General features: G+C 56.6%; 44 protein-coding genes (1 of these 44 running past the window's edge). 18 read left to right on the forward strand and 26 right to left on the reverse strand.

From position 1 onward, the window contains the following. Both QGH09_02415 and QGH09_02420 read right to left on the reverse strand, forming a co-directional pair. The coding region (locus QGH09_02415) for a UPF0182 family protein (protein HJO17039.1) at positions 1 to 2,363 on the reverse strand (2,363 nt) is incomplete at its 3' end. A gap of 694 nt (positions 2,364 to 3,057) precedes the next feature. Further along, positions 3,058 to 4,359: a DUF4147 domain-containing protein gene (locus tag QGH09_02420; protein HJO17040.1), complete on the reverse strand. Its 1,302-nt coding sequence runs from the start codon at positions 4,357 to 4,359 to the stop codon at positions 3,058 to 3,060. 120 nt (positions 4,360 to 4,479) lie between these two features. On the opposite strand from QGH09_02420, the gene QGH09_02425 reads away from it, so the two are divergent. Both QGH09_02425 and QGH09_02430 read left to right on the forward strand, forming a co-directional pair. Continuing rightward, on the forward strand, positions 4,480 to 6,774 hold the full coding sequence (locus QGH09_02425; GenBank protein ID HJO17041.1) for a heavy metal translocating P-type ATPase: 2,295 nt from the start codon (positions 4,480 to 4,482) through the stop codon (positions 6,772 to 6,774). Positions 6,775 to 6,806: 32 nt separating this feature from the next. Then, entirely contained in the window at positions 6,807 to 7,196 is a 390-nt protein-coding gene (locus QGH09_02430) for a hypothetical protein (protein HJO17042.1), read from the forward strand. A 132-nt stretch (positions 7,197 to 7,328) separates the two neighbouring features. Here QGH09_02430 and QGH09_02435 read toward each other — a convergent pair whose 3' ends face one another. From QGH09_02435 to QGH09_02465, 7 genes are all read right to left on the reverse strand, one after another. Continuing rightward, a complete protein-coding gene (locus QGH09_02435) occupies positions 7,329 to 8,096 on the reverse strand; it encodes a cytochrome c oxidase subunit II (GenBank protein HJO17043.1) in 768 nt (255 codons plus the stop codon). Then, positions 8,097 to 8,399 (reverse strand): hypothetical protein, encoded by a 303-nt coding sequence (locus QGH09_02440; GenBank protein ID HJO17044.1) that lies wholly within the window; start codon positions 8,397 to 8,399, stop codon positions 8,097 to 8,099. It lies immediately after the preceding gene. Positions 8,400 to 8,407: 8 nt separating this feature from the next. Further along, positions 8,408 to 8,617 carry a hypothetical protein gene (locus QGH09_02445; protein HJO17045.1) on the reverse strand — a complete coding sequence of 70 codons (210 nt, stop codon included), beginning with the start codon at positions 8,615 to 8,617 and terminating at the stop codon, positions 8,408 to 8,410. A gap of 9 nt (positions 8,618 to 8,626) precedes the next feature. After that, positions 8,627 to 8,929 (reverse strand): cytochrome C oxidase subunit IV family protein, encoded by a 303-nt coding sequence (locus QGH09_02450; protein ID HJO17046.1) that lies wholly within the window; start codon positions 8,927 to 8,929, stop codon positions 8,627 to 8,629. A gap of 51 nt (positions 8,930 to 8,980) precedes the next feature. Continuing rightward, positions 8,981 to 9,577, reverse strand: coding sequence for a cytochrome c oxidase subunit 3 (locus QGH09_02455; GenBank protein HJO17047.1), 597 nt, complete (start codon positions 9,575 to 9,577; stop codon positions 8,981 to 8,983). 8 nt (positions 9,578 to 9,585) lie between these two features. Next, positions 9,586 to 11,340, reverse strand: a complete 1,755-nt coding sequence (locus QGH09_02460; protein ID HJO17048.1) for a cbb3-type cytochrome c oxidase subunit I — start codon at positions 11,338 to 11,340, stop codon at positions 9,586 to 9,588. Between the two features lie 185 nt (positions 11,341 to 11,525). Beyond that, on the reverse strand, positions 11,526 to 12,218 hold the full coding sequence (locus QGH09_02465) for a TVP38/TMEM64 family protein (protein ID HJO17049.1): 693 nt from the start codon (positions 12,216 to 12,218) through the stop codon (positions 11,526 to 11,528). 266 nt (positions 12,219 to 12,484) lie between these two features. On the opposite strand from QGH09_02465, the gene QGH09_02470 reads away from it, so the two are divergent. The 9 genes from QGH09_02470 to QGH09_02510 all read left to right on the forward strand — a co-directional run bounded on the left by QGH09_02470 (position 12,485) and on the right by QGH09_02510 (position 22,316). Further along, entirely contained in the window at positions 12,485 to 12,637 is a 153-nt protein-coding gene (locus QGH09_02470) for a hypothetical protein (GenBank protein ID HJO17050.1), read from the forward strand. 21 nt (positions 12,638 to 12,658) lie between these two features. Then, the gene (locus QGH09_02475; protein ID HJO17051.1) at positions 12,659 to 14,359 is read left to right on the forward strand and encodes a sodium:solute symporter; all 1,701 of its coding nucleotides are present in this window, start codon (positions 12,659 to 12,661) and stop codon (positions 14,357 to 14,359) included. Between the two features lie 276 nt (positions 14,360 to 14,635). Then, positions 14,636 to 16,081, forward strand: a complete 1,446-nt coding sequence (gene sufB, locus QGH09_02480) for a Fe-S cluster assembly protein SufB (GenBank protein HJO17052.1) — start codon at positions 14,636 to 14,638, stop codon at positions 16,079 to 16,081. 121 nt (positions 16,082 to 16,202) lie between these two features. Then, positions 16,203 to 16,964 carry a Fe-S cluster assembly ATPase SufC gene (gene sufC / locus QGH09_02485; protein HJO17053.1) on the forward strand — a complete coding sequence of 254 codons (762 nt, stop codon included), beginning with the start codon at positions 16,203 to 16,205 and terminating at the stop codon, positions 16,962 to 16,964. Further along, positions 16,961 to 18,313 carry a Fe-S cluster assembly protein SufD gene (gene sufD, locus QGH09_02490; protein ID HJO17054.1) on the forward strand — a complete coding sequence of 451 codons (1,353 nt, stop codon included), beginning with the start codon at positions 16,961 to 16,963 and terminating at the stop codon, positions 18,311 to 18,313. The genes sufC and sufD overlap by 4 nt, the downstream gene beginning before the upstream one ends. Beyond that, on the forward strand, positions 18,310 to 19,563 hold the full coding sequence (locus QGH09_02495) for a cysteine desulfurase (protein ID HJO17055.1): 1,254 nt from the start codon (positions 18,310 to 18,312) through the stop codon (positions 19,561 to 19,563). Before sufD ends, QGH09_02495 begins: the two co-directional genes overlap by 4 nt. Continuing rightward, positions 19,563 to 20,015 carry an SUF system NifU family Fe-S cluster assembly protein gene (locus QGH09_02500; GenBank protein ID HJO17056.1) on the forward strand — a complete coding sequence of 151 codons (453 nt, stop codon included), beginning with the start codon at positions 19,563 to 19,565 and terminating at the stop codon, positions 20,013 to 20,015. Before QGH09_02495 ends, QGH09_02500 begins: the two co-directional genes overlap by 1 nt. 92 nt (positions 20,016 to 20,107) lie before the next feature. Further along, positions 20,108 to 20,509 (forward strand): SUF system Fe-S cluster assembly protein, encoded by a 402-nt coding sequence (locus QGH09_02505; GenBank protein HJO17057.1) that lies wholly within the window; start codon positions 20,108 to 20,110, stop codon positions 20,507 to 20,509. Positions 20,510 to 20,648: 139 nt separating this feature from the next. Next, positions 20,649 to 22,316: a tetratricopeptide repeat protein gene (locus tag QGH09_02510; GenBank protein HJO17058.1), complete on the forward strand. Its 1,668-nt coding sequence runs from the start codon at positions 20,649 to 20,651 to the stop codon at positions 22,314 to 22,316. A gap of 25 nt (positions 22,317 to 22,341) precedes the next feature. On the opposite strand, the gene QGH09_02515 is transcribed toward QGH09_02510, so the two are convergent. From QGH09_02515 to QGH09_02560, 10 genes are all read right to left on the reverse strand, one after another. Beyond that, positions 22,342 to 23,142 carry a fumarylacetoacetate hydrolase family protein gene (locus QGH09_02515; GenBank protein HJO17059.1) on the reverse strand — a complete coding sequence of 267 codons (801 nt, stop codon included), beginning with the start codon at positions 23,140 to 23,142 and terminating at the stop codon, positions 22,342 to 22,344. A 94-nt stretch (positions 23,143 to 23,236) separates the two neighbouring features. After that, positions 23,237 to 25,528, reverse strand: coding sequence for a CRTAC1 family protein (locus QGH09_02520; protein ID HJO17060.1), 2,292 nt, complete (start codon positions 25,526 to 25,528; stop codon positions 23,237 to 23,239). 32 nt (positions 25,529 to 25,560) lie between these two features. Further along, entirely contained in the window at positions 25,561 to 27,870 is a 2,310-nt protein-coding gene (locus QGH09_02525) for a CRTAC1 family protein (protein HJO17061.1), read from the reverse strand. A 168-nt stretch (positions 27,871 to 28,038) separates the two neighbouring features. Then, positions 28,039 to 31,677: a TonB-dependent receptor gene (locus tag QGH09_02530; GenBank protein ID HJO17062.1), complete on the reverse strand. Its 3,639-nt coding sequence runs from the start codon at positions 31,675 to 31,677 to the stop codon at positions 28,039 to 28,041. 464 nt (positions 31,678 to 32,141) lie between these two features. After that, entirely contained in the window at positions 32,142 to 34,283 is a 2,142-nt protein-coding gene (locus QGH09_02535) for a sulfatase-like hydrolase/transferase (protein HJO17063.1), read from the reverse strand. Positions 34,284 to 34,328: 45 nt separating this feature from the next. Next, positions 34,329 to 34,667, reverse strand: a complete 339-nt coding sequence (locus QGH09_02540) for a hypothetical protein (GenBank protein ID HJO17064.1) — start codon at positions 34,665 to 34,667, stop codon at positions 34,329 to 34,331. A gap of 179 nt (positions 34,668 to 34,846) precedes the next feature. After that, entirely contained in the window at positions 34,847 to 35,824 is a 978-nt protein-coding gene (locus tag QGH09_02545; GenBank protein HJO17065.1) for an amidohydrolase family protein, read from the reverse strand. 9 nt (positions 35,825 to 35,833) lie between these two features. Further along, the gene (locus QGH09_02550; GenBank protein HJO17066.1) at positions 35,834 to 37,177 is read right to left on the reverse strand and encodes an amino acid permease; all 1,344 of its coding nucleotides are present in this window, start codon (positions 37,175 to 37,177) and stop codon (positions 35,834 to 35,836) included. A 102-nt stretch (positions 37,178 to 37,279) separates the two neighbouring features. Next, positions 37,280 to 38,446 carry an aminotransferase class I/II-fold pyridoxal phosphate-dependent enzyme gene (locus QGH09_02555; protein HJO17067.1) on the reverse strand — a complete coding sequence of 389 codons (1,167 nt, stop codon included), beginning with the start codon at positions 38,444 to 38,446 and terminating at the stop codon, positions 37,280 to 37,282. Between the two features lie 90 nt (positions 38,447 to 38,536). After that, on the reverse strand, positions 38,537 to 39,718 hold the full coding sequence (locus QGH09_02560; protein ID HJO17068.1) for an aminotransferase class I/II-fold pyridoxal phosphate-dependent enzyme: 1,182 nt from the start codon (positions 39,716 to 39,718) through the stop codon (positions 38,537 to 38,539). Between the two features lie 445 nt (positions 39,719 to 40,163). On the opposite strand from QGH09_02560, the gene QGH09_02565 reads away from it, so the two are divergent. Next, positions 40,164 to 41,123 carry a homoserine kinase gene (locus QGH09_02565; protein ID HJO17069.1) on the forward strand — a complete coding sequence of 320 codons (960 nt, stop codon included), beginning with the start codon at positions 40,164 to 40,166 and terminating at the stop codon, positions 41,121 to 41,123. A 96-nt stretch (positions 41,124 to 41,219) separates the two neighbouring features. On the opposite strand, the gene QGH09_02570 is transcribed toward QGH09_02565, so the two are convergent. From QGH09_02570 to htpG, 3 genes are all read right to left on the reverse strand, one after another. After that, positions 41,220 to 43,829 carry a M14 metallopeptidase family protein gene (locus QGH09_02570; GenBank protein HJO17070.1) on the reverse strand — a complete coding sequence of 870 codons (2,610 nt, stop codon included), beginning with the start codon at positions 43,827 to 43,829 and terminating at the stop codon, positions 41,220 to 41,222. 118 nt (positions 43,830 to 43,947) lie between these two features. Then, positions 43,948 to 44,937 (reverse strand): transcriptional regulator, encoded by a 990-nt coding sequence (locus tag QGH09_02575; protein HJO17071.1) that lies wholly within the window; start codon positions 44,935 to 44,937, stop codon positions 43,948 to 43,950. A gap of 123 nt (positions 44,938 to 45,060) precedes the next feature. Next, on the reverse strand, positions 45,061 to 46,977 hold the full coding sequence (gene htpG, locus QGH09_02580; protein ID HJO17072.1) for a molecular chaperone HtpG: 1,917 nt from the start codon (positions 46,975 to 46,977) through the stop codon (positions 45,061 to 45,063). Positions 46,978 to 47,114: 137 nt separating this feature from the next. Between htpG and QGH09_02585 the strand changes: the two genes are divergently transcribed. Further along, entirely contained in the window at positions 47,115 to 47,651 is a 537-nt protein-coding gene (locus QGH09_02585; GenBank protein HJO17073.1) for a hypothetical protein, read from the forward strand. Positions 47,652 to 47,743: 92 nt separating this feature from the next. On the opposite strand, the gene QGH09_02590 is transcribed toward QGH09_02585, so the two are convergent. The 4 genes from QGH09_02590 to QGH09_02605 all read right to left on the reverse strand — a co-directional run bounded on the left by QGH09_02590 (position 47,744) and on the right by QGH09_02605 (position 53,673). Next, a complete protein-coding gene (locus QGH09_02590) occupies positions 47,744 to 50,053 on the reverse strand; it encodes a DUF5916 domain-containing protein (GenBank protein HJO17074.1) in 2,310 nt (769 codons plus the stop codon). A 130-nt stretch (positions 50,054 to 50,183) separates the two neighbouring features. Then, a complete protein-coding gene (locus tag QGH09_02595) occupies positions 50,184 to 51,149 on the reverse strand; it encodes a polysaccharide deacetylase (GenBank protein ID HJO17075.1) in 966 nt (321 codons plus the stop codon). A 27-nt stretch (positions 51,150 to 51,176) separates the two neighbouring features. Then, positions 51,177 to 52,622 (reverse strand): DASS family sodium-coupled anion symporter, encoded by a 1,446-nt coding sequence (locus QGH09_02600; GenBank protein HJO17076.1) that lies wholly within the window; start codon positions 52,620 to 52,622, stop codon positions 51,177 to 51,179. Positions 52,623 to 52,665: 43 nt separating this feature from the next. After that, entirely contained in the window at positions 52,666 to 53,673 is a 1,008-nt protein-coding gene (locus tag QGH09_02605) for an amidohydrolase family protein (GenBank protein HJO17077.1), read from the reverse strand. A 170-nt stretch (positions 53,674 to 53,843) separates the two neighbouring features. Between QGH09_02605 and QGH09_02610 the strand changes: the two genes are divergently transcribed. The 5 genes in view from QGH09_02610 to QGH09_02630 are tightly spaced (at most 29 nt apart) and all read left to right on the forward strand, a layout consistent with a single transcriptional unit that may run on beyond the window. Next, positions 53,844 to 54,515 carry a hypothetical protein gene (locus tag QGH09_02610; protein HJO17078.1) on the forward strand — a complete coding sequence of 224 codons (672 nt, stop codon included), beginning with the start codon at positions 53,844 to 53,846 and terminating at the stop codon, positions 54,513 to 54,515. A 10-nt stretch (positions 54,516 to 54,525) separates the two neighbouring features. After that, positions 54,526 to 55,179 carry an RraA family protein gene (locus QGH09_02615; protein ID HJO17079.1) on the forward strand — a complete coding sequence of 218 codons (654 nt, stop codon included), beginning with the start codon at positions 54,526 to 54,528 and terminating at the stop codon, positions 55,177 to 55,179. A 2-nt stretch (positions 55,180 to 55,181) separates the two neighbouring features. Next, the gene (locus QGH09_02620) at positions 55,182 to 55,817 is read left to right on the forward strand and encodes an RraA family protein (protein ID HJO17080.1); all 636 of its coding nucleotides are present in this window, start codon (positions 55,182 to 55,184) and stop codon (positions 55,815 to 55,817) included. Positions 55,818 to 55,846: 29 nt separating this feature from the next. Further along, positions 55,847 to 56,866, forward strand: coding sequence for an amidohydrolase family protein (locus QGH09_02625; GenBank protein HJO17081.1), 1,020 nt, complete (start codon positions 55,847 to 55,849; stop codon positions 56,864 to 56,866). Between the two features lie 24 nt (positions 56,867 to 56,890). Beyond that, positions 56,891 to 57,671: the start of a D-aminoacylase gene (locus tag QGH09_02630; protein HJO17082.1), read on the forward strand. Its footprint extends 911 nt past the window's final position; the window shows 781 of its 1,692 coding nt (coding positions 1–781); its start codon is at positions 56,891 to 56,893; its stop codon lies off the right edge, out of view.

The raw sequence follows: 57,671 nt of genomic DNA on the forward strand, positions 1-57,671 counted from the left end.
ATCGGCACGACTAGGAGCGTGCCTTGAATTACCTGCGAACCCTGCTGGTTCCAGAGGGTGAGCTGTGGTGAAATATCTTCGTCTTGGTTAATTCGAGAGACGATCTGCTGTGGGCCAAAAATGAGCTTCTGTTTAGGGAACTGGAACACCATGAGTTTGCCGTAGTGTTCTCCGTCGCTCCGTGCGACCATCCACGCTGCAAGATTGTTCTTCCGACGTGGTGTAAACGGCAGCATCTGAATGAATTCGGCGTCCTGCTCGCCCGGCAGTTTCATGATGGTGTAGTACGGCTCCATCTGAGCTGTGCGTCCGTCACTTTCGATCGCCGGCACATCCCACTGGTCTTCCTTGTTGTAAAAGACTGCCGGATTAGTCATATGGTAAGTCGAGAACATTGCTGTTTGCAGCGTGAAGATGTCCTGGGGATAACGGACATGGCTGCGAAGATCGGTCGACATCGTCTCGAGAGGTGTGAATAACTCTGGAAAGATCTTGCTGATTGTTGCCGCGATTGGGTCGTCAGCGTCAGCTAGATAATAGGTAGTAGTACCGTTATACGCATCGATGACGATCTTCACCGAGTTACGGATATAGTTGAGGGTCCGAATTGCCTGAGTCGAATACGGATAGTTATCGGTCACGGTGTAGGCATCGATGATCCAGAACAACCGGCCTTCTGAAATCACCATATACGGATCACGGTCGTACATCAGGAACGGCGCGAGCGCTTCTACGCGATCGCTGATATTCCGGTGGATGAGGATCCGACTATCGGGTGTCAGCTGCCTGCTGATTAGCACGTTGAACGCGCGGAACCGTAAGCTGAATAACATCTTGTGGAATAGCCCGCCGATTGGGACGCCGCCATCACCCACGTATTCGGTATAAACGTTGTCATCACCTTCTGGATAGTGGAATTCTCGTGTGTTGGTATTGACGATCACATAGTCGTTCGCCAGCTCCCCGAAATAGACACTCGGTTCTTCGATCGACAGGTCCACTGCCGAGCTCGGCGGTAAATCCTTAAGGAAGAGCACCGGCAGGCCTTCGGCTGTGACCTGATTCACTGGGCCGAGGGCCAGGCCGTATCCGTGTGTGAACACCAGTCGCTCATTCGGCCACGTGCGGTTGGATAGACTATTTGAGTTTAGTTCCCGACTTGAGAGCATGGTTTGGCGATATTCGCCGTCAATTACATAGCGGTCATTGTCGACCGAAGCAAAATCGTAGTACGAGCGGATGGCCTGAATCTGCCCGAACGTGTCCAGCAACGGTCCGTGATCCCACAGTCTGACGTTGTTGATCGTTTCAGGATTGGCATCAATGTCGCTCCGTGTAAGTGTCGCATCGCCGGAAAGTTCTCGCGCGTCAATCCCCTCGAGCGCAAATGCCTTCCGGGTGGCTGCGACGTTGAACTCGATGTAGGGTGCTTCCCTTTCTTGTTCATTCGGCGTGACAACGATCCGCTGAATAAGGGCACCGTAACCAGTTCCACCTGCTGACACCGCGATATACAAGACAACTGCAAGCGGCACCGGCCACTGTTTCGGTGAGAACGCTTGGTAGGTCGCCAAGCTGGCACCGAGCAGGGCCACTGCAACAAGGAGCTTTAACATCGGTATCCGGGCCTCGACATCGGCGTAGGACGCGCCTTGGATAACACCCGCTGGCGTCAATAATGTTCGAGGCACATCAAGTGAGGCGCCCCATGCTAGTAGTAGCAGAAGCGCGGCGATGAGTAGCGATAGGTGCTGACGCGCCCCCCGACTGATCTTGAGACCAGCTTGTGGCTCAAAACCGACCGCACCTGACAAAATGTATGCCGCCGTGGCGCTGGCGAGACTCAGAACGACAACGCTGACAAGCAGATTCCGAATAAAGTCGAGAAACGGCAGTTGGAACACATAGAAAGCGATGTCCCGGCCGAGCAGTGGGTCCACCTCACCGAAAGGCGTGGCGTGCTGATACTGAAGCCAAACCATCCATTGACTGGATGCAAAAACTCCCATGAACAGCGCGGCGAGCCCGGACACTCCGGCCGCGATCAACTGGAGCCCTTTCCGGTCGATGATTAGCGGTTGCACCTCTGGCCCACCCCCGAGCGTCAGGTAGGGCTTAGTCATGTCCCGTAGCGCATATCTCAGTCCGCCGAGCAGCACGCTAAAGGCTATTGCAAAGACAGCACCACCGAGGATTAACTTTGAGCTCAGTGTGCGAATGAACAGTTGGTCGAAACCGACCTGCTGAAACCAAATCCAATCGGTGTAGAAGCCGGCGAAGAATGGCACTACCAAAAAGAGCAACACCCCTGCGACGACGATCGGCATTCTAGGAATCATGGGCACCTCAGCCCGTACGGGCATTGAATGACTCAGGACATCATATCCCGTCTTTGGCGACTAGCGTAAGGCCTCGGGTCATGGATTGGTCGGAGATTACACCCCAGGGACATCAGAAACACGACAGAACCATCAAGAAATTCGTAGGCATTTCTCACTTGAGTTGCATGAAAAATGAAACGATGATGCGGGATGATAGAGATTGCAGCTAGTTTCCCCATCAGTGTTACAGCTTCACCGTGACAACAGGAAGGGTGGACGATGAGCGACCGCAAGTATAAGCAACGCGGCTACCAAGACGACGAACCATCTCCATCGCGGTCTAAACGTTCTGGTTCCAAGCCGAAGTCCGGGGAGGCTCGCGGCCAACTTCCGGTGAGACCAAAGGCGCCGAACATGCCCGGATTTCACGATGTAATCCGCTGCGCGAAATGCGGAGGTCTACTGGACCAGCCGATTGGTGATGGCGCGACTTGTTCTCGGTGTGGGTCAGCACTGCACACTTGTGCACAATGTGCTTGGTTCGACCCCAGTAGTCGCTTTGAATGTTCACAGCCGGTGACAGCCCGTATTACTCCAAAGGATGGCCTGAACAACTGTACCTACTATGAACCACGAGTGACTGTGGAGCGCCAGACCCATTCCAAGAGGGGTCCATCGAGCGCCAAGCAGGCCTTTGATGATCTATTCAAGTAACGCACGGGATCGTGGAATTACTCTACCAAGCGACAAGCAGCCTGAGATCACGGACGTTGTGGCCAGTTGGTCCAGTGGTGATCGTGTCCCCGAGCTGTTCGAAGAACTGGTGGGAGTCAGCACGACGGAGATAGGTGTTGTGGTGGAGTCCAGTGCTCTCTGCACGGGAGAGCGACCCGCCGTCAGCAACGGCACCTGCAGCTGGGGATGAGCCATCGATTCCATCAGTGCCAGCACTTAGCACCGCTATCGACCGTCCAGCAATCCGCGGTACGCAAGCCAGAACAAACGCCTGATTCCGACCACCGAGACCAAGCGGGTTTGTGACCGGGCAAGAAAACTCACCTCCGTTGACAATGGCCACTGGACTTAGTGGGTGCGCTTGGCGAACGTGGTCGACCGCCGTGAGCAAATGCTCAACAGTGCGCTCAAGTGGCCAGTTATCACGCACTGCAACATCAATCATTACTTGCCACCCGAGGGCCCGCGTTTCATCCGCCAGCGTCTTTACCGCTTCGGTTGAGCCTAACAGGCGGTACCATCGGCTTGTCGAGAATTCTGGCGATCCCGGCTTCGGTGTTTCAGGGACTTGGTTATTTTCGAAGAGTTTCCTCACGGCGATCGGCATCTGATCGAATAACTTCGTGTTTTTCAGAATTGCGTGGCAGTCAGCTACAGTTGATGGGTCTGGCATAGTCGGCCCAGAGGCGATTAGTGAGGGGTCGTTGTCGGGCACGTCGGAAACGTAGAACGTCAGTTGTTGTGCCTGTCCAGCGAGTGCGGTCAGTTGCCCACCTTTGACACGCGATACGTGTTTCCGGATAACGTTGACGTCAGCGATCGCGGGTCCAGCGGTTACCAGTAACTTGTTCAACGCTCTAGTGTCCTCTAAGTTGAGCCCGTCAATCGGCTGTTCGAAGAGCGCGGAGCCTCCTCCTGAAAGCAGATAAATGACTAGGTCCCTAGGGCCTACCTGCTTGAGGCAATTTATCACTGCAGCGCCCGCGTCAAAGCTGCGCGTATTAGGTAGCGGATGCCCTCCGATGTACCACTCACAGCCAGGAATCGGTGTTTCAGGCGCGTTCGTAGTGACGACGATGCCGTCGAACGTTCGCGGAGCTAGGAGTTTCGCGACCGATGCGGTCATCGACGACGCCGCCTTGCCGATCGCGATCACGATAATGCGTTCGACTTGGCGGAGATCGATTGCATCATCGTCCACGGTCAAGAACGGTCCTGTTAGACCGACCCGTCGGTGTAGGACTTCGTGTAGGTCTAGCCTAGCGAGGCTGCGCGCGAATAGACGGCGGAGAACTGCTTTCAACTTTCACCCATGTATATCGTACACATCCCTGTGAGCAGATGCACGAGCAGGGCGCCCTTGGAAACCACGCAAGGTGATGCGGCCGCAGAGTATGATGGACCCAGTGCGTGAGAAATGCCAATGAATGGACATGATCCTGTTTGTGGGATGTCAGTCGACTTAGCGGCCACACCCCACATTGCTGAGTACGCCGGAAGCCGCTATGGGTTCTGCTGCGGCCATTGTCGCGATAAGTTTCTTTCTGACCCAGAACAGTACCTAAAGCCGCTAGGGGAACAGTCGGAAGTGGAGGCCGTTTCCGCGGCGGGTAGCTACATTTGTCCAATGGACCCTGAGGTGTCTGAGGACCGGCCAGGGGCCTGTCCGCGATGCGGCATGGCACTAGAACCCCTAGTTGTTACGGTCGAAGCGCCACCAGACCCTGAGGCTATCAATATTACTCGGCGTTTTTGGTTGGGCGTTGCACTCGGATTGCCGGTGTTGTTACTAGCCATGGGTGAGATGGTGTTCAACCTGAGCGTGTCGGGTGTTACCGGTAGCCGGATGAACAACTGGCTGCAATTGATACTTGCATCACCCGTTGTACTTTGGGCTGGCTGGCCGTTTTACCAGCGAGCATGGATGTCGATTGTGAACGTCAGCCCAAACATGTTCACGCTGATCGCGCTCGGCGTCGGGTCGTCCTACCTCTATAGCCTTGTTGCAACAGTAGTGCCGGAGTGGTTTCCCAATGGATTCCATGGCGAAGCCGGTGTTGAGCCATACTTCGATACAGCGGTGGCGATCACCGTGCTCGTCTTGTTGGGGCAAATGCTTGAGGGGCGGGCACGCAGTCAGACGGGGGCTGCGATTCGTGCACTACTCGGTCTGACACCGAAGACCGCGCGTGTGATCCGCGATGGGAGTGAGAAAGACATTCCACTTTCATCAGTGCGGGTCGGCGATCTATTACGGATTCGTCCGGGTGAGAGGATTCCGGTTGACGGAGTGGTCGTCGATGGGACGAGCGCCGTTGACGAGTCAATGGTTACCGGGGAATCGATTCCAATAGAGAAGTCGGCGAAGGCTTTACTTATCGGTGCCACGATCAACGGCACGGGCGCGCTTACGATGCTCGCGGAACGAGTTGGTAGTGACACGCTTTTAGCACAGATAGTGCGAACAGTGACCGACGCTCAGCGTAGCCGAGCACCGATACAGCGGGTTGCGGACCGCTTGGCTACGTACTTCGTGCCAAGCGTGGTAGGGGTATCAATTGCAGCATTCATCGGCTGGGGACTCTGGGGGCCAGAACCTCGTTTTGCGCTGGCTCTAGTTAGCGCAGTCGCCGTCCTTATCATCGCGTGCCCGTGCGCGCTCGGCTTGGCTACCCCGATGGCGATCATGGTGGGTACCGGGCGCGGCGCGAGCGCAGGTGTTCTTATCAAGAACGCTGAAGCACTCGAGGCGCTGGAACGCGTTGACACATTAGTGGTGGACAAAACCGGCACGCTAACCGAGGGGCGGCCGAAGGTTGTCGACGTTTATGCAATCAACGGTTTTACAGAAATTGAGGTTGTTCGGCTTTCGGCTGCACTGGAACAGGCCAGTGAGCATCCCTTGGCCTCAGCGGTGTTGGCGCGGGCACGTATGGATGGCTTATCGTTACCCACAGCGATTGATTTTCAGGCTGTGCCAGGGTGTGGGGTAACTGGATCAATTAATGGTCAACAAGTCGCCCTTGGAACCCGGGAATTACTAGCCGAACGCGTGATCGACATCGGGTTGCTGTCTGCCCGTGCTGCTGCTGTTCGGCGTAATGGTCAAACGGTCATGTTCCTAGCGGTCAATGGTCATGCTGTAGGCCTTCTTAGTGTTACCGACCCAGTGAAATCGTCGACTCCGGAAGCCCTTGAACTGTTACGCCAAGATGGCCTTCGGTTGGTCATGGTTACTGGCGACAATGCACTAACCGCGCAGGCAGTTGCTGCTACTTTGGGCATCAAGGAGTTCAGGGCCGGTGTTCTCCCAGATGCGAAACGGCAAATCATCGCCGAACTGCAATCAGATGGTCACACGGTTGCAATGGCCGGCGACGGCATTAACGACGCTCCGGCACTTGCCGAGGCTACGGTTGGGATTGCGATGGGCACTGGTACTGATGTGGCCATGGAATCGGCTGGGATCACACTTGTAAAAGGTGACCTCCGAGCGATTGCACGTGCGCGGCGACTCAGCCGAGGGACCCTCCGTAACATTCGCCAGAACCTGTTTCTGGCCTTTGTTTACAACGCCGTGGGTGTGCCCGTGGCCGCCGGTATTCTGTATCCGTTCACGGGACTACTCATCAGTCCTATTTGGGCCGGTGCGGCTATGACACTTAGTTCGCTCTCAGTGATTGCCAACTCACTACGCTTACGCTGGCTGGAACTCTGATTCCCGAACGCCGTGGGAGAGTAGCTGGTCTGATGAAGCCAGAAATCGGGCAACCACAGAAAACGGTCACGCCATACCAGTCGGCGCTGGCTGCGCGATTCGAACAGTTGCAAGAGTTACTACGCGATTTTCCTGGGATTCGTGAAAAGCCGCAGCGCCGCGGACTTACCTACAGATACAACGATCGCATAGCTTTCGTTCTTACTCGGAAGCCGCGCATCATCTTACTCGAGATGAAGCTGCCTGAATTTGTGGCGGATGAGGTCCTTCGTCTGTCTTATGTCAGACCGCACAAATCCACCCGTCTTGCCCGCACAGGTTGGGTCGCCGTGGCCGTTCGCGCAGAAACGCCGCTAGATCGGGTCGGCGAGTTGGTGCTGCGAAGCTACGATTTTCGCATTGAGTTGGGCATTCCGAGCTAGCGTGGAGCCACGAGTAAACGCCAAAGCTTTGTTGTAAAGGCCTCAATGCTTCTTCGCGCGTTGCGCCACGCAACTGGCAACTATAGACAGTGGAATGTGTGCCGCAACTTTTCTGTCTCGGACTGCTAGGTTCTAGTTTGCGCCCTGAAACGCCATTTCCTCTTGGAACCAGGCTTGGAATTCAGTTTGGGTCTGAATCTTGACGAATCCACGCATCCGGTAGTGCCCTAGCCCGCACAACTCGGAGCAGTTGATTTCGAAGTCACCGGTCATGGTCGGTTCGAACCAGACGGGGATCTCTTGGCCAGGGATTGCGTCCTGTTTTACCCGCATGGACGAAATTCCGAAACTGTGGATGACGTCCTGCGTGGAGAGGTGTACGAGTGCAGGGGTATCGACCGGCAGGTTGAGCTGGTTAATCGTTACGAGATCATCCACCGCCGATGGGTCACTACGGTCCAACCCAATGGCGTTGGTCGGCGTAATCAGGTCGATCGCGCTACGGCCGAACAGACCGTCAGGTCCCGGGTAATGGATATGCCACTCGTATTGCTTGGCCACCACACGCACGACGGTCGACTCCCCCCCTGGCGGGAATTCGTTCACGCGGTTCGCCCAGGCCGGGATCGCGAAACCGATGAGCGTCACCGCTTCAAGGACTGCGACCGCGATTACAACATAAGCCGCTGTGTGGCTCTTCACGCCTACGTAGTCGCCCTTCGGATTCCGGGACTGCCGAAAACGAACCAGGGTGTAGAGAAAGAAAGCACTCCACCCAACGAAGATGGTGCCCATAAGCCAGTGCAGTTCCTCGATAAGCCGATCGATCTCACCAGCGTGCGCCGACGCTTGCACCGGCAACCCCAGTAGCTCTCCCATCAACCCCAGTAGCTCTCCCATCTAATAACTCCCTTCCGAGCGGACTGATCGCGGCGCCAGGATGTCGCGGCCCACACTCGTGCGTGACAGTTTAAACAAGCGCACGAAGAACATCACGAATCCTGTCGCTACGCAGGCAAGAATCCCGAGCATGAAGAGAATCGCCATGCTCATTCCCTGCGTCATGGGGGAATCAACGGCGCCGAAACACACCGCGCAAGCCCAAGCCGACGAATTGTCAGCTACCAAGAGCACCGCGGCGAACACAGTCAGTACGTGACAGGCGCGCGTGCGCATCGCCGAGCGTTTTACCTTTTGCATCATCACGTCCGTCACTCGATGCCGGTTCGCCGCGTCTTGCGGACGAAGCCGACGGCGTAGATGCTCAAGACCGCCGCGACAAGACACGAGACCACTCCTGTCGTCAAGTGCCCGCCCGACCCCAGCGGCGACCGGAACATCACAATGCCCCAGCCGCCCATGAAGAGTGCCAGCACAATCGAGGCGACGATGAACAGAATGTGAACAGCTCTCAGGGACATCAACACCCCCTATCGGGCGATGCCGTCTAGCATCGTCAGCAACGGCAGGAACATCAGCGCGACGAAGAAGACTGCCGTCAACATCAACGTCCAGTAGATCGGCGACTTCTCAGACACCAGGTGCATGAAGCAACTCGCCACCAGCGACCCCTTAACCGTGGCGATGACGAGTGCTAGAGCAAACGCCAGCGGAATTGCCAAGGAGAGGGAGGCGACGCTGACCGTGATGACCGTCAGGACCATTAAGGCGACGAATACCATGATGTAGACCGTGACGTGCTTCTTGATGTCTTCAGCGGAATCCATGCTCATTCGTTTCCTCTTCGTCAGCGTCCAGGCGTCAGGCGCAACCCAACCAGTCCATTACAGCAGGTAGAGCACCGGAAACAGGAAGATCCACACCAGGTCAACGAAATGCCAGTAGAGTCCGGCCGCCTCAATCCGGTTCGTGAAGCGCTCCGGTGCCGTGTGCCACATCTTAACGCCTGGCAGCAGGAAATAGCTATTGACGACAACTCCACCCACGATGTGCAGACCGTGCAGGCCGGTGATTAAGAAATAGATGCCCAAGAAGGTGCTTTCAGACGGATACAACTGATGCGAGAACTTGTCGGCGTATTCGAACACCTTAACGATTAGGAAGATGAGCGCGAGAGCAACGGTGGCGCCCATGTATAGCCTGTATTTAAACAGGTCCCGCAACTTAAGCGACGCCCACGCCATGACCATCGTCATCGACGAACTGATCAGCACAACAGTGTTGAAGGTCGCGAGCGGGACGCTCAGGATCTCCGCCCCTTGAGGCCACGTTCCAGGTTCCGCACCGACTCGCAGGAGGACGTAGGACGAGAAGAGGCCGCCGAAGAGCATGACCTCAGACGCCAAGAACAGCCAGATACCAAGCTTAACGTTATTCAGCCCGGTATCGGCCCGGGTGTCGACGGTATACGGAATCTCCATCGCGATGTCTACTCCCCTGGCTGCGAGCGTTGGCCCTGCGGCGTGAAGTCGGTTACTGCGCCGGGCACACTGTACTCGTACGGCCCGCGGTGCACTTCGGGCGGTGAAAGGAAATTGCCGTGTGGCGGCGGTGTTGGGGTCTGCCACTCAAGGGTGGTCGCCTTCCACGGGTTGTCGTTCGTCTTCTCCCCGTTCCGAATGCTTCTGAAGAAGTTAATGATGAAGAAGACCTGGAAAAGCGCGAGTCCCCAGGCGGAGAATGACATCAGATTGTTCCAATGCAAGACATCTTGCACGTGCTGATACCCAATGCCGCCGTCGTACATTCGTCGATTCATCCCTGCCAATCCCTGGATGAGCATCGGCCAAAAGATGCCATTCATGAAGATGAGTGAGCCCCAGAAGTGGATTTTCCCGAGCAGGTCGTTCATTTTTCGGCCGGTGACCTTTGGGTACCAGTGATAGATGCCCGCAAACAACGCGAAGATGGTGCCGGGTGCCACGACGTAGTGGAAGTGTCCGACGACATAGAGGGTGTCGTGCAGATGGATGTCTGACGCGGCGAGGCCCAGCGGTAGCCCGGTCAGCCCCCCGATGCCGAACATCGGCAAAAACGCCAGCGCAAATAGCATCGGCGTTGTGAACCGGATCGAGCCTCCATACAGTGAAACGGCCAGTGCCGATAAAATGACCACCGACGGAATGGAGATGATCATCGTCGTTGTCTGGAAGAACGTACTGATGGACGTGCCCATGCCGGTGAGCCACATGTGGTGTGCCCAGACGATAAACGACATGAAGCCGAGGAAGATCATCGAATAGACCATCGCCCGGTAGCCCCAAAGCGGCTTCCGCGTGTTGTTGGCGAGGATTTCGGCCACGGTGCCCATCGCCGGAAGAATCAGGACATACACCTCCGGGTGCCCCAGGAACCAGAAAAGGTGCTGCCACAACAAGGCGCTACCGCCGCCACTAACCTCGAGAACCTGACCGCTCACCACCAGCCCGCTCGACAGGAAGAAGCTTGTACCGGCGAGCCGGTCCATGAGTTGTAGGAATGCGGCTGCTTCGAGTGGCGGGAAAGCGAGCAACAGCAGAAAGGCTGTCACGAGCTGGGCCCATACAAAGATTGGCAGCCGCATCCACGTGAGGCCGGGCGCGCGTAGCTGCACGATTGTGACGATGAAGTTGATCGCGCCAAGCAGTGACGAGGTGATCAGGCATGCCATTCCGAACAACCACCACGTCTGGCCTTGGGTCGCGATCACAGCCAACGGGACATAAGCCGTCCAGCCTGAGTTGGCAGCGCCCCCAGGCACGAAGAAGCTCACCAACATCACCACGCCACCGAGGAAGTACACCCAGTAGCTCGCCATGTTCAGGCGAGGAAACGCCATGTCGGGCGCGCCAATTTGGAGCGGCACTACGTAATTTCCGAACCCGCCGACTGCCAGCGGCACGACGCCAAGAAAGACCATAATCGTGCCGTGCATCGCACCCAGTTGGTTGTAGAACTCAGGCAGCATGATGCCGCCCGGCGCGTTGGCGTCACCAAACCAACCGCCAATGTAGGGGATGGGCTGGCCGGGGAAGGCGAGTTGCCAGCGCATAATTATCATCAGCGTGAAGCCGAGACTCATAAACAGAAGCGCGGTGAAGGCGTATTGGATGCCGATCACCTTATGGTCCTGGGAGAAGAAGTATTTCTGCCAGAAACCTAGTTCGTGCTCATGTTCCGTGTGCGCGTGCCCGGCTGTCGTCACGTTGTCCAACGTCGTGCTTCCTTTCTGTGTCGTGCGGCGTCCTGGGTCGTGATCGCGAGTAGAGGCTGGTTGTTAGCCGGCCGATTCGGCCCGCAGGCCATCAAGCACGGAATTCTATATGGAGGCGAGGGGGGGGCGCAAGGACAGAAATGGTCGGGTCTACGAATAGTCAGTAGAAACGATACCTACTTGCCCGTGCCTAGGTGGAGGGCCCGGGAAGCGATGCGTGTAATTAGTCTGGTTAAAAGGATCATTGCGGCCAGTCCTAGCACCAGGACTAAGTAGTAATAAGTCGTTCCTTCGGCCGGGCCGTCGCCAGCTAGCATGGCCACGTCGCCAGCAAGTTTCCCGTAGTAGGTATAAAGGAGGGTGCCAGGGAGCATACCCACGGACGCCAGAACGTAGTCCCGGAAACGGACGCGGGTCAGACCTAGGGCGTAGTTGAGCAGGTTGAAGGGGAATATTAGGGACAGCCGGAGTAAGAGAACAATCTTGAAACCCTCGTCTCCCACGATGCTGTCTAACTCGACGCAACGAGGATAGCGTGCTAACCGTCGTTCGATTGCCGCCCTAGCGACGTGCCGGGAAAACAGAAAAGCGCTAGCTGAACCAATTGTGGCGCCGACCAATACGAGCACCGTGCCATTGACGAGACCAAAGATGGCACCCGCTGCGAGGGTCAATAGCGAGCCGGGGATAAAAGCGACCGTTGCGATGGCATACGCGACGACGAATACAATCGGCCCCCATACACCCCCACTTTCGACCCAAGCCACAAAAGCCGGAAAATATCCGCCGAATTGCCAACCTAGAGCAACGACTAACCCTAAGATAGCCGTGCTGGCCAGAAGGTGCTGTCGGGAGTGGTTCTCCGTCATGAGTGTCACCGGCCTCTTCTTGGCCCACCTACTACGTAGGATAACGCCCTGCAAAGTAATATAAATTTTCCCAGTTTTCCGACTGTGTGTAAGGGGCAGTGACCACGATGAGGCAAGGGTATACTGCTTCCTGCCGTTCGCACCGGAATATGCAACTTAGGCTTTTGCAGTGGGTGCGAAACAGTTGTTTTTGTGTTCCAGTACTGAATTAATGCGCGCATCTGGTGACACTGGCTGAATACGGTGCGTGACCGGAGTAGGGTCCTATGAGCAACTTTCCCTCCCCAACCCACACGGATGGGTTACTGACTGCGGCTAACTCAGCACGACCAATGACGCGCACTTACATGGCGGTGTTAGTCGTCGAGGCGTTGGTCTTACTGGCCTTGTGGGGTTTCAGCTGGTATTTCGCGAGCTGATCGCGGTTCATCGACAAACCCATGCATTTAGTCGACTGGTTCATCGTTGCGGCATACCTAATCTGGGTGGTCTACGACGGCCTGAAGCGGACTAAAACCTCCTCAGCGGTTGAGGGCTACTTTCTAGCTAACCGCTCCCTACCGTGGTGGGCTGTGGGCCTCACCGTCATGGCAACCCAAATGAGCGCGATCACACTCGTCGGGACGACGGGTCAAGGCTACGCCGACGGCATGCGCTTCGTGCAGTTCTACTTCGGCCTACCGGTAGCGATGATCATCTTGTCACTCACGCTCGTGCCGTTTTTCTATCGAGCCAAAGTTTATACGGCCTACGAGTACCTCGAACGTCGCTTCGACGTGCGTACTAGGACGCTCGCGAGCTTACTTTTCCTAATGTCGCGGGGGCTGCAGGCTGGTGTAATTATCGCGGCGCCGGCAGTGATCCTATCGATTGTGCTGGGGTTCAACCTCACCTTGACGATTATTGCAATCGGGTTGCCGACGACACTTTATACGATGTTTGGTGGCGTGCAAGCGGTCACTTGGACCGACGTGAAACAGATGGTCGTTATTGTGGCGGGCTTGGCGGCGGTGGTGTTCGCACTCGTTTTGGGACTACCAGAAGATGTTGGCCTCGGCGAGGCCCTACACATTGCGGGTGCGACGGGTCGACTTACTACAATCGATTTTCAGTTCGACCTGAACGAGACCTATACGTTCTGGTCAGGATTGATCGGCGGGCTTTTCTTAATGCTTGGCTACTTCGGATGTGATCAGAGTCAGGTGCAACGCTATTTGACCGCCGAGTCAGTCAACGCAGGACGACGCTCGCTCCTGATGAGCGCCTTCGTGAAGATCCCGCTCCAAGCGCTGATCCTGCTAACCGGCGTACTCGTGTTTACGTTCTATCTGTTCCAAGCTCCACCAATGCTTTTTAATCCGGTACACGAAGCGGAGATGCAAGCAAGTTCACGAGCGGCGGAGTGGACGGCGCTCGACACGGAGTTTCAGAACGTGCTCGATGTGCGGAGGGCTGCGGTCCGTGATGCGGTAACGGCCCGCCGGACGGGTAACCCCGCTGCGACGAGAGTGGCCCAGGCTGCCTTTGTTGAACATCAGCGGAGCTTGACTACGATTCGTGGGCGGGCCGTATCACTGGTGAAGGAAGTCACAGACGATGCTTCCTACAATGACGTGAACTATGTTTTCCCAACCTTTGTGACGACCGAATTACCGATCGGCCTGGTTGGGTTGATCGTCGCCGCTATCTTTGCTGCAGCCATGTCAAGCATTGCTGCCGAGCTAAATTCACTATCGACCGCGACCGTAATCGATATGTATCGTCGTCACATTCGCACCGACGCGTCTGACCAGCACTACCTCCGCGTATCGAAAACAGTCACTGGCTTCTGGGGACTTTTTGCTTCCCTCGTGGCGGTGTATGCCGCAAACCTTGGGTCACTTATCGAGGTGGTAAATCGATTCGGGTCCTTCTTTTATGGCTCGTTACTGGGCGTGTTCATCCTTGCCGTGGGCACGCGGCGGGCGACATCGCTCGGAGCGGTTTGGGGGTTGGTTGGTGGAATGGTCACGGTAACCTACGTTGCAGTGACCAGCAGTATCTCGTTTCTGTGGCTAAATGTTGTTGGAGCCACCGCGGTCTTTGTAGTCGGCATGGCTATTAGCACCCTCTTCCCAGCTCATGAGCGCACAGTGGCCTAGGTCATCCATTTTGCTCCCAGAGAAGTCCTTGCAGAACCCAAAAGGATCAGTCCCGTCCTGGCTTTGGCTGACCACGCCTTCCCTTCAATGAGACCAAAGACTTTCTGATTCAGGAGCCCTAAAGTCCTGCTTGAGAAGGGTTGGCAAGAGCATGACCCCGTGGTATAAATCTATATACGACTAAAATGGTCGGGCTTTTTTATTGAGCGGTTTGTGCGAGATATGGCCGACCAGTGGCCTATCTTGTGACGATTTTCTTGAGCGGCAGTAGACCAGATGAGCACAGCGACGAAGGCGATTGAACAACTCACGAGCCAGGACTACAAATACGGCTTCGTGACTGACGTTGAGGCCGACACTATTCCAAAGGGACTCAGCGAGGACGTCGTTCGGCTAATTTCGGCTAAGAAAGAAGAGCCCGAATGGCTTCTCGAGTGGCGGCTCAAGGCCTATCGTCTCTGGACAACGATGGTTGAACCATTTTGGCCAAACGTCCATTACGACCCAATCGACTACCAGGCGATTAGCTACTATTCGGCCCCAAAAAAGAAGCCATCGCTCAAGAGCATGGACGAGGTGGATCCGGAAATCCGAAGCACGTTCGAAAAACTTGGGATTCCGCTTGAGGAACAGAAATTATTGTCTGGTGTTGCTGTGGATGCAGTTTTTGACAGCGTTTCTGTTGCCACGACATTTCGTGAGAAATTGGGCGAGCTCGGTGTCATCTTTTGCTCGTTTTCTGAGGCGGTTCGCGATCATCCCGAGTTGGTGCGTAAGTACCTGGGTACAGTCGTGCCGCACTCCGACAACTTTTTTTCGGCACTGAACTCGGCGGTGTTTAGCGACGGCTCCTTTGCCTACATTCCAAAGGGGGTCAAGTGTCCAATGGAACTGTCGACCTACTTCCGGATCAACGCCGCATCGACAGGACAGTTTGAACGAACGCTGATTGTTGCTGATGAAGGTGCTTCGGTAAGTTACCTTGAGGGGTGCACAGCACCGATGCGTGACGAAAACCAGTTACACGCTGCTGTTGTGGAGCTTGTGGCGCTCGACGACGCCGCGATCAAGTACTCAACGGTCCAAAACTGGTATCCGGGTGATAAGGATGGAAAGGGCGGGATTTACAACTTCGTCACTAAACGTGGGACAGCGGCCGGGCATAATTCGAAGATTACATGGACGCAGGTGGAGACCGGTTCGGCCATCACCTGGAAGTACCCCGGCTGTATCCTCCAGGGCGACAATTCGGTCGGTGAATTCTATTCGGTTGCCGTTACGACCAATCGGCAGCAGGCTGATACCGGTACAAAAATGGTGCACCTTGGTCGCAACACCCGGAGCACGATCATCTCGAAAGGCATTTCCGCGGGGCACGGCCAGAACACTTACCGAGGGCTTGTCCGGATTGGCAAAGGTGCTACCGACGCGCGAAACTATTCGCAATGTGACTCGCTATTGATCGGTGACCGCTGCGGTGCGCACACGTTTCCGTATTTTGAAGTGCGCAACACTTCATCGCAGGTCGAGCACGAGGCATCCACGTCAAAAATCGGGGAAGACCAGATTTTCTACTGCCGACAACGAGGGCTGTCGACGGAGGACGCGGTGAATATGATCGTTAGTGGGTTCTGTAAGGATGTCTTTAGAAAGCTTCCCATGGAGTTTGCAGTGGAAGCGCAGAAGCTGCTTGGGGTGAGTCTGGAGGGTAGCGTCGGCTAGGTCGCCGAAGTGGCCCGTTGGTGCTCCGAAGCGGACTTCGGATGGTCAAGTCCTTTCCCGCTAAGAGAACCCATTCTTTTATCCGGACATATCATTTCTACAGAGTCATAGAGGCAACGCGATGTTGGAGATTACGGGACTACACGCCAGTGTAGGTGGTAAGGAGATCTTGCGAGGTATTGACTTGTCGGTGAATGCGGGAGAGGTGCACGCGATCATGGGGCCCAACGGCTCTGGCAAGAGCACGCTGGCGGGGATTTTAGCAGGACGAACTGAGTACGACGTGACGAGTGGGACAGCGCGGTACCAAAACGAGAATCTGCTAGACATGGAACCCGAGGAACGTGCACGCGCTGGGGTCTTTCTGGCTTTCCAGTACCCGGTTGAGATTGCCGGTGTCAATAATGCTTATCTTCTCAAGGCAGCGCTTAACGAAGTGCGAAAGCATCGTGGAGAATCCGAACTCGACGCAATAGAGTTCATGACCTTAGTGAAAAAGCAGCTTGCTGTGCTTGAGATGAGCCCGGAGCTCCTCAACCGACCCGTGAACGATGGGTTTTCGGGGGGCGAGAAAAAGCGCAACGAAATTTTCCAAATGGCGGTGCTCGAGCCGAAGCTCGCCATTCTTGATGAAACCGACTCGGGACTCGACATTGATGCGTTGAAGATCGTAGCGAACGGCGTAAATGCGCTGCGAAGCTCGGATCGCTCGACGGTCGTCGTCACCCACTACCAGCGCATGCTTAATTACATAGTTCCTGATTTTGTGCACGTGCTCTCGGGAGGCCGGATTGTGAAATCGGGAGGTAAGGCGCTTGCGCTGGAGCTTGAGGAGAAGGGCTATGGGTGGATCGACTCTGCTGCCGAGGAGGTCAGGGCGTGAGCGCTACGTCCACCATGGAAGTCTCCGCGGTGTACGAGGGCTACCAAGCGGACTTCGACCGCCTACAGGATGGCGGGGACAAGGAGGGTGTCTCGGCCCCTCTGAAGTCGCTTCGGCAAAAGGCTATGGAGCACTTTGGTCGTCTTGGATTTCCAACGACGCGTATGGAGGACTGGAGGTTTACCAGTGTTGCGCCGATCGCCAATCGCCCCTACGCATTAGGAGCCCTCGCTGAAGTTACCGCTGACCAGATCATACGCTTTCTGATTCCGGAGTTGTCGGGGGCTCTGCTGGTATTTATCAACGGCCGGCTTTCAGTGTCACTCTCGGAAACCGGCGCACTTCCACCTGGCGTGGCAGTTCAATGTCTCGGTGACGCATTGGCGACTGGATTGGATGCAGAGGAGCCATGCCTGGTCAGCTTGGGGACGGACGGCGGGCAGCCGTTTTTCGCGCTCAACACAGCGTTTCTGCAGGATGGTGCAGTCATTAGAATAGACGACGGCGTCGTTCTGCGCGACCCCGTACACGTAATATTTATTTCAACTGCATCCGGAGAAGCGGTGGTAACACATCCACGAGTGCTCTTGCTCGTGGGTGAGAACAGTCAGGTTAGTGTTATTGAGAGCTACGCGGGTCTACGCGATGCGGGATATTTCACCAACGCCGTAACCCAGATTGATGCTGGCGCTGGCAGCGTCGTTCATCACTGCAAGATACTGCGCGAAAGTCTCCAGTCCTATCATGTGGCTGGCATGCAGGCGCGCCTTGCGCGGAATGCAATGGTGACATCGAATTCGATCACGCTAGGTGGGGCGTTGGTGCGGAACGATATTGGTGTCGTGCTGGATGGCGAGGGTGCGGAGTGCACGTTGAACGGTCTCTACCTAGCCGGAGGGAAACAGCACATCGACAACCACACCACGATTGATCACGCTTCACCGCACTGTGCCAGTCACGAGCTCTACAAAGGGATTCTGGATGGTGACGGTAGGGCGGTCTTCAATGGAAAGATTATCGTTCGGCTGGATGCCCAAAAGACTGACGCGAAGCAGTCGAACAAGGCGCTGCTCCTCTCAGAGCGGGCGCAAGTGAATACTAAGCCGCAACTCGAAATTTTTGCAGATGACGTGAAATGTGCCCACGGGGCGACGGTCGGTCAATTGGATGAAGACGCACTGTTCTACCTAAGAGCACGTGGTCTGGGACGTGAGGAGGCTCGGCGAATCCTGATTCAGGCTTTTGCCACCGACGTCCTGAACCGAGTCCGTCACAAACCAATTCAAATGGAACTTGGCCGAATCTTGCTTGACCGGTTGCCCACCATTGCTACTGGGGAGACGGCGTGAGTCAAGCCTCGGCATCGACCGCTTCCCCACCGAGTTTCGATGCGGGCCGCGTCCGCCAGGATTTTCCAATTTTGGATCGGGAAGTTCGAGGTCGTCGTCTTGTTTACCTTGATAATGCAGCAACTACTCAGAAACCCAAGGTCGTTCTCGATGTGCTCACGCGGTATTACACAGAGCACAACGCGAACATACATCGAGGGGTTCATTACCTCAGTGAGGCGGCGACCCAGGCACACGAGGCGGCACGTCTCACGGCTCAGCGGTTCCTGAACGCACGCCAAGCTCGAGAGATGATCTTTACACGGAATGCTACCGAAGGAATCAACCTCGTTGCGCAGAGTTTTGGCCGCCGGCATATTGGGAAGGGCGATGAGGTCGTCGTCACTGGCATGGAGCATCACTCGAACATTGTTCCGTGGCAGCTGCTCTGCGAGCAAACTGGCGCACTTCTTCGCGTGGTGCCGATCGCCAACGACGGTGAACTCATTTGGGAGGAGTTCGAACGCTTGGTTGGATCACGTACAAAGTTGGTGGCAGCGGTACACCTGTCTAATTCATTAGGTACGATCAATCCTGTTTCCCGTATTGTGGAACTCGCTCACCAGCACGGTGCGGCGGTGTTACTCGACGGTGCTCAGGCGGCCTATCACTTTCCTGTGGATGTACAGGCTCTGGATTGTGATTTCTATGTGGCAACCGGGCATAAGCTCTACGGTCCGACGGGTATTGGGTTACTTTACGGCAAAGCGGAACATCTCGAGGAGATGCCACCCTATCAGGGGGGTGGCGATATGGTCAGTTCGGTGACGTTTGAGAAGACAACCTACAACGAAATCCCCTACAAGTTTGAAGCGGGAACTCCCCATATCGCTGGTGCTATAGGACTCGGTGCGGCCATCGAGTATTTGACCGGGCTTGGGTTCGATCAAGTAGTACTCCATGAACGCGAACTTTTGGCGTACGCGACGGACGCGCTCCAGCAGATTCCCGGTCTCAAGCTGATCGGAACCGCTTCGGAGAAGGCCAGCATTTTGTCCTTCGTAATGGAAGGTATACATCCACATGATATTGGCACGATTATTGATCGAGAGGGTGTGGCTATCCGGACAGGCCACCATTGTACTCAGCCGGTCATGGACCGGTTTGGCGTTCCAGCGACAGCTCGAGCCTCACTGGCGATGTACAACACGCGCAATGATATCGACGCGTTGGTCGTAGCGCTCGAACAGGTGCGCCGGGTGTTTGCGTAATGTTTGATCTTCGCGATCTCTATCAGGAGGTCATACTTGACCATAACAAGCGACCGAAAAACTTCGGGCAACTCAAGGAACCTGAGCGTAGCGCAGAGGGCTATAATCCGTTGTGCGGCGATAAGCTCACCTTACATCTCGGTCTGAAGGGCGATGTGATCTGCGAGATTGCCTTTACCGGCAGCGGTTGCGCCATCTCAAAAGCGTCTGCGTCCCTGATGACTGAGAGTGTTAAGGGTAAGACACTCGCTGAAGTTCGGACACTGTCTGCACGGTTTCAAGAAATGGTGACGGCCGACGCAGAGATGGAGCCCGACACCGACGCGCTGGGGAAACTCTCGGTATTTGCAGGAGTGCGAGCCTACCCGGCCCGCGTCAAGTGCGCGGTGCTGGCGTGGCACACCTTGCGAGCGGCGATCGAGGCAGACCACAAGGTCGCCACGACGGAGTAACAATGGATATTCTAGAGTCGGATGACGACCGCCAGCCTTCTCAGTTGATAGATAAGTCCAATGAAGACAGTAAGATACATGGAGACTCACCAATGGACGCTTCAGCGCCATCGGCGATGAACACTCCACCGGTCGAGGCACCAGTCCCCGCTCAGGCTACGAAGAAAGTCGTGGGTGACCCGTTGGCGACACTCAAGTTCAAGCCGAAGATCATTGAAGCGTTATCAACTGTGTTCGACCCCGAGATCCCGGTGAATATTTATGAGCTAGGGTTGATCTATGACGTCGTGGTGGACGCGGATCATAACGTGCGGGTCACAATGACCTTGACTGCCCCAAATTGCCCAGCCGCGCAGATTTTGCCTGGTGAGGTGAAAACAAGAACCGCAAGCGTCGAGGGTGTAACCGACGCAAGCGTTGAGGTTGTGTGGGAGCCCGCTTGGACACCGGAGCGGATGTCGGACGCGGCCAAGTTACAGCTCGGCATGCTCTGAGACCGTCAGTCTTCGACTCACACGACAATCCAGGTCCAGACTTTCGATTCTGGTCTTTTCCTCCCGTCCGGTTCGCTGGTGTGCTCAGCAGACGGAATCCGCCTCCGGTGATAGGCTTTGAGAGATAGGACCACATCCTGTGGCTGACGGACAACGAACTCCCCAACCGTTAGATGCGCCAGTAAAGATCGTCAACTTGGTCTTCGTAGGTCTAAGTGGCGTGTTAGTGCTGGTGTGTCTACTGCTGTTCGGGCAGACCGTCGATTTCGGGTTTGTCCGGGCTGACGATGCGGACCTCATTGCTGGCAATCAGGCATTCCTGTCAGAACTGTCCAACGCACCCCGTGTCTTTCTACGGAGTTACTTTGAGGTTGACGGTGAACTAAGCAGTCTCGAGACTTACTATCGGCCGTTGGTAGTGCTGTCGTTTATGGTCGACGCACAGTTCAATGGTGGAGGCCAGGCGGCCTATCACACCACTAACCTAATCTTGCACGCGATTGTTGTTGTACTTCTCTTTGGGTTAGCCCTGCGTCTCGGCGCGGGTCGTTACGCGGCCTTTGGGGCGGCACTCCTGTTCGCTGTGCATCCACTCACGGTGCAGACAGTCAGCTGGATCGTCGGGCGCAACGATTCTTTACTCGCCATCTTTGCCTTGCTGTCCTTGATAGGGCTGGATGCAGCTGTGCGGGATAGGCGGGCATGGGGATTTTGGCTTCATCTTGTGACGTTCGGGCTTGCCCTTTTCACCAAGGAAACCGGCATAGTACTGCTGCCGGCGTATGGGTTGGTCGTTTGGCTTTGGTATGACCGATTGGACTTTTACCGAAAGGTCCGATGGCTGCCGTGGAGCTATTTTGGAGCAGCTACTGTGTGGATAGCCGTCCGACACCTTGCGCTGGCCGGTGGCGAAGTCTCTGCGACACCGGGTGAATCGTTGATGACCGTCGCGCGCAATCTTCCCCAGCTGCTTGTGTATTTTGGCAAGGCCGTTTTTCCGGTGGGCCTCCATGTGATGCCATCTGTCGAACCGCGCGCCCTTGGGCTTGGTGTGCTAGCGGTGGGCGTTCTCAGCGTGACTTTGCGTTGGCTACCGACACGCCGGATGGCGGTCGTACTCTCTTGGTTTGTGCTGTTTTTATTGCCACCGTTAGTGGTCCCCAACCTGCCGGCGTATGAGCATAGGACCTATGTGCCGCTATTGGGACTGGCGATCGGATTGTCCCAATTGACCTCCCTGGCGGGTAATCAATGGCGGTGGACCGGACCCCGGTATGTCCTTGTGGTCCTGACCATTGTCTTCGGCGTACTTACTTTGCGGCACGTGCCCACCTTCCGCGATCCACTGACCTACTGGGTCAGCGCGACCCGTGACACGGCCTATGCGCCCATCGCGCACGTGAACGTCGGGCGGATTCTTGAGGAACTTGACCAACCGGGTCAGGCGACCGCGGAGTATCGGAGGGCCTTGGCGATTGACCCATTGACACCCAAGGCAAACAATAATCTCGGCGTCACGCTGATGACGCAGGGACGCAGGGAACTCGCTCTTCCATACTTTGAGCGTGAGCTTGAGGTCAACCCAACAAATGCTGAAGCGCACTTCAACATTGGATTGTTCCACGCGGTATCGGGCCGGCCAGCAGACGGCGTGCCGCACTGGGAAGCGGCGCTTTACCACAATCCGTACTTCGTGCCGGCCTACGAGCAACTCATCGATTACTACGGTCAGAGTGGCGATCCCGCCAAACGCGATGAATATCAAGAGCAGCTAGACGTGCTGCTGCGACGTGTGGCCGCCCGATAGGACTATCTGAAGAGGGTGACGTCCCTCATGCCTCCTTCTCAACCGGATTATCCAATCGACCAATCTTCTCGATCTCGATCGTGACGCGGTCGCCTGCTTGGAGAAAGCGTTTCGGCCGGCGGGTAAATCCAACTCCATGCGGCGTGCCGGTGAGGATGACGGTACCAGGGAGCAATGTGGTGTCCTCACTGACGAAGCTCACCAGGCTAGGGACATCGAAAATCATGTCGTCGGTGTTCCAGTCCTGAAGGACTTCATCGTTGACCGTTGTCCGTAGCCTCAGACTGTTCGGATTAGCAATTTCATCCTTCGTGACAATCGCTGGCCCGAGGGGGCAGAACGTGTCGAAACTTTTCCCACGACACCACTGAGTGCCACCACGGTGGATTTGCCAGCGCCGTCCCGAAACATCGTTAGCACACGTGTAACCTAAGACGTAGGCTAATGCGTCGTCCCGGGACACGTTCTTTGCCTTCCGGCCGATTACGACCGTTAACTCTGCTTCGTAGTCAACCTCAGTCGGCTCAACCCGAGGTAGCCGGATTGGTTCACTAGGATGCTGCAGCGACCCCGGCGCTTTAAGAAAAATGACCGGATATTCTGGAATCTCGGCTTTTACTTCCTCAGCGTGCCGCCGGTAGTTAAGTCCGATCGCAAAAATTGCCGGCGGGCAGCAAGGAGCCAGCAGCTTGGCGATGGTCTCGGTACGGTCCGTGACTGTGCCACCGTCGAACGGTGAGCCGCGAAACACCTTAGCGGTGGCGTCGTCCACTTGTGCGCCAAAGTGCTCCTGTCCTGCTCCATCGAGGAACCGAATAATCCGCATGTCTCCCTCCAAGCTTTGGCCACCACCAACCCGGCTTGGCCGTAGGACCTATCCGCAATGTTTGTTGAGCAGGTTCTTAGACCGGTGACGCGTCTCAATGTGTGCCGACGGGCGACTGCACCGTGAGGTACTGGTTAATGACTGGCCGATCAATCCGCCGTATCCTACCGTTTGGCCAGCGCACTTCGATTGCTTCAACCTCGGTTTGACTGCCAAGCCCGAAGTGGGCAGTTGACGAATGTTGTGCCGAGAATGAATCACCAGTGACGAAGCGTCTCATCTGGGAACCTGCTTTGGTTCGCAGCGTGACTGTGGTTCCAATTGTTGAGAGTCCGGGACCAGCCTCGCGAAGCCGCACGCCGATCCAGTTCCCAGCTTCAGGGAGGCGATTTTGATACACGTGCAACGTATGGTTATCGGTTTCCCACAGGAATTCGACCACAAGAAGATCTACGTGGCCATCACCGTCAAGGTCATCCGTCACGACCGCACGCGCGTCATACTCAAAGGCCACCCCGAGTAGATATGCGACATTCGTGAAGCGCGCACCTCTCTCATTCATCCAGAGCACTTTATGCTCATAGCCGTTCCAGGAGATCGCGGTGTCCTGTAATGGTGACATCACGAAATCGAACATATTTTCTCGGCCGACATTATCTTGGGAATCATCGGTGTAGATGTCATGGCGCCAAAAGACCGTGCAATAGTCCTGAATGCTCTTTCCACTAATGTGGCCGTTTGCTACAAAAATGTCCTCATCGCCATCGTTGTCGAAATCGAACGATGAAGTGCCCCACGACCACCCACTTTGGGCGATCTGATCGTTAAACGCTGCGACGCCAAACTTGTCGCCACGGCGGACGAACATTCGGTTGCCATAACCCATCGTGGACCGTAAATCGTTATGTTCTGGCTTATCATCCGGCCCGAGCCCCATGCCCTCGAGACGTCTCGCGGTGGTTGACCCCATACCGGTGACGTAGAAGTCGAGATTACCATCGAGGTCGTAGTCGCCGAACGTGTGCGACATGCCGAATAGATGTCGGTCTCGCCCGAGGGTGTCGGTCACATCGGTGAACTGCCCTTGGCCATTATTCAAATAAAGGTCAAGACCAGCGAAGTCGCTGACGACGATCAGGTCCATGTCGGTATCGTCGTCGAGATCCACGAACGAACTACTGTAGGTCCGACGGAAACGCTTGGTGCCCAGTCCTGCTACCTCGGTGATGTCACGAAAAATACCGTTGCCGTCGTTACGGAAGAGATACGCTGGATAGCCGTCGTTTGCGTCGTAGTACGGTGATGCCATCTGGCCGTCTGTGTAGGAATTCTTGTAGTTGGCAATGAAGAGGTCGAGGTCTCCGTCAGCGTCAATGTCGCTGGCCGTGAAAACCTTTGGGTGTTTGAACTGGACGTCGGCAAGTCGCTGTGCGGGCTTGGTGAACTGGCCTCCAGCATCGCCTTCGAAAAGCAACGGATACAGCGTAGTGTCGACGGCCACGAAATCCAGATGCCCATCCCCAGTAAAGTCAGCGAGGATCGCCGCGTCAGCAATCGCATGGTCATCCTTCAGAAACGGTGCTGATTCAAATTGTCCTGGGCCGCGGTTCCACAGCACTCGATTCCGTCCCCCCATCACAATTTCTAACCGTCCGTCCCCGTCGAGGTCCTCGACGAGAAGTGGCTGCAAGGGGCGTTGGGTGGCTGTACTCGCCACCTGAAAGACTTCTCGGAACGCCGACGGGGCCTGCCGGTCAAGAATCTGGAGGTCAGCGACCTCGATGACGTCAGGAATCGGGACATCCTGCGCATCAACCCGTGATGACCAAGTTACCGCAAGCTTCGCCTGCACGATCACCCGCTGGGGTGGATTCTCGCGAACGGCGTGGACCACTGCCGAGACCTCTGACCGGGCGGCACGGTCATCTTGCGGCGGCTCAAAGCTGCTGTGATGCCATTCTGTTTGTTCGATGGCATACCCTTCGCTTTGGAACCGACCAAGGAGCGTTCCCCAGGCTTCAGGTGATAGGTTCCTGGCAGTACCGGTGTAGGTCGTACGGCGAATGCCTAAGTCGAGCGACTCCTGACCAGCCGGTAGGCCAAAGCGGAGCGTTGAGAAGGGAAAGTTCGCCAAGGCGCCATACTTGTCGTCTCCCTGCAACAAGCGGTCCCATAACTGCACAAACCGCCGCTCGTAGTGTTGCGCGAGGACTTCAGGAGCCCACACCGTTTGATCCAGTTGCGCCCGGGCGGCGAGAAATGGCTGGGCACTGGTAGGAGCTGTTGAACCTGTCTGAGAACCAGGTTGCGCTGCCACAAGGGCAGCGGTTATGAGAAGTCCTACAGCGGTGGCCACCAGACGCCAGCGTCCTCCGAAATGGGTCATGACACGTTCCTCACAGACAAGCGTGACTCTCTTCACTCGAACCCGATTTCTGGCGATGGTTCGGGTGTTACGGTGATGTATTGGTTAATAACTGGCCGCTCGATCCGGCGCTGTGCCCCGTTGGCCCACTGCACGTTAATGGCCTCCACCGCGGTCAGCTGGCCGAGGCCGAAATGAACAGTCGCCGCGTGTTGAGCAGAGTAGGAGTCCCCTGTCACGATACGTCCCACGTGTAACCCCGTGCTACTCTCGAGCGTTACCCTCGCGCCGACCGTTGAGAATCCGTTACCGACATCCCGCAAGCGAACCCCGATCCAATTACCTGACTCGGCCAGACGATTCTGGTAGACGTGGAGTCGATAATCGTTGTTGTCGCCTGTCCCGCCACCGGACTTGTACTCGACGACCAATAGGTCGACGTTCCCGTCGGCGTCCAGGTCATCGGTGACTACGGCACGGCCGTCGTACTCAAACGCTACACCGAAGAGGTAGGCGACATTTGTAAATGTTCCACCCCCCTCGTTCATCCAGAGCACTTTATGCTCATAGCCGTTCCACGAAATGTCGGTCTCCTGTAACGGCGACATCACGAACTGAAACATGTTTTCTCGTGCGGCGTTGTCCTGCGAGTCATCAGTGTAAATATCGTGGCGCCAGAAGGTTGTGCAGTAATCCGCGGTGCTATTACCACTGAGATGACCATTAGCGACGAAGATGTCTCGGTCACCGTCGTTATCGAAATCAAAGGTTGAGGTCCCCCAGGACCACCCGCTACGGGCTACTTGGTCGTTAAATGGCGCGAGTTCGTAGCCATCGCCGCGGCGGAGAAACATGCGATTTCCGTAGCCCATTGCCGCACGTAGGGCGTTATGTTCGGGCTTATCCGAGGGCCCAATGCCGAGGCTTTCCAGGCGCCGCGCGGTCGTTGAGCTCATCCCGATGACGTAAAAATCCATCGCCCCATCGAGGTCATAATCGCCAAACGTGTGCGACATACCGAAGAGATGCCGATGCTCCCCGAACTGGTCGCTGACATCGGTAAACCGGCCACGGCCATCGTTCAAGTACATATCGAAGCCAGCGAAGTCGCTGACCACGAGGAGGTCTTGGTCGGCATCGTCATCGAGGTCGACCAGTGAGCTGCTGTAGGTTCGGCGGAACCGCTTGGCCGTTAGTCCAGCTGCCTCCGTCATGTCAGTGAAGTTACCGTCGCCATCGTTCCGGAGTAAGTAAGCGGGATGCCCATCATTGGCGTCGTAATACGGAGTTGGCATCTGGCCACCCTCGTATGCGTTCTTGTAGTTGGCGATAAAGAGGTCCAGGTCGCCATCGCCATCAACATCACCGGCCGTAAACGACTTGGGCTGTTCGAATGTGGCATCCACAATCCGGTGTCCGGTGGTTGTGAATCGTCCTTCAGCGTTTCCTTCGAATAAGAGAGGGTAGCGTGCGATGTCGACACCGATGAAGTCGACGTAGCCGTCGTTCGTAAAGTCCGCAAGGATGGCTGCATCGGCGAAGACATGGTCTGTCCCGTCAAGGAACGGTGCCACTTCGAACTGGCCCGCCCCTTGGTTCCACAGAACTGAGTTGGCACCGCCTAGGATGATTTCCGATAGGCCATCCCCGTCGAGGTCATAAACGATAAGTGGCTCCAAGGGAAAGCGGGTCGCTGTCCGCGCGAATTCAAACACCTTCCGGAAGGCTGCCTGAGCCTGCCGTTCCAGTACATCGAGGTGAGACACCACGATCCGGTCGGGAATCGGGAGGTCCTGTGCATCGACACGCGGGGACCATGTAATGTCCAACGTCGCTTGGAGAATCACGCGGTGCGGCGGCTCTTCGCGTGCGGCGTGGATGGTGGCGGACACTTCAGACTGCGCAGGTCGGGGACCCTCGGCCGGCACAAAGCGACTATGGTGCCACTCGGTCTGGTCAATCACGTAACCCCGCTTCGCGAAGTCGTCTAGGCGCGCTTTCCAGGCCGCTGACGACAGTTCACGGTGGGCTGGTCCGAACCGGGCACGCGTGATGCCATGCGCCAGTGAGTCGTGTTTCTCGACCTCGCCGATTACTAGAGTGGCCAGTGGAAAACGTTTCAGAATCTCGTATTTGTTATTACTGCGAAGCAGTTCGTCCCAGAGTCGGACAATCCGCTGCTCGTAGTGCTGGGCCTGTTCCTCAGCCTGCCACAGGGTTTGGTCTAGCTCCTGACGTTGGTGAAGGAGCTGCTGGACCTGCTGCGCGGCAGGGACGGCATGGGAAAACGAGAGGATGCCGATTACGAGGACCCCCGTCGTCACGACCGCCACAGACCGAGTGCTTCTCATTGTTTTCTTCATCAATTCGTCTCCAGCCACCATCGCTGAGAACCGCTGTACTGTCAAGAGCACAGGTCATAGAGGGGCTGCTTTACCTGTACCCGGTGGAAAGACGTCTGTAAAAATCGAAAAAAAGGGGCGGCCCGTAGGCCGCCCCTTGGTTGTTCGTCGGGCAGTTTGACTACCGTCCTAGTAAGTCAGACGGAAGCTGAGCTGCCAGATCCGCATGAACCCAACCTGCTGGGTTACACGGCCAAAGCTCGAGCTGTTATACGCGTTCGAACTAATTCCCCCGAATTTTGGAGTGTTCGTTACATTCAGGAGCTCGAATCGTACCTGAGCTACAGCGCCCGCACCGATTTCAGTATCCTTCGCAATGACCATGTCAATGTTCTTCCGGAACTGATAGCGATCCTCGGTGATTGTGCGCGGAGCGGATCCCAAGACACCCTTGCCAGCGTTGGTGAAGGCAGAGGCGTTGAACCAGCGAGCGGACTCTTGTCCCTTCGAGGCCACGCGGGCCGAGTCGGAACCAGAGCTGCTGGCGGATCCACTAACGTTGGGTCGCTGACGCCCACACGCGCCGCCGCAGTTGGTGGAAGACTGCCCACTACTAGCAACGGCGTTAAGCGGAGCACCACTAACCAGTTCGACAACCGCGGACATTGTCCAGCCACCGAAGAGGATGTTGGCAAAGCCCATGTCTTCGCCCGGACCTGGGATCCTGATGATCGGAGCCAGGATGACCCGGTGCGGGGAGTCGAAGATGCTTGTGGCATACTCACCAACATTCATGTTGAAGGCGTCTTGCGGCGTTGCCGTTCGGCTGGCATAACCACTGCTCTGCCCCCACTGGTTGTCTTTCGTGCTGCTTAGGGTGTAGCTCAAACGGCCGCCCCAAGCACTGGAGCCGGTCCGCTTGTCGAGCTTGAACACCAATGCGTTGTACTGGCGCTTTCCGCCCGAGTTCATCTGCAACACTTCGACATTCGTGTACTGCGGGAAGTCCTTAATCAACTGTCCGGCCGAGATGGTCGCACGGTCTTTGAACTCACCCGCACCCGCGGCTCCGTAGAAGGGGTTGGCCACGCTGGCTTGCAGCGCGTCCGGGTCCCATCCATTGGAGCCTGGGTAGGCAGCCCTAGCAGCAGCCGGTCGAATCTGGTTGATATTGGGTCTGCAGGAGCTGTTCGACCCGCAATAGCCAATAGCACGTCCAGTCGCACCGGTGTAACCGACTGTCAACGCCATATCGCTGCCGATTTCGCGCTGAACGTCGATCGAGTACTGGTGAACCTGCCCAGAGGTCTGGGTGTCGTCCACGTAGGCGATGCCGCCACCGACACCAGTCAGCAGGCCTAGCGTAGAGCCCACCGGCGACTGCAGCCCGTTCGGGTACGGGTTGTCAAGCGCCGTGAGTGGAAGCTCAGCACCGGGACTGGACTGGGTCAAGTCAGTCGCTCGCGTGAACCCGACCTGGCCTTGGTTACTGTTCGAGAAGTTCCAAGGCGCGTAGAACATCCCATACCCGCCTCGTAGGACCGTGCGGTCGTCGAGGGAGTAGGTCATTCCGAGTCGAGGTGACACGCGAAGAGCCTCCATGTTCGAGTGCTGCTCAGGCGCTCCGTTAACGCCTGCGAACTCAAGGCCACCCTTAATCGTCCGACCCAAGGCCGTTTCAACCGTCACGCCATTGCTGTTCAAGACGTCGTTGAGCGGGCTATCGACTGTTTTGTTCAGACGGTAGGTGAAGCGGTTCTGCTTCTCGCGCATGCCGTCTTCGTGGTCCACGCGCACGCCGAAGTTCAGCGTGAAGCGCGAATTTACACGCCAGTCATCCTGGATGTATGCAGCCCAGTAGCGGACATACAGGTCCATCAAGCCACGGTTAGCATCCACATATCCGGAGTGCGGTGCACCCAAGAGGAAGCTAGCAAACTCGTGGCCGCCAGTACCTGAACCGTCCGACGTGAACCGCTCGTCAAAGCTGAAGCTACCAGCTTGACGATACCGGGTCGGTGTAGCGATGCCCATCTCGCGGAAGTCGCCACCGATCTTGAAGCTGTGGCTACCAGCCAACTTTGAGACGGCTGCGTTGAGCGCGAACGGGGACTTCCATACACGACCGGTTGAACCGGCGCTCTTGCCAACGTCGAAATAGCCGACGTCGCCAGCGAAGTTGATCTGCGGGATCATCTTCTGGCCGAGCGTAGCCTCAAGGGCACTCGTGTAACTGGAATCGAAGCCGAGGCCAGCCGCGCCAGGCTCGTAGAGGCCAGGCGTTGTGGCGTCGAGCCAACGGGTCCACCCGTAGCGCATGGTGAGCACGGTGCTGTCGTTCAGGATGTTCGTGTTGTTGAACACCAGCACGTGCGGTCGCCGCTCGAGATACCAAGCACCACTGGACGAGAAGTAGTCGTCTTTCGCAGTGCCGGGGAGGATGTATGAGTATGACGGTTCGTCCGTCTTGTTGTAAATATACATCCCGGAGAGCGACCAGTTGTCAGTGAACTTGTGCTCCACCTTGAACGTGTACATGTCGGCCAAGTCGATCGTGCGCGACGTGTCACCCACGTTGTTGTCACCATTTTCAATTGTGCCATCGTAGGACTTGCCACTGACGGTTGTGGTCGGCCAGAGAGCAGTGATGGCTTTCGCCGCTGGACTCAGGGCCCCATGGCTCGTCGGGATAATGGCACCGGTGAACTCAGGTGTAGCAATCGAACCTGAACCAGTTGCTGGGCACCGTGCGGTCGCGGTGGTTATGCCACGGCACCACGGGTTCCAGATGCGAGTCGAAACTCCATTGATGGAGGAATTGGAGAAGTCACCAACCCGCTGCTTCGTTCCTGGCCAGGTCTGGGTCTGGTTCCGCGTTGTGAAGGAACGATAGCCTTCCATCGCGTACCACCAGAAGGTCCGGTTCTGTAAAATCGGACCGCCCATGCCGCCGCCATACAGTCTGTAGTAGGAGGCGGAGATACCACTGGACTCCTTCGTTTCACCACTGAGACCGGAGAAGTAGTTCATGGACTGTCCCCACACCGGACGAGTCTGGTAGAAACCGCTACCGTGGAACTCGTTGGTGCCAACCCGGCCGGTCGTGTTGAACACGCCGCCACCGGTACGACCCATTTCAGCGTCGTAGGTGTGGACCTGAACTTTGACGTCGGACAATGATTCGATCGTCGGGTTCAGGACCGCGCGGTTGTTCAGCTCGGTAATCGGGACCCCGTCCAGCAGGTAGTTGTTATTACGAATGGCGCCGCCACCTAGCGAAATACGCGAGGCGTTCGACTGGTCCTGCTGGCGGTTGAACTGCGGGTCGCCGATCGGGGTAACCGTCGGGATTGTGACTGCAACCAAGAAGGCGTTGCGGCCCGGGGCCGGCAGCGTCTCTAGGATTTCCCGGTCCAACGTGTCGCCAACCGAAGCGGTTGACGTCTCGATGAGCGGGGCGTCAGCCGTGACAGTGATTTCTTCTTCGACCGTGCCAACTTCCAGCAGTAAGTCGATTGTCAAGGCTGTTGCGGTGCCGACTGAGATACCACGCTGCTCGTAGGTTTTGTAACCGGGCAGCGACGTGCGGACCGAGTAGGTCCCTGGAGTCACAGCGGGGAACGTATACTCACCAACGGTGTTGGTGATTGTTTCACGGGCTACGGTGGTGCCCTCGTTGGTCAGTGTCACCGTCACGCCGGGGATAATCCCCTGCGCGTCAGACACGACGCCACGCATCGTGCCCGTAAACTGCTGACTCATCGCGTCGGTTGCTCCACCGAACAGCAGGAGCGCACTAACGACGAGCAGTAGTGACTTTCTTCTCATGCAGTTTTCCTCCTCAAAACGAACGCCGAACAACAGTGAACGAAACGAAAGAGCCGATTTGCATCCAGTTTCCATGAAATCAAGTGGTTTTAAGCCCCGTTTCCGTGCTAACGCAAGAAAAATAGACAGAACCACACCACATATACAAGCAAAAGCCGGGCCATCTTGCAAGCACGCAATAATAGGCCTAAAAACGACATATTTCTTCTTAATTGTGACCAGATTCACCAAAAAACAGAATCTATATTCAATTGTTTGGATTTGCTAAAAATACCATACTTTGCGAGGCATTTTGAAGCACTATATTCAGAAAAATGGATCTTGGGAATCATTATCTAAATAGGTGAAAACAAACATCTTAAATAAAATCTGGCTGCATTATCTCGATTATGCGCCTCTAGGCTATATCGGCGGTTGCTACAAGTCCTCTCAGCCGATGAGTGTGGTCGAACAGGCACTCCAGCTCAGCGGTTTCCCAATGCGATGAGCTGACGCCTGACCCTCTGCACAGCTGTCGGATTTTCGTCGGTGCCGATATTTTCGAGGTAGCGTTCGAGGTAACGGCGCGCATCTTCTTGGGCGCCCGATTCGACCAGGAGGGCCGCGAGATCAAGCAGAGCGTCAGCGTCTGCCGGGACAAGGTCGACTACCCGCCGCCAAGCGATGAGTGCACCGGCGACGTCAGTCGGTCTGAGCGCGGCACCGAGAAGTCGCCAGCCTGATACATAGGCTGCGTCCGCACGTGTGGATTCTTCGAAGGCGAGGATGGCTTCTGGCGTATTGCCATCCTGCAGTTCAATCACCCCCAAGTTTTTCCAAATTTCAGCGGTGGCGTCGATTTCTAGGGCCCGCCGGAATTGGGTCCGTGCAGCGTCGACACGACCCAATGCGCCATAGGCTACCCCGAGGCGGTTGACGTCATCCGCCCACGGTGCGTCCACGACAACAAGCGTCTCGAGAATTCCAGCCGCGCGAGTGTGGTCACCGGCGTTTAACAACGCAAGGCTGAGTCGCTCGCGCACCGCGTCGGTATCGAAGCCGAGGGCAATCGCCGCATCCAACACGGTAACCGCCTCGGACGAACGTCCCAGGTCGATCAAGAGTGTCGCGGCTGCGGTATATGCCGGTGCGAATCGGGGATGTTCCTCAATCTGAGCCATGAGAATCCGAAGGGCATCCTGCTTACCCGCAGGGTCTGCCAGCACGGTAGCGAGTTGGGTAAGTACCTCACGCCAGGCGAGGTGCACCTCAAGCTGCGTTTTCGGGTCGTCAGCCTCGGTGTATACCTGTTCGAGGGGTTGGCGACCCATGCGGCTCGCGGTGTAGCCGAGTACTCGCAAGCGAGCTTCAACTTCGCTATCCAGGGTAACGCGGGCGGACGCAGAGGTTCCGAGCGTTTTAAGGGGGGCTAGGGCGGCTTGCATGCGGCCGGCTTGTGCGGCCTGCTGCACGAAGACATTGGTCATTTCATCTGGGTCTACCTGGAGGTCATACAACTCCGGGATCGGTAAATCAATGAACTTCCATCTGTTAGCAACGATACCGGTGAGCGGAGCCCAGTTGCGCGTTAGGTTCGCGTTCAATGCTTCGAAATAGACCACTGGCACGGGAGTGTTCGCTGAGAGTTCCATGCGTAGTGACCGTCCGTCCAGGCCGGCCGGGGGGTCGAGTGCAAGCAAATCGAGCACCGTCGGTAAAAGGTCAACGTGGGAAACCGGCACGTCACGCACGGCCGGCGCAATGCCCGGACCGGCGATGATGAGCGGGACGCGGAGCGTCGTGTCATAGGCGAACAGGGTGTGGGTCACCTCACCGTGTTCGCCCAACCCTTCACCGTGGTCAGCGGTGACGATGACCAGGGTGTTGTCAAGCAGGCCAGCTCGCCTGAGCCGTGCAAAAAACCGACCGAGAGCGGCGTCAGTAAACGCAACTTCGTTGTCATATGGCTCGGATACGTATTGTTCCGGGGCGTCATACGGATCGTGGGGATCGAAAAGATGGGCCCAGGCAAACCACGGCGTCGACTCCACGGGGGTCCCACCTTGGTTGGGGACAGTCATAATCCAATCACCAGCTCGCCGAAGGACCTCCTGAGCTCGGCGTTGGACGAAGTTAGTGGCGAACGACGCCGCGACCTCATCGAACCGGTCGTCATACTCGTCGAATCCCTGTGCCAGCCCGAACCGGGCATCGAGCACGAACGCGCCGATGAAGGCGCCGGTCCGATAGCCCGCTGTGCGAAGAATTTCGGCGAGCGTGGTCCGCGCCTCTGCCAGGCGGTAGGACCCGTTGTCGCGCACGCCGTGGACGGGCGGGGTAAGCCCTGTCATGATCGACGCATGAGAGGGTAGCGTGACCGGTGCGTGGGCGTAAGCGTGTGAAAAGCTAAGGCCGCGTGCGCCAAGGGCGTCGAGGGTTGGGGTCAGACCGGAGACGCCGACCCGGTCGGCTCGTAGGGTATCGACCGTGACAAGCAGGAGGTTTGCATCGCGAAGAGCGCCGCTAATCGTGGTGGTGGATTTAGTTGGTGTCAGCTGCCACCACGCGGCGATTGCCATCACCACTGCGAGTCCGGCCACCACGCCCCGCCACCTCGTTCGGGTCACGTGGTCACTGTATCAAACCACCTCGTAATCCCGTCCGCTGACAGTTCATCGGTCGTTCTTCAACTCCACGACGATAACCTCGATCGGTTGACCAGAGTTGTTGATGTCGGCATGTAACGTGCCGGGCTCATCGTGCGTGAGCCAGTAAGCGTTTCCCGCTTGCCACTGGACCGTTTCCCGTTTGCCAGAACTCTGCACGATATCGAGATTCCCGTCGGTCAGAGCGATGAGCGCGCGGGAATGCTCGTGACGATGCATGGCGAGCGGTTGATTCGGCAGGATGATACTTTTCCACACCTTGACGTGGTCGTTCTCGAACTGAGGGATGCGTCGAGTTACGGATGCCGATTGTTGAGCAACAATCGCGACGGCAGGAATGAGCACTAGGACGGCTAGCTAAAGCAGTGGACGATTTCGCATAATGCAAACTCCAAGTCAGTGTGGAAAGAACGTGAAACGCCAGTCTATCTCACTGCCGTTGATAGGATGTCGGTTGACGCCTGGCTGTCGGCCACGGCAGAGTGTTAACCGTGGTTTTGGGTGGTAAGAAGCGCCTCCGCACTTCAGGAACCAAGCAGCCTAGCAGTGTTGTTACCTAAAATGTCGGCCCGGGCCTGGTCGGAGATCGACAGGCCGGCAATACCATCGAGCATTTTGCGCAGGCTGCCGATCTTGTGAGGATAGTCACTGCCGGCAATCACGTGGCTGACACCGGCAAAGTCGATAGCGAGTTGGACCGCCTTCGAATCAAAATTCACCGTATCGTAATAGAAGCGTTTCAGGTAGGTGCTGGGTGGTTGGTCGATATGCTGGCGGCAGTCCTCAAACGCATAGAAGCCACGGTCGAGCCGCTCGGCCAGATAGGGCACAGTGCCGCCGAGGTGTGCGAGGACCCAGGTGATGCGCGGAAATCGCTCAGTCACACCACTAAAGACGATTTTGGCTGCGGCCAAGGTCGTGTCGAAGACGAAGCCGAGCAGTGGCATCAGCCAGTACTCAGTCATCGCCTCAACGCCCACAGGGTGAATGGGATGGATGTAAAGCACAGCGCCCTGATCGTTCGCCCTCTCGTACATCGGCCAGTAGCATTCGTCACTCAGTGCCGTGCCGTTGACATTGCTGAAGAGCATGGCGCCTTTGAACCCGAGTTGGGTCATCGCCCGGTCGAGTTCGATGCCCGCCGCCAGCGGATCGTTCAGTGGGAGCGTGGCCAGCGCAGTGAACCGTGACCTCGACCGTACGATCTCGGCGAAGTCATTGTTGATCTCCGTTGCCAGCGCAACAGCCGTTTCAGGAGCTTCGACATGAGTACCGGGAGACGTGAATGTGAGCACCTGAGTGTCGATGCCATGCTCGGCTAGCACTTGATCACGCAAGTTAGCGTCGCGATGCTCGGGGACGACGATGTTGTAGTCGCCGGGGTAGTGCAGCACCGGATTCCCGTCATTGTCGGTCGTATGGGTTATGGTGCTCTTGCCGTTACGGACGGCGGTGAGGTAGCTCGGCGGATAGAAATGGTTGTGAAAATCGATGATGGCCACGAAAAGGGTCTACGCTCCTTTCGGTCGCGCCAGCCAAAAGTAGTACACCGGCACGCCGAGTAGCACGATCGCTAAACCTGAAAGTGCCTCGGCCGGTTCAGTAATCAGACGATTCAGCACAATGACCGCGGATGCTAAGGCAAAAATGGCAGCAATGACAGCATAGCCGCCAACGCGATAGGCGGGCCGATAGTCGGGACGTCGGCGCAGGATGAACAAGCCGAGTCCCATCAGTCCGAAGAAGATCCACTCAACATAGATGACGCGGGAGAAGAGTTGACTGTAGGTGCCAGTGAATACAAGGACCGCAGCCCAGACACCCTGCAGCACGATCGCCAGATGTGGAGTCCGGAACGTTGGGTGCGTGTGGCTGGCCCAGCGGAAGAGTAGGCCATCCTGTGCCATTGAGTAATAGACACGTGGGCCGGCCAAGATGATGCCATTCAAGGCACCAAAGGTAGAGAAGATGACCAACCCCGACATCAAAACTCCGCCGACGTTCCCAATCAACGCCTCAGCCGCATCGGCGGCCACCCGTGTCGAGGAGATGACGACGTCGAGTGGAAGGACATACATGTAGACTGCGTTCAGCGCAACGTAGCAAACCGTGACGATGACGGTGCCAACAAGCAGTGCACGCGGGATGGTGCGTGTTGGGTCGATGGTTTCACCCGCGGCATAGGTCACCATGTGCCACCCGCCGAATGCGAACAGCCCAGCGATCAGCGCCTGGATAATCGCGGTCCATGACACCTCGCCGGCGACACCGTCGACGGCCTGCGGCGCGGCAGTTGCTGCGCCACCTGAATCGCCTGGCGCAAGCGCCAGTCCTACCGTAATCATCAAGACGATAGCGGCTACCTTGCCAATGGTGAAGGTAGTTTGCAACTGGCTCCCGTGCTTGATACCGCGATAGTTGATCGCCGAGAGCACGAGGATCGCTCCGGCGGCTACGAGTTGGATACCAATGTCGCTGAGGGGCACGAAGAACGCAACATAGCGGGCGAAGACGACGGCAATAGCAGCGAGGATTCCGGAATGCATGCTCCAGAACATCGCCCAACCCCACAAAAAACCCACCACTGGCGAATACGTTTCGTTCAGGAAAACGTAGACACCGCCCGTACGTGAAAAAGCTGAGGCTAGCTCGGCACAGACCAATGCACCAAGAAACGTCAGAACGCCGGCTGCGAACCAGATAGCCGCGACGCCACCGAGCGACGGGACCAGTGCCGTGATCTCCGACGGTTGCACGAAGATCGATGCACCGATGATCGTGCCCACGACTAGTGCCGTCGTAGGCACAAGCGTCAGCGAGCGCTTAAGCTCACCACCTGGAGACGTGCCAGTCATTGGACCACTCGGGAATACTGAAACAGGCCGGCGGTTACTGGGACGGGAGACGAAACGACCCGACACACCGTGGTGTCCGATGCGCCGGGTCTGGTAAACCGGTTAGGCGGCCGCTGTTGCGTTGACGCGGAGCACCTTCGCGAACGATTCGGTTGCCTGCTCCATTTGCTCCATTGTGCCGATGGAAATGCGCGCCCACTCCTCCTCATACGGTGGGAAGTTCCGACCAACCATTACACCATTCTCAAGGTTGCCGTCACGGAACTCCTGCGCGTTCATCCCGGTCTTGACAAAGATGAAGTTGGTCTGCGAATCGGTAGCCTCAAAGCCCGCGTTCTTGAACCAGTCAATCGTGTACTGACGCGCTTCAGTATTGCGGGCTGACTCCTCATTGAGCCGCCGTACGTCGAGGATCGAGATGCTACCGGCGATGACCCCAGGCGTGTTGATTGTGTTGCCACTATGGAACTCCCTGAGCTCGCCAATCATGTCCTCGTGGGCGATGCCATAGCCCGTCCGGAGGCCCGCCATACCGTGCGCCTTTGAGAAAGTACGCGCAGCCAGAATGCGATTATTCTTCACAGCAGCCGGAATCTGCGTCTCGTGACGCGGGTCGGTCACGTAGTCGTGATACGCCTCGTCCACGAGGATGCGGGTGTCGGGTGATGCCGTCAGGATCTTGTCGATGCACCCGTTAATTTCATCGGCTGGATACACCGTCGCAGTCGGGTTATTTGGGTTGTTCAGGAAGACCATCCCGGCACCCTTGGCGGCTTCTGCCATCTCATCTAGGTCGAGCATAAGCCGGTCGTTGAGACCAATTTCGACGACGGCATGACCGAGAAGTTGGGCATACTGTGTGCACTCTTCGTAAGTTGGTGTCGCCGTCACGAGCGGCTTGCTCGAACTCGTGTAGCGCATGACAGCTGTCCGGAGCACCTGGGTCGAGCCGGTGCCGACAATCACGTTTCCAGGCTGAACCTCGAACCGCTGAGCAATTGCTCCCACAAGGTTACGCATTAACTGGAACGGATAGCGCCCAACGGGTGCACCGTCCGGTGCAATGTGCTCGCGGATCGCGTTGAGCACCCTATCGCCAGGACCCAGTGGGTTCTCGTTGTTGTGCAGCAGTAATGGACCTTCCTGTGCCAGTAAGGTTGGCGTCCAAAACGAAGGCAAGTCATACGCTCTTGGGATGTAGGCGCCAGAGAGCGCTGCTGCGCCTCCGACCCCGAGAGTCTTTACAAATGTGCGTCGCGAAAACGACATGGAGTCCTCCTCGATGCTGGAAAGCGTTCCCGGTTTCTGTCCGGGCTGAGAGTGTCTAGTCATCTGTTGTCTCATTAGCGGCACCGTGTTCTATGCCAGTACCTGCTTGAAGACTTCAGCGGCTCGGCGCATTTCGCCGATTGTGCCAATCGAAACACGGGCATGCGTTTTTTCCATCGGTGGAAAATCCCGACCGACGGCCACATTGTGCTCGGCGCACGCGTTACGGAACTCAGCCGCTGGACGACCGATGTTAACGAACAGGAAGTTCGTCTGTGCATCAGCAGCCTCGCAACCGAGGTCGTTGAACACTCCGATCGTGAAGTCGCGCGCCTCCTTGTTGCGTGCGCGCTCTTGCTCGAGATGCTGCGGGTCGTTGAGCGAGGCAACAGCCGCCGCGTTGGCTAGATTGTTGGAATTAAACACGTGCGTCCACTGCGCTAGGGTCGCGATCGTCTCCAGGTGACCGATAGCGTAGCCAAGCCGGAGGCCCGCCATGCCGTAGGCCTTTGAGAACGTCCGCGCCACGAACACATTTGGCGTTCGAAGCGCCAATGGAATCGCTGTCTGGTGTGCCGGGTCGGTTGCATAGTCGTGATACGCCTCGTCGATCAGGATGCGCGTATCCGGTGACGACCGGCGGACCTCAGCCACGAGGGCTTCGACATCGGAAGCTGGCATGACGGTCGAGCTCGGGTTGTTCGGATTGCACAGAAAGACTAAGCCGGCACCACTCGCTGCGCGAGCAATAGCTTCTGAGTCAAGCCGTAAATTCGCGTCAAGTGGCACCGTGCGTACAGGATGCCCCTGCCGCCTGGCTACGCCGACAGCCTGCAGGTAAGACGGGTCAGCGGTGACGAGTGCCTTATCCGGACTGGTGTATGCCAGGGCCGCGTTCTCGAGAATCTCCCCCGAGCCAGTGCCGAGCGTGACGTTTTCTGGGCGAGCGCCATATTTGCTGGCGATCGTCTGCATCAGGTCACGATGACTCGGTCGGAAGTTGGTCGGGTAGCGACCGGCCTGCTGGTCCAGACCATCGAGAAGCGCTTGGTAGGCCGCCGGCCCAGGCCCTAAAGGATTTTCATTACTGGAAATAACGATGGCACCATCCGCCAACCTCGTGACAGGCCACTGCGCCTCATCCTCGTAGTTCAGGCCGTTCCGCCACAATTCAAGTGCTTCGCGCCCACGGGACGCTATGAGATTTGGAGAAACCGAGTCGGCGCGATCGACCCCTAAATTGCGAAAGAACGCGCGACGCGAGAGCGACATAGAAGCCTCCTAAAGAACCAGATTACGTCAATAACTGTTTACGAACTTCCTGCCTCTTCGGTGCCGCCGTGGCACTCGGGCGGGCTACCCAACTCACCAACCAAGATCAGCAACTGCAACAACAACGGAACTTGGGATTGTAGAACGACCTTGTCTTGGAAAGCTAGCGGAATAACAAAAGCGACGTTCGTCTAGAATTGTTCAGCCTTGGCGGTTCCATGTTCCTCAGGCATGTATCCCGACGGTAGATCGCCTGTAAAGCGTTCTAAGAAATAGTATTAGGACGATCGAGTCTAGGGAGGGATCGGTGTCCAAATCGAAGCCGAATGGATTAACAGGCCCCCAACGACGATGCGGTTTCGAGAAAGTCTGGGATGTGGAGCCACGGACCAAGAAATCGAATTCTTGGTAGGAGTCGTTACCGGATTTGTTACTCTGGACGAAGATGCCTAACCGCGTACGCGTGTTTGCTCCGTCCAGCGCGTCAAATCTCGGTCCAGGATTTGATGTGCTCGGACTCGCGCTATTAAAGCCCGGTGACATTGTTGAAGCGGAACTGAGCGAGACACCAGGCGTTGAGATTGCCGAGATCACGGGTGATGGGGGCGCCCTTCCCCGCGACCCCCAAAAAAATGTGGCCAGTGTTGCCGCCGCTGACGTTCTACGGCGGCTTGATGGTCTCGAAGCTGAGGAGCCGCACCGACGCGGTGTTCGGTTGTGGCTTCACAAGCAGATGCCACTGGCTAGCGGCCTGGGCAGTTCTGGCGCGAGTGCTGTTGGTGGTGCCGTCGCGGTCAATGAACTCTTCGACGCGCCACTGTCACGTTACGACTTGGTTGCGAGTGCGCTTGTAGGCGAACGCGCGGCATCTGAAACACCGCATGCCGACAATGTCGCGCCCAGTTTGCTTGGCGGAATCGTGCTTGTGCGCAGCTATGACCCACTGGAGTTGATTAACCTACCTGTTCCAAAGGAGCTGCGGGTCGTAGTCGTTCATCCCCACTGTTCGGTGCCGACTGCAGCGGCACGTGAGCTCACCGCCGAGCGGACGTATGCGCTCGACGATGTAGTGGCGAACCTCGGTAATATCGCGGCATTGGTTGACGCGCTCCATCGAGGAGACCTCACACAATTTGGTCGGAGTATCCTCGACCGACTTGTGGAACCGGTCCGAGCGCATCTCATTCCCGGATTGGCCGATGTTAAGAATGCGGCACTGTCAAAGGCTGCGCTCGGCTGCTCGGTCTCGGGGTCAGGTCCGTCGATGGTTGCGTTCGCTGAGAGTGAGCGTGATGCTCAGGCGATCGGCGATGCCATGCAAGACGCATTTCGTAATTCCGCTGGACTAAAGTCCGACGTGTATCTAGGACCAATCAATCGTGAGGGCGCCAGACGGCTTGCGTGACAACCGACCATCGTGTTCTGACCGATGATTTCTAACCTTCCGAAGCGGCTTGGGGTAAGAACACGCGGGACCCACATTCGGAGACCCCGACACACTTCACATTCCGCCTCGGTAGAGCGCATTGAAGAGCAATTTGAACGTGGCGTGCGGCTGACCGCGGTGCTGCGTCCGGAAACCAAGCAGCACCACGCGGCCGGCTTCGACATCGGCTTCCACGACAGCCGCACGTCCGCTGAGCACATGTTCACCCAGTAGCCACCCACTTTTGAGGAGACCCTCTGCTGGGTAGGTTGCTACGGCCCTAACCGAAGACGGTGGTTCGGGGGTGCCGCTTACCCGTCGAACCCGAGGATTCACCGGGCGGCCAAGTGCAAACGCGGGACTGCGGGAAAAAAACGCCGTCGTTTCTTCTGGCATGCCGTAACCGAGCGGATGCCCGTGGTCGACTTTAAGGTGCAGTAATGTACCCGGAATAAAGAAATCGGCGTCGGATTGTCCCGATGTTACTTCGCGAAGGGGTAGGTCAAAGATTGCAAGGGGTAATTCAGTGGCTGAGTCCATCGCGACAAGTGTCCCACCCTCCACGACGAAGTCATACAGGTTCGCCAGGCCGCGGATGGTCATACCCCCGGAGTACTCAGGCGGCATTCGGTCGGTTGATAGTCCGTGCAGCATGCCCGTGTAAGTCGCGTCGGGCAGAAGAATCACGTCATAGTTAGCGCTCAAGTTCCCGAGGCGCACCTCAGCATCGTGCAACCGGTCGTAGGTAAACTCGAACTGTTCGAGCACCCAACGTGTCCACCCCTCGTCCATGTTGCCGCCCCAGGCGTGATACAGCCCAACCCGCGGCTGCCTGAGTGGGGTGGTCTCCGTCAGCGGTGCCTCGGTGAGCGCCGCAACTCGTAGCCCGAGTGATCGCGCCACGTCTTCCACGCGAGCATGCGTATCATCACCGGCAACAACCAAAAACGTTCCTGGTGGCCATAGCCGGGTGCCGATGTTCTCGGCACTGGTTGTGCGAGAAATGCTCTCACCAGCGGTCAGAAGACGGTTGACTGCTGTAAAGGCATCGTTTGCTTTCGGGTCGATCGCATAGGCGACTGTTGCGAGTCCTGAAACAGACCCGTTCGGTGGAGAGGCCCGCTCCACCTGCTCGAGCGCAAGCTGGGTGGTGCGTTCGCCAAGTCCCGAATGTTTCTGAACGCTGACCCCCATCTGATACGGCAGTGTCCATCCACTAACATCGTAAGGGCGGTCCGGTGGCCCACCCGGGTACATTCGTCTATCGGGATAGACCTGTGGCGTAAGCAAGTCAGTGAGATGCGATCGGAATGGTTGGGCACCCGGTATGACATAACTACCGGCCGGATAGGACACGCCATCAAGGGTGAAAGGCGCGTTCGCCTGTTCCACGTCAATGGCACCCCACCGAAGAACGTTTACTAGTTTTGCCGCCGTTCCTGGGTCCCATTGGTCGGCCGAGATGACGTAAGTTTCGTCTTCACCATCGGCGATTGCTTCGCGGCCCATCTGATAAATGTTGGAGAGCCACTCGGTACGACGCTTGGCTCCGATGTCGAGGACCGCCATAGAGCCAGTTAGCATGTATTCACAACTGTCGCGTAGGTGCCACTCACCGCCCATATAAGGGTTCGGGTAGAACGCTGAAGGTGCAGTCGTTGACTCACCGTTACCAAAAGTGGCTGGAAAGGTGGCCGGGTCGTAGACGGCGGGGGCTGGCGAGGTGTGCGACGTCTCGGTGAGAATGCCCACCATGTTGTGAAAGTATGGTGCCGTGCGCATCCCACCGTTCCACCAGGTATCGAAACCGACGCGGGAAACCACGCCCGTTTTACCCTCTTGATCAAAACGGCGACCCATGGCCGAGCCGACGGCATTGATGCCGCGCATAACGAGTGGGGGAATATTCGGATTCACCGGTTCAGCAAATGGCGGAATGAAGATGCGGGATGGAAACGGTCCAGATTGATGTTGGTTGTAGATAATTTGAGGAAACCATTCGTGATACACCTGCCGACCGATGTTCTGGCTCTCGGGCTGGTTAAACATGAACCAGTCGCGGTTGTTGTCGTGGCCAACATACTTCTGGTAAAGCTCTGGGAGTGGTGCTCCCTCATACTGGGTCCCAACGTGTTGCATGTACCATTCGGCTACCAGCGTTGTACCGTCGGGATTCATATTTGGGACAAGTAAGAAAATGACGTTGTCGCGGATGACCTGCATTTCCTCGGTCTCTTCCGTCACTGCCTTGTAGGCCATCCACGGCGCGGTCTGCCCATGCGCTACTTCAGTTGAATGCAGACCAAAATCGATCCAAACAATCGCCTTCCCCTCATCAACCAATGCCTGCGCCTCGTCTCCGCTGACACGCGCCCGTGCCAGTTGTTGCGAGATCTCTTTATATCGAGCCAGATTCTGCATATTGCTTTCCGACGAAATGATCGCCATGAGCTGTGTGCGGCCTTCAGCAGTCTCACCAATGTCCACGAGCTGCATCCGGTCGGTTGCCTTGTCTAGCACGTGAAAGTACTCGGCAATCTGTTCGTAAGTTGCGAGTTTGTAATCGGTACATGGCGCCCAGCCGATGACACTTTCGGGCGTCGGTGTGACCGACTCCTGTGCCGGGGTTATGGTCGGAATCATCAGGAACGGAATAAGGACGAGTAGGTGAGACCAGCGCTTCATGAATCCTCCAGTTAGGCGTATCCTCTCCGCTCAGGCTATCGGGATTGGTGGGGAGAGCGCAACGTCGTTTTCCTAATTGTTCTTGGGGCTCCTGTTTCCGCCCTGGACCCCAGGTTTCTCAACGCTTGGAAGAACTCGCTTTGTATCCCGCACGAGCCCGCGTGAGCTCCGCCGCGATTTCAGCTGCCAAGTCCGGTGGTGCGAGGACGAGGGCGCTCGCGCCAAAGCTAAGGACCCAGCTTCGAAGCGGTTGGTCGATGCAGACCTCGAGCGATAGCCGAAGCGAGCCGTCGGGTTCGTCTACCACCTGCTGCGATGTGTGCCATTCGACCTCGCGCACGTAAGGGGCCCTCTTCGCCGTAAACTTGACTTCGACGTGTTGCGGGGGTCCTTGCATCATACCGAGGGAGTGCGCAAAAGGCTCAGAAGACAGCTCCTGCGACGGCTCGAATGTCGTCTCAAGGAGCGACAAGTGTTGGACCCGCTCGACCGCGAAGGTGCGCATTTCGTTGTACTCCGACACGTAGGCGAATAGATAGAATCCGCCCTGGAAGTGCAGGAGTCGGTAGGGCTCAACCAGGTAGTTCTTTGTCCGCCTGCTTGACAATGAGTGGTAACGCATCGTCACCTGGCGTCGCTCCAGCGTGGCGGTGATCAGCCCAGGAATCGTTTTATCAATCTTGCTGCCACCACGGCGTCGTCCAGTTCTTGCTTGAAGCACGGTAGGCAGCTGGTCGAAGAGCTTCTGCAGGCCCGGCGTGAGGACCTTTTCAAGCTTAGCGAAGGCGGTGGTGAGGTCTTTCTGGAACGGTGCACCGGCGAGGCACTTGAGCAAAGTCCGGCTGAAATAAAGCGCGTAGAGCTCGGGTAGGCTGAAGCCGGGGAACAGGTCCCTGAAGGGCTTCGTGTCGAGTTTCCAAAAACGTAGCCTGTCGATGACTTCGTCGTAGATTGGAAAACCGGCTGTCTGTAGGGCTATGAGATCACGCCGGATGGTTCTTGTCGACACCTGCATCTTCCGCGCGAGGCTGGCGATAGTCCCGCGACGTGACGCTTCGAGTTCCCGCAGGATGTTCCATTGCCGGATGACTTCGTTGCTTCGCGGCATGATTCAGAGCCTTAATAATCCGTCACGTCACTAGTGCCCACCCTGCGTGGTGCCACCTCAGCAAAAACAATTTCAGGCCTTGTTCTGGTGTAGAGCCCAAAGCGCAGCGACTAGGGCCAGCGATCACAGGCCGTTCACCATCAGGTCCCCGATACTCTTGTTAAACCGCGATGGATCAGGGAGGTCAGAACCTTCGGCTAGCAACGCATAACCGAGCAATAAATGCGCGTAGTCCACAAGTAGCGGGTCGCTCTGGTCGGCTTCGAATCGTTCCTGCAGCTTAGAGGTGATTGCATGTTTCGGATTAAGCTCAAGAATTCTTTTCTGTTGTGCACCTGCGCCAGAGCCCTGACTCCGCCGAAGCATCCGTTCGAGCGTGGGGCTGATGTCATCATCAGCGCCAACAAGACAAACCGGTGAAGCTATTAGCCGGGTGGACAGCCGTACTTCCTTAACCGCATCGTCCAGGGTTGTCTGCAGAAATTCTAGAAGGCTAGCGAACCGCTTTCGCTGTTCACTCAGGTTTGCTTCAGCCTGCTTCCGATCGTCCTCGCTGCCCAATTCCACCGTGCCCTTCCCGATCGATTTAACCGGTTTCCCGCTAAAGTCTTGAACACGTTCGGCGACCAACTCATCTACTGGGTCTACAAAATAAAGCACCTCGTAGGCCTTAGCCTGGAACGCTTCAAGATGCGGCGAGTGTTCAACAACTGCTCGCGATTCGCCGGTCAAGTAATAGATTTCTGTTTGCTCCGGTTTCATTCGGGTGACATATTCATCAAGTGCAGTTAGAGCAACCGGGTCGTTCGATGACTGGAACAGTAGCAGTGGCAGCAAACGATCCTTAACGTCTCCATCTCCAGCCACGCCTTCTTTCAAAACTGCACCGAACTCTCCCCACAAAGTCATAAATTTGTCGCGATCAGAATCGAGCATCTGTTGTAGATGTTCCAAAACCTTTCGGCTAAGCCAATTTTGCATCTGGCTGATGTGTCGATCTTGCTGAATCATTTCACGTGATACGTTGAGTGGTAGATCGGCGGAATCGACTATGCCCTTGACGAAGCGGAGATAGGGAGGCAGTAAGTTCTGGCAGCGGTCCATGATCAGCACTCTGCGCACGTAGAGCTGGAGACCGAACTGTTGGTCCCGGAAATACAAATCGAACGGTGCATGCCTCGGGAAAAAAAGTAACGCCTGATATTCAAGACGTCCCTCGGCCCGGAGTGACAGGCGATCTAGCGGTTCACCCCAATCGCGCGCGACATGGCGATAGAACTCCGTGAACTCTTCGTCCTTCACCTCGCTTGCCGGCCTTGTCCAGATCGGCTGCATTGAATTAATGGTGCGCTCCTCGGGTGCGGCGCTGGCATCCGCGCCGGGCTCAGGGACCGTTGCCTTAATGGGATAACTAACAAAGTCGGAGTACCGCTTCACTAGGCCCTGAAGGACTAAGGGGTCCGTAAAATCGCTGATGCCGTGCTCGGCATCCACTGGCTTCAGGTGGAGGGTGACCGTTGTGCCGCGCGAGAAGCGGTTATCGTCAGCGAGTTCATATGTGCCATCGCCACTTGACGACCACCGCGTCGCTGCTTCCTCACCGGCCCGGCGTGTGATTAGCGTGATACGGTCAGCCACCATAAAGACTGAATAAAAGCCAACACCGAATTGGCCGATGAGTTGTGCTGCATCACCCGATTGAGCCGATTGAAGCCGTTCGACGAGCTCACGAGTTCCGGACTTCGCGATTGTCCCGATGTTCTCAGCGACCTCGGCTCGGGTCATCCCAATCCCGTTGTCTTCGATACTGAGGGTCCGGGCGTTCGAATCGGTTGCTAAGCGGATTTCGAGGGTCTCGTTAGCGGCCAGGAGGTCATGATTTGTCAGGGCCTCGAGCCGGACCCGGTCCAGGGCGTCCGAAGCGTTTGATATCAACTCCCTCAAAAAGATTTCCTTTTGGGAGTAAAGCGAGTGGATCACAATATCGAGCAACTGCTTGGTTTCAGCTTGGAATTGGAAAGTTTCCACCGACCCAGTCATGAGTTCCGTCCTCCGGACAGGCCGCCATCGGCCTGAAGATTCCTAGATTGTACTCACTTGTTGTGGGCGAAGAAAAGGCGCGACCTACCCTGTCACACCCTCTGGCTATAGTCAGGTTAACTAAGAGGGGGAAAGTGATGAGGATTAAGAACCAACTTGGAGCTGCTGTTTTTCAAAGTGTTGCCGGTGAGTGCACGGTCGATTTGGGGACGCGACAGCCAGTCAGTCCGGCAACACACCAGCTGGAGATGCCGTATTCGGCCGGCTTGAACCTTAAGCCCCACGAGCCCCTTGGGGTCGCGGCTACGCCCCTTGGGTGTAGGCCGGTTTGTGTAATCTGCCAGGACTTCGCGGTGATGGTCCAAAACCAGAGTGGGAACGGAGCGGACTTGTATCGCAGTCTCTGCTTCCGCTGCTATCACACTCAAATGCAGCGAAAACGGATAGCACAGCGTAGGCAAAAACGGGTCGTTTTGGATGGACTTTCAGACGACCTACTCGACAATCTACATCAGCGGCCGCGCAAGCCGCTCACGCCGAAGTATCGCGCGCTGGAGCAAAGACGTCGGCAAGCGCAAATGGTGGCGCGACGTGAGCGCAACGAGACAGCAATCAATTCGAGTCGAATAAGACGGGTCGCTCGCGCGGCAGCTCTGGCCGGCCGGGCGGGGTAAGACAAGCTGGGTCACTGTCTAAACGAATAATTCCCTCGCGCTTCTACCTAACCGCCTGTGTAACTGGATTTACTGCACGTGGCGAGGACTGGCTAAAACCGGACCTGCCGAGTGATCTTAACCGCGAAGCCTCGATTGACAAGGCCGGGAAACCCACCCACTAGCGTGTCACGGGTTTCGGTGTAGACAACGAAGAGATCGCTTCCAGGCTGATACTCCCATCGGTAGCGCACGTTCGTGCCCACGGAATCTCCATTCGAGCTGTACTGCGTTAGTGCTTCAACGAACATTCGGGGCGTCATCGTAACAACCGCACGTAGTCGTCCAATCTTTGTCTCGAATTGACCTTGCGGCAGGTCGATGAAATTCACAGCCAAGCTCGGCTCGATTCCAAACTTCGTTCCCAACTTCATGCGTCCATTGAAGCTGACTTCCGAGCGTTTACCACCATAGAACGTGCCGGCCTGAAACCCTACGCTACCGGAGATTAGTCGTTGCTGACCGATTGTGTACCGCGACTGCACCGTCTCAAAGTCATAGCCGCCCACGGGGATCACGACCCCGCTCGCGATCGTAAACGGCTCAGTCAGGAACTCATACTGACGTGAGTAATGGTTACGCCACCGTTCGCCGTTTTCAAACTGAAGATCGAATCTGGCGATCGCCTCACGGGTCTCGAGCGCGCCGGTTGAGGCGGAAGTGGTGTATTCAAGGCTCGCCTGGAGAGTGTATTTCCGCACCACATTGCTTGAGATGTGTCTCGGGCTGAAGCGAATCTCACCGAAGCTACGCCGGAAATCCTCTCGGCGCATGAATCCAACCTCAGGATTAAAATCTTTCCCTACCTTGAGATGCTCAACGACGAATCCGTATCGGTCACCGTTGTTTTCCATTCTTGTGCGATAGCTGGAGTCGTCGCCAGTTCGCCCCTTGGTCTGTGTCTGAGCGTAGTAGGCGTCAATGAAGAAGTTCGAAAAGAACGCAAGTCGGGTATCGAGACCGTAGACCGAGTTCGACCCGGGCCCGTCAAGTGCCTTTGAGCGGTGGGTAGCGATCACGCCAACTGTGCTGCGATCTAGAATGTCTCGTTTCAGTCGGACGACAGAGAAGTTCGTTGGCTTAACGGTGTTCGTGGGACCATCATCAGTCTGGATGTTTAAGAGTCCAACCGCATAAGGCCCGGCCCGGCCCGTCACTCGCCCGCCGCCGAGAATGGGAATTGGCTGACCTTCGTCCAGGCCGATTCTTCGGCTAAAGAACAGGAGTGGTGCGTCGCCCGATGGCAGGCTAGAGAATCTCGGTCCTGCTCCCCCAAAATAAAAAATGTCTCGACCTTCAAGAAAGAACGAACGCTTTTCTGGAAAGAATAATCCGAACCGTGTCAGGTTCACCTGCATCTCATCTACTTCTACCTGAGCGAAGTCGGTGTTGTAGGTGAGGTCGGCGGTCAATCCTTTCGTTAGGCCGTACTTGACATCTATACCAGCGTCGCCTTCCAAAGTATTGGTGAACGACGGCGTTGCGGCATGGTCGGTCATGACCGTAGAGATACCGTAAGGCTTCAGTTCGAGATTGGTCGAGGACGCCGGTGTCTCAAGCCCGACGAGCGTAGCGGATGACGAAAATTTCCAGATGCCAACACGTCCGTACGATGCCGGGATTGGACTTAGTAATGAGATTTCCTCGTAGCGAATGAGCTTTCGCCGGACATTGATGCCCCAGACCTGCGGACCGTCCCCCGGGTAGCGGAGCGATTTGAACGGGATAGCCATTTCAAGGCTCCAACCGCCATCGAAAAAAGCAGACCGCGTCTCCCAGGCCGTGTCCCAATCCGCATTCTCAGAGCGTTCGTCAGTTACAAGTGCATCGTACACGCCTCCGAGTACGTTGGTCTCAAAGTAATACCCATTGCGCCGGTCATAGAAAGTGTCGAGTGTCAGCGTAATCGTGTCATCTCTAGCGATCCCCAAATTACCTCGACGCATTTCCTTTGCCACGATTCGTTCCGGTTCGGAATCCCAGCAGCGGACGGAAAAATAGAACGTTGTATCGTCAAAAAACACCCAGATTTCAGTGTCTTGGGTCGGCGGCTCGCCTTCGCTTGGTTCTTGCTGAACGAAGCCGCCAATGCTCGGCACGGCAGCGTATATGCCATCGTCGAGCCGCCCGTCGATACGGAGTGATTCGTCGAGCCGCACCGCGCGAAGTGTCACACGCCCCAGTTCATCACGCGCGACCATGGCTGGCGGGATCGGCGGCGGTGGGCCATCGATGTTAACCGTGAGGTTATCCTGTCGGGAATCAGTAGGGACAGGCACAGTCTGGGCCGCGGCATACACCACGCTTGAGAAGGCCAAGCCGAGGTGAAGCATCACAACGAGTGGCGAATTAATACTGTGCATCAATCGTAGTAAAACCGAGGTCACAGTTCGAAAGTGGCCGGAAGGAGCATGTTTGTACTCAGGTTGGCCACTGGCAGTCCCGAAGTACCTCGTGCTCTGTGCAATGCTGAATATCGTTCACAGGGGCCATTCACTGGTCACCAGCCTCCTTCACATACCGGGCAACCTGTTCGTGCGTGGCAAACCAGACACCACCCTTGATTTTCATATGGCGGATCAACCCTTCTAGGGCAGCCACGCGGGAACGGTGGCCCATGATGTGCGGATGCATCGTGAGGACGAACAATCCTCCTTCCTCCCAGGCTACGTCAAACTCGCTCCGAAACACCTTAATCATTAGTTCTGGTACCGGTAAGGAGCCGTTTGTGTTACCCCCAAAATACGGGAAGTCGTCAAGAATCCGCTCAATTGGCAGTTCCACCACGCCGCTCGGCTCACCATCAATCAGGATCTCGTACGCATCGTCACTCGCCATAAGCGAGCTGTCGTAGAGGAAGCCAGCGTCCTTGATCTGCTCCACTGTGTAGTTGCTGAACTGCCATGAGGGTGCACGATATCCAACCGGCCGTTTACCAATTGCTGTTGTGAGTGTATCGATCGCCTGGTCGAGTAGGCGTTGCTCTTCCCCTCGGTCGTCCAGCAACGGTAGGAGTTCATGGATCCAGCCGTGGACCCCAATCTCATGGATGTCATAGCTCAAGATACTCTCGACCATCTGCGGATGTAAAAGGTGGCTAACCGCAGGAATGAAGAAAGAGGCCGGGACGCTCTGTCGCTCCAGCATGCGCAAGAGGCGTGGCAGACCGTCTACCGCGCCGTATTCGCCGCGGGAGATGACCTCAGAATTGAGATTGCCCCGCGAGAGGGTTGCTGAGGCATTGTCGACGTCAAAGCTCAGTGCAACGGCAACCCGATTGTTTCCCGGCCACGATTTGGGTCTTAGGCGTCGCCCGGCACTGACGTGAAACATCTGCGCCCTAATCTCGTTGAGACTCAAACTGATTCCTGGGAGTGGGTGGGGCTCCGACTGCGCAAACACCGGCGAACCGAAGGTGAGAGTGGCGCACACGGTCGTCAAGACGAACAGTATTTTCATAAGAAGCTCCTCGGTCGACCTGACTGTTTAAACGAATCCAAGCAAGGGTCCGACGACGAGCATGATCGCCGTCATCCAGATGACCCAAGCCGCGCTGACCAGTACACCCGGAGTCAGCATCTCGTGCATCCGGTAGTAGCCTCTCGAATAAGTCAAGAGTGCGACTGCATCGAGCGGTAACAGGAACGCGCACGAGGCGGTGAATGCAACAGGGAGAGCATAGAGCGCGGGGTTTACACCGGCGTTGATGGCGAGCAGCGCGATGGGTGGAATAACGACCGCATTGACTACCGGACCAATCGGCAGCGCTAGGTGAATGACCACCGTGAACGCGCTGATGGCGAGGAGCACGAGGATAATGTGCCAGCTGGCGACCCCCCCGAGCGCTAGGCCCACGAGCCAGGTAGCCAAGCCGGTAGTGACCGAGGCGGTGCCGAGCGATGTCACCCCGCCGATCATCAGCATCGTGTCCCAACCGGTCGCGCGCTCGGCCTGTTTCCAAGTCAACAGCCGTATGCCAGGGAAAAACATCACAATGGCGCCGCCTAAGCCAACAGTGAGTACATCGAGAAACTCGATCCAGCTACCCGCGATCCAGAGAACCATCATTATCGATAGCAAGGTGACCGTTTTCCGTTCGGGCGCTGACATCGGCCCAAGTTCCGCTCGCTCACGCTCTATCACGCTCGCGTCACCAATCGTCGGGATCTCAGGTGGGAAGCTCCGTAATATTGCCCAGCATGCAATGGGCACAAGGCCTACGGACATTGGTATCCCGATCGCCATCCACTCGACGAACGAAACAGTAACGTTACCGAATTCCTCGATGAAGTGGAGGCCGAGGATATTTACTGAGCTACCAGCAGGGGTAGTCACGCCCCCGATGAGTGAACCGATTGGTATGCCGACCATGATCGCCTTGCCAATCGCTGACTTACCAGGTTCGAGGTTCAACCGCGACATAACACCGAGACCAATACTCATGAAAATGGCGCATGCGGGCACGTCGGAGATGACCATCGAGGTCGCCGCCGTTCCAACGATGAGTGCGGTGACCACCCGCCGACTGTCAGTGCCTGCACGTGCGAGCAACCAATACGCAAACCGTCGGTCAAGGCCAGCGTTGGTTACTGCTGCCGCAATGCAGAACATCGCTAGCACGAAAAAGAAAACCGGGCTCACGAACGCATTGAACGCTGCATCGAGCTCGGCGACACGCAAAAGTGGCTGCAGAACGATGACGAGCAGTGCCGTAACGGCGATCGGAAGTGCCTCCGTCGCCCATAGAATGATGGCTGCTAGAAAGATGGCACCAAGCCGCTGGGCTTCAGGCGGTAGATTAGCGGGACTCGGCAGTAGTAACACGAGGACCGCTGCGGTGATTGCGCCAGCGATCCCGATGATGGTCTTGCGACCGTCTGCAATGACTTCGACCGATCCGTTCGGTGTGTTGCCGAGGCTTGATTCGGACATAGTGGCTGAAAGATCGACGACTGGGGACCCACGCGCCTTCGGCTTAGAACTTCAGTTTGTAGACCTCGGTGGCGGTGTCTTCAAAAATCCGCTGCCGATCGGACTCACTCAGCCAGTCAATCGCGTCGATCTTCGACTTAACATCGTCAATCCACTCACCTGTTTTCGGATCTTTAGCCGTGCCGATTCCAGGTTTCTCTGAGCCAAACATGCACCGGTCTGGTCCGACCCATTTGAAGAGCAGATCGAGTGACTCTTGCGTGTACAGGCACGTGTCGAAATAGAGTTTCCGAAGCTCATCTTCAAAGGCGACGCTCTTGCGTCTCGACCACATAGCGCGGTATCGGCCGATCTGATAGGGGATGGCACCACCTCCGTGCGAGACGATCAGCCTCAGTTTGGGAAAATCATCAAATACGGTCGAACTGAGCAGCGAGACAATCGCGATGCTCTCTTCGTTGATGAAGTGTAGCGAGTACGGTTCACGCGGACTCCGACAACCGGCAGAATGTACGAGTGCCGGCACATCCAACTCGACCAGCTTGGCATAGAGTGGATACCAATATTCATCACCGAGACCCGGAGGGGTCGGTCCCTGCCCTTCGTTCGGGTCGGGGTTGATCAAGCAACCGACAAAACCCAATTCTTTGATGCAACGCTCCAACTCGTTCAGTGAGTTCTCCACACTCACACCCATGTTCTGCGGTAATCCAGCGACGCCACGAAAAGTGTCAGGCAGGAGTTCGCACTGTCGGTGGATGATGTTGTTGGTTTCTTCGATGTACCACCGGACGAGTTTTTCGGGTTTCTCGCTGTGCATCATCGTGTACGGCCGCGGTGAGACAAGTTGCATGTCGGTGCCGACCTGCTTCAGCTGTTCAAGATGAGACACGGTCCGAAAAGTTGGCGTATTTAGCGCCGCGAGAATCTGCTCATCAGAGATGCTGATTCTGCCACGTCCGTGCGCACCGCGATGGGCGAGTAGACCAGCCTTGTACGCATAGAGTTCCTGCGGTGCGGTGACATGCGCGTGTGTATCGATAACTCTCATAACTCGACTCCGAATCATTGGCTGTAGTGGAACTGTAGGGGAAGTCTGGGGGGCCAGCCTGGTCCCAGCGGATAATTTATGTGAAAAATTATCCCTGTCAAGAGAGAATGATCCGTTTGCTGCTAGGCGCGGGTCGCTTGGCGCCTGATTTAGGAGGAGAAAGGTCGTTTATGCTGTCTGACGCTGCTGTGGCACGTCTTCGCTCTTTGGACACCTGTGCAGTCTCTGATGCGCTGGACCAACTGGGTCTTCCGGGTACAGTTATTGGAATCCACCGGGTTTCCGCGGAGCGCCGGATCGTGGGCCGCGTCATACCGGTTAAGCTCGGCCCGGCTGGTGAAGGTGTGGCGAGTCGCCATTTGTGCAGTGCCGCCATTGAGGCCGGCACCTCCAATGATGTGATTGTTGTTGAGCATCACAGCCGCCAGGACGCTGCCGGCTGGGGTGGCTTGCTGTCAGCGGCCGCTAGTCTTCGCGGTATCTCGGGGACCATCGTGGATGGTGCGGTTCGTGACGTTGACGACAGTCGGGATCTTGATTACCCGGTATTTGCGCGCACGGTGGTTCCGCTCACGGCGCGTGGACGTGTGACCGAGCATGCATGGAACGAGCCGATCGTGGTTGGCGGTGTTGATGTGAAGTCTGGCGATCTCGTAATTGCCGACGGAAGCGGAGTGGTATTCGTCGACGCCGCCCGAAGTACGGAGGTTTTAGAGATCGCCGAGTCGATCGCCGCGCGCGAAGCAAGGTTAACAACTGCAGTGCGAACCGGTACGCCGGTCAGTCGTGTCATGGATGGTAACTACGAGTCCATGTTAGATCAGCGACGGTCGAGCGAATGAAGGTGGGGGTATGGAGTCTGTGCTATCGGAACTAAAGAAGCTTTCAGCAACGACGGTAAGTGATGCGCTCGACCGTCTCGGCATCGCTGGCCAGTGCCTGGGAATCAAGCCCCTTGCGCCAGAGTTTCGGCTGTGCGGCCGCGCGTTCACAATGCGAACCGTGCCTGTCGCTGGCGAACCCGGCTCGGTCGGCGACTACATCGATGACGTGCCCGAAGGAGAAGTGGTAGTTATCGATAACGCCGGACGTCCAGACATGACAGTTTGGGGCGACATTCTGACGTTCGTTGCGCATCGACGCCGAGTCGGTGGAAGCGTCATTGATGGACATTGCCGCGATATCTCGCTAAGTCTTGAACTGCAGTACCCAATATTTAGCCGAGGCTGGTCAATGCGTACTGGCAAGGATCGCGTGCAGCTGGATGCGATGGACGTACCGGTCCTGATTGGTGGCACAGAAGTGTCTCCTGGCGATTTGCTTCTCGGTGATGCCGATGGTGTAGTCGCAGTGCCGCGGTCGCGGGAGGTTGAGGTCGTGGCTCTAGCGAAGGAGATTGAAGAAGCCGAGGACCGGATTCGTACAGCGGTTGAGAGCGGCATGCGTCTTGACGAAGCTCGGAAACAATTCAAGTATTTCGAGCTCCAGCGGCGAGAGGCCAAGTAGTTGTGAACGTTCGTGAAGAACAATTCGACGGTGCCTTAGTCGCGGAAGCGGCGGTTTTCTCTTCGGCGACACTCCATGAAGCTGCAGGACAAACCGGTGCGCTCCCGCACGCAATCAAGCCTCTGATGGACTCGATGCGAGTGTGTGGTCCCGCGCTCACCGTGCAGGGCGCACCGGGAGACAACCTCTGGTTGCACCGGGCGATCGCCCAGGCCCGGTTGGGTGAGGTCCTGGTGGTGGCCGTCGGCGGAGCTCACGAGTTTGGGTACTGGGGTGGAATTATGACAACGGCTTCGGTCGCTCGTGGGCTCGGGGGCTTGGTCATCGAAGGCTGTGTGCGGGATGGTGACGAGCTTGCCACATCGGGCTTTCCAGTTTTTTCGTGCGGCCGGGCAATCCGCGGTACGACCAAAGTGGTTGATGCCGCTGGACATGTGGGGCAGCCAATCGTGATAGGCGATATTACAGTCGCCTCGGGAGACCTAGTTGTCGGGGACGCCGACGGCGTGGTCGTTCTCGCCCGCGACTCAGTGCAGAAAGTTCTTGCTGCGGCGCGTGCGAGGGAGAAAAAGGAGGCTTCGATCGCAGGCGCCCTTCGACAAGGGCGTACGACATTAGAAGTCTATGGCTGGGAGTAACAAGTTCTCACCAGGCCAATGAAAAAACTATGCAGAAAATAGACATTTTCAATCACATCTTTCCCGAACCGTTTAATAAGCTGATGATGCAAGTCGCTGGTGATTTCAAGGACATCGGGCAACGGGTCCGGGGCATTCCGATGCTGGTGGACCTCGATGAGCGATTTCGTGTAATGGATCAGTTCGGTCCCGACTACCGACAAATTCTGTCACTTGCCTCACCGCCACTTGAAGTCCTGGGTGGTCCGGAGGTCTCGACCCAACTGGCTCAGGCTGCCAACGACGGGATGGCTGAACTGGTGCAGCGACACCCCGATCGGTTTCCCGGCTTCGTCGCTTCGCTTCCGATGAATGCGTCCGAGGGGATCGTCACTGAAGCCCACCGCGCCGTTAATGACCTCGGTGCGTGCGGGGTTCAGGTGTTCACGAATATTAATGGACAACCATTGACCGCGCCTGAGTTCAGGCCACTCTTCGGGGCGATGGCCGAGCATGACCTGCCGATCTGGATGCATCCAGCGCGCGGGGCCAGTTTCACCGACTATCTGACCGAGACCAGTTCAAAATACGAGATTTGGTGGACCTTCGGTTGGCCGTATGAGACAAGCGCTACGATGGCACGGATCGTCTTTGAAGGATTACTCAACGACTATCCGTCATTGAAAATCATTACGCATCACATGGGCGGTATGGTGCCGTATTTCGAAGGTCGCGTCGGACCCGGTTGGGACCAACTCGGTAGTCGAACCTCGGACGAGAATTTGGGCGCTGTGCTTAAGCGACTGGAGACGCGGCCGATCGACTTATTCCGCATGTTTTATGCTGATACGGCAGTCTTCGGCTCCCGCGCGGCGACAATCTGTGGCATCAGCTTCTTTGGTGCCGACCATGTCGTCTTTGCATCCGACTCGCCGTTCGACCCCGAGAAGGGGCCGATGTATATCAGAGAGACGATCAAGATCATCGACGAACTCGAATTGAGCGAAACCGATCGCGATAAGATCTATCGCGCGAACGCCGTCAGGCTGCTGAAGCTGAAGGACCGTTGACACCAAGCTGAAGGAATGAGATTCATGCTGCGTCACAGATCGCTTCTCGTCGCTTTCGTGCTGGTCAGCGCCTGCGCGCCACCACCCGACCACGATCTCATTCTTCGTAACGGCACAATCGTTGACGGTATAGGGACGCCCAGCTTTGTCGGCGATCTCGCAATCAATGATGATCGAATCACTGCAGTTGGTGATTTGGGCGATTCGCGCGGTGTGACTGAGTTGGATGTCTCGGGGCTTGTGGTCGCTCCCGGCTTCATCAACATGCTGAGCTGGGCCGGTGAGGCGTTATTGGAAGACGGCCGGTCTCAGGGCGACATCCGGCAGGGAGTGACCCTCGAAGTTTTTGGTGAGGGGGTGTCAGGCGGTCCCTTGACTGATCAGATGAAGACGTTAGAGGTAACGAGTCAAGGCGACATTAAGTTCGATGTTGAATGGACGACGCTTGGTGATTACCTCGAACACCTTGCGGGTAAGGGCGTGTCGCCGAATATCGCATCGTTTGTCGGTGCCACGACGCTTCGGGTCCATGAGATTGGTTACGAGGATCGTCCACCGACTGTGGATGAACTAGACCGCATGCGGGACTTAGTGCGGCAGGCAATGGAGGAGGGCGCTATCGGCATTGGCTCATCGCTTATTTATTCGCCAGGCTTCTACGCAAAAACGGACGAATTAATTGAGCTAACGAAGGTCGCTGCTGAGTATGGCGGGCTATACATCTCGCATATGCGCAGTGAAGGCAACGCGCTGCTTGAGTCGGTTGATGAACTACTGAGAATCGCGCGTGAAAGTGGAATACGAG

This window comes from Vicinamibacterales bacterium, from assembly GCA_036012125.1.
Lineage (GTDB): Bacteria > Acidobacteriota > Vicinamibacteria > Vicinamibacterales > UBA823 > UBA11600.

What these genes read in the sequence shown, in the direction of transcription:
- QGH09_02445 (HJO17045.1), bottom strand. Translation starts at nt 8,617, where the DNA reads ATGTCCCTGAGAGCTGTTCACATTCTGTTCATCGTCGCCTCGATTGTG.
- QGH09_02520 (HJO17060.1), bottom strand. Translation starts at nt 25,528, where the DNA reads ATGACCCATTTCGGAGGACGCTGGCGTCTGGTGGCCACCGCTGTAGGA.
- QGH09_02600 (HJO17076.1), bottom strand. Translation starts at nt 52,622, where the DNA reads ATGTCCGAATCAAGCCTCGGCAACACACCGAACGGATCGGTCGAAGTC.
- QGH09_02565 (HJO17069.1), top strand. Translation starts at nt 40,164, where the DNA reads ATGCCTAACCGCGTACGCGTGTTTGCTCCGTCCAGCGCGTCAAATCTC.
- sufB (HJO17052.1), top strand. Translation starts at nt 14,636, where the DNA reads ATGAGCACAGCGACGAAGGCGATTGAACAACTCACGAGCCAGGACTAC.
- QGH09_02590 (HJO17074.1), bottom strand. Translation starts at nt 50,053, where the DNA reads ATGCACAGTATTAATTCGCCACTCGTTGTGATGCTTCACCTCGGCTTG.
- QGH09_02455 (HJO17047.1), bottom strand. Translation starts at nt 9,577, where the DNA reads ATGGAGATTCCGTATACCGTCGACACCCGGGCCGATACCGGGCTGAAT.
- QGH09_02525 (HJO17061.1), bottom strand. Translation starts at nt 27,870, where the DNA reads ATGAAGAAAACAATGAGAAGCACTCGGTCTGTGGCGGTCGTGACGACG.
- QGH09_02615 (HJO17079.1), top strand. Translation starts at nt 54,526, where the DNA reads ATGGAGTCTGTGCTATCGGAACTAAAGAAGCTTTCAGCAACGACGGTA.
- QGH09_02475 (HJO17051.1), top strand. Translation starts at nt 12,659, where the DNA reads ATGCATTTAGTCGACTGGTTCATCGTTGCGGCATACCTAATCTGGGTG.
- QGH09_02550 (HJO17066.1), bottom strand. Translation starts at nt 37,177, where the DNA reads ATGACTGGCACGTCTCCAGGTGGTGAGCTTAAGCGCTCGCTGACGCTT.
- QGH09_02425 (HJO17041.1), top strand. Translation starts at nt 4,480, where the DNA reads ATGAATGGACATGATCCTGTTTGTGGGATGTCAGTCGACTTAGCGGCC.
- sufC (HJO17053.1), top strand. Translation starts at nt 16,203, where the DNA reads ATGTTGGAGATTACGGGACTACACGCCAGTGTAGGTGGTAAGGAGATC.
- QGH09_02585 (HJO17073.1), top strand. Translation starts at nt 47,115, where the DNA reads ATGAGGATTAAGAACCAACTTGGAGCTGCTGTTTTTCAAAGTGTTGCC.
- QGH09_02465 (HJO17049.1), bottom strand. Translation starts at nt 12,218, where the DNA reads ATGACGGAGAACCACTCCCGACAGCACCTTCTGGCCAGCACGGCTATC.
- QGH09_02625 (HJO17081.1), top strand. Translation starts at nt 55,847, where the DNA reads ATGCAGAAAATAGACATTTTCAATCACATCTTTCCCGAACCGTTTAAT.
- htpG (HJO17072.1), bottom strand. Translation starts at nt 46,977, where the DNA reads ATGACTGGGTCGGTGGAAACTTTCCAATTCCAAGCTGAAACCAAGCAG.
- QGH09_02605 (HJO17077.1), bottom strand. Translation starts at nt 53,673, where the DNA reads ATGAGAGTTATCGATACACACGCGCATGTCACCGCACCGCAGGAACTC.
- QGH09_02435 (HJO17043.1), bottom strand. Translation starts at nt 8,096, where the DNA reads ATGGGAGAGCTACTGGGGTTGATGGGAGAGCTACTGGGGTTGCCGGTG.
- QGH09_02500 (HJO17056.1), top strand. Translation starts at nt 19,563, where the DNA reads ATGTTTGATCTTCGCGATCTCTATCAGGAGGTCATACTTGACCATAAC.
- QGH09_02440 (HJO17044.1), bottom strand. Translation starts at nt 8,399, where the DNA reads ATGATGCAAAAGGTAAAACGCTCGGCGATGCGCACGCGCGCCTGTCAC.
- QGH09_02470 (HJO17050.1), top strand. Translation starts at nt 12,485, where the DNA reads ATGAGCAACTTTCCCTCCCCAACCCACACGGATGGGTTACTGACTGCG.
- QGH09_02505 (HJO17057.1), top strand. Translation starts at nt 20,108, where the DNA reads ATGGACGCTTCAGCGCCATCGGCGATGAACACTCCACCGGTCGAGGCA.
- QGH09_02560 (HJO17068.1), bottom strand. Translation starts at nt 39,718, where the DNA reads ATGTCGCTCTCGCGTCGCGCGTTCTTTCGCAATTTAGGGGTCGATCGC.
- QGH09_02430 (HJO17042.1), top strand. Translation starts at nt 6,807, where the DNA reads ATGAAGCCAGAAATCGGGCAACCACAGAAAACGGTCACGCCATACCAG.
- QGH09_02575 (HJO17071.1), bottom strand. Translation starts at nt 44,937, where the DNA reads ATGCCGCGAAGCAACGAAGTCATCCGGCAATGGAACATCCTGCGGGAA.
- QGH09_02555 (HJO17067.1), bottom strand. Translation starts at nt 38,446, where the DNA reads ATGTCGTTTTCGCGACGCACATTTGTAAAGACTCTCGGGGTCGGAGGC.
- QGH09_02610 (HJO17078.1), top strand. Translation starts at nt 53,844, where the DNA reads ATGCTGTCTGACGCTGCTGTGGCACGTCTTCGCTCTTTGGACACCTGT.
- QGH09_02450 (HJO17046.1), bottom strand. Translation starts at nt 8,929, where the DNA reads ATGAGCATGGATTCCGCTGAAGACATCAAGAAGCACGTCACGGTCTAC.
- QGH09_02595 (HJO17075.1), bottom strand. Translation starts at nt 51,149, where the DNA reads ATGAAAATACTGTTCGTCTTGACGACCGTGTGCGCCACTCTCACCTTC.
- QGH09_02515 (HJO17059.1), bottom strand. Translation starts at nt 23,142, where the DNA reads ATGCGGATTATTCGGTTCCTCGATGGAGCAGGACAGGAGCACTTTGGC.
- QGH09_02530 (HJO17062.1), bottom strand. Translation starts at nt 31,677, where the DNA reads ATGAGAAGAAAGTCACTACTGCTCGTCGTTAGTGCGCTCCTGCTGTTC.
- QGH09_02570 (HJO17070.1), bottom strand. Translation starts at nt 43,829, where the DNA reads ATGAAGCGCTGGTCTCACCTACTCGTCCTTATTCCGTTCCTGATGATT.